The organism is Blastococcus sp. SYSU D00813 (genome assembly GCF_054050735.1).
In genome coordinates, this window is record NZ_JBJGZX010000001.1 from 1 (window position 1) to 56,049 (window position 56,049).

56 protein-coding genes and 2 tRNA genes (1 of these 58 only partly in view) are annotated in these 56,049 nt (G+C 76.5%); 38 read left to right on the forward strand and 20 right to left on the reverse strand.

Annotation, left to right across the window (positions count from 1 at the left end; genetic code table 11):
- Positions 1-495 precede the first annotated feature (495 nt).
- Positions 496-789 (forward strand): WXG100 family type VII secretion target, encoded by a 294-nt coding sequence (locus tag ACI8AX_RS00005; protein ID WP_456547734.1) that lies wholly within the window; start codon positions 496-498, stop codon positions 787-789.
- 23 nt (positions 790-812) lie between these two features.
- Here the strand turns inward: ACI8AX_RS00005 and ACI8AX_RS00010 are convergent, their stop codons facing one another.
- Together ACI8AX_RS00010 and ACI8AX_RS00015 are read right to left on the reverse strand one after the other, a co-directional pair.
- Positions 813-1,661 carry an MFS transporter permease gene (locus tag ACI8AX_RS00010; RefSeq protein ID WP_456547735.1) on the reverse strand — a complete coding sequence of 283 codons (849 nt, stop codon included), beginning with the start codon at positions 1,659-1,661 and terminating at the stop codon, positions 813-815.
- A gap of 143 nt (positions 1,662-1,804) precedes the next feature.
- Positions 1,805-2,308 (reverse strand): hypothetical protein, encoded by a 504-nt coding sequence (locus ACI8AX_RS00015; RefSeq protein ID WP_456547736.1) that lies wholly within the window; start codon positions 2,306-2,308, stop codon positions 1,805-1,807.
- A 133-nt stretch (positions 2,309-2,441) separates the two neighbouring features.
- Here ACI8AX_RS00015 and ACI8AX_RS00020 point away from each other — a divergent pair, with 133 nt between their 5' ends.
- Positions 2,442-2,948 carry a MaoC family dehydratase gene (locus ACI8AX_RS00020; protein WP_456547737.1) on the forward strand — a complete coding sequence of 169 codons (507 nt, stop codon included), beginning with the start codon at positions 2,442-2,444 and terminating at the stop codon, positions 2,946-2,948.
- Between the two features lie 24 nt (positions 2,949-2,972).
- On the opposite strand, the gene ACI8AX_RS00025 is transcribed toward ACI8AX_RS00020, so the two are convergent.
- A complete protein-coding gene (locus tag ACI8AX_RS00025) occupies positions 2,973-3,488 on the reverse strand; it encodes an NUDIX hydrolase (RefSeq protein WP_456547738.1) in 516 nt (171 codons plus the stop codon).
- A gap of 78 nt (positions 3,489-3,566) precedes the next feature.
- Between ACI8AX_RS00025 and ACI8AX_RS00030 the strand changes: the two genes are divergently transcribed.
- From ACI8AX_RS00030 to ACI8AX_RS00050, 5 genes are all read left to right on the forward strand, one after another.
- Positions 3,567-4,190, forward strand: a complete 624-nt coding sequence (locus tag ACI8AX_RS00030) for a DUF6758 family protein (RefSeq protein WP_456547739.1) — start codon at positions 3,567-3,569, stop codon at positions 4,188-4,190.
- A 137-nt stretch (positions 4,191-4,327) separates the two neighbouring features.
- Positions 4,328-4,486 (forward strand): hypothetical protein, encoded by a 159-nt coding sequence (locus tag ACI8AX_RS00035; protein WP_456547740.1) that lies wholly within the window; start codon positions 4,328-4,330, stop codon positions 4,484-4,486.
- A gap of 5 nt (positions 4,487-4,491) precedes the next feature.
- Positions 4,492-5,190, forward strand: a complete 699-nt coding sequence (locus ACI8AX_RS00040; protein WP_456547741.1) for a PH domain-containing protein — start codon at positions 4,492-4,494, stop codon at positions 5,188-5,190.
- A 34-nt stretch (positions 5,191-5,224) separates the two neighbouring features.
- On the forward strand, positions 5,225-6,082 hold the full coding sequence (locus tag ACI8AX_RS00045) for a PHP domain-containing protein (RefSeq protein WP_456547742.1): 858 nt from the start codon (positions 5,225-5,227) through the stop codon (positions 6,080-6,082).
- A gap of 38 nt (positions 6,083-6,120) precedes the next feature.
- Positions 6,121-6,987 (forward strand): RecB family exonuclease, encoded by an 867-nt coding sequence (locus tag ACI8AX_RS00050; RefSeq protein WP_456547743.1) that lies wholly within the window; start codon positions 6,121-6,123, stop codon positions 6,985-6,987.
- 64 nt (positions 6,988-7,051) lie between these two features.
- On the opposite strand, the gene ACI8AX_RS00055 is transcribed toward ACI8AX_RS00050, so the two are convergent.
- The 4 genes from ACI8AX_RS00055 to ACI8AX_RS00070 all read right to left on the reverse strand — a co-directional run bounded on the left by ACI8AX_RS00055 (position 7,052) and on the right by ACI8AX_RS00070 (position 12,006).
- The gene (locus tag ACI8AX_RS00055; protein ID WP_456547744.1) at positions 7,052-7,930 is read right to left on the reverse strand and encodes an oxygenase MpaB family protein; all 879 of its coding nucleotides are present in this window, start codon (positions 7,928-7,930) and stop codon (positions 7,052-7,054) included.
- Positions 7,927-8,892: an alpha/beta fold hydrolase gene (locus tag ACI8AX_RS00060; RefSeq protein WP_456547745.1), complete on the reverse strand. Its 966-nt coding sequence runs from the start codon at positions 8,890-8,892 to the stop codon at positions 7,927-7,929. The genes ACI8AX_RS00055 and ACI8AX_RS00060 overlap by 4 nt, the downstream gene beginning before the upstream one ends.
- A gap of 49 nt (positions 8,893-8,941) precedes the next feature.
- Complete coding sequence (locus ACI8AX_RS00065) at positions 8,942-10,084, reverse strand: outer membrane protein assembly factor BamB family protein (RefSeq protein ID WP_456547992.1); 1,143 nt, start codon at positions 10,082-10,084, stop codon at positions 8,942-8,944.
- An 89-nt stretch (positions 10,085-10,173) separates the two neighbouring features.
- Entirely contained in the window at positions 10,174-12,006 is a 1,833-nt protein-coding gene (locus ACI8AX_RS00070) for a DEAD/DEAH box helicase (RefSeq protein WP_456547746.1), read from the reverse strand.
- A 216-nt stretch (positions 12,007-12,222) separates the two neighbouring features.
- Here ACI8AX_RS00070 and ACI8AX_RS00075 point away from each other — a divergent pair, with 216 nt between their 5' ends.
- Positions 12,223-12,873: a ferritin-like fold-containing protein gene (locus ACI8AX_RS00075; RefSeq protein WP_456547747.1), complete on the forward strand. Its 651-nt coding sequence runs from the start codon at positions 12,223-12,225 to the stop codon at positions 12,871-12,873.
- Positions 12,874-12,921: 48 nt separating this feature from the next.
- On the forward strand, positions 12,922-13,746 hold the full coding sequence (locus ACI8AX_RS00080) for a glycerophosphodiester phosphodiesterase (RefSeq protein ID WP_456547748.1): 825 nt from the start codon (positions 12,922-12,924) through the stop codon (positions 13,744-13,746).
- A 67-nt stretch (positions 13,747-13,813) separates the two neighbouring features.
- Here ACI8AX_RS00080 and ACI8AX_RS00085 read toward each other — a convergent pair whose 3' ends face one another.
- Both ACI8AX_RS00085 and ACI8AX_RS00090 read right to left on the reverse strand, forming a co-directional pair.
- Positions 13,814-14,056 (reverse strand): DUF3107 domain-containing protein, encoded by a 243-nt coding sequence (locus ACI8AX_RS00085; RefSeq protein ID WP_456547749.1) that lies wholly within the window; start codon positions 14,054-14,056, stop codon positions 13,814-13,816.
- Between the two features lie 108 nt (positions 14,057-14,164).
- Positions 14,165-14,803, reverse strand: a complete 639-nt coding sequence (locus ACI8AX_RS00090; RefSeq protein ID WP_456547750.1) for a TetR/AcrR family transcriptional regulator — start codon at positions 14,801-14,803, stop codon at positions 14,165-14,167.
- A gap of 67 nt (positions 14,804-14,870) precedes the next feature.
- Between ACI8AX_RS00090 and ACI8AX_RS00095 the strand changes: the two genes are divergently transcribed.
- The 9 genes from ACI8AX_RS00095 to ACI8AX_RS00135 all read left to right on the forward strand — a co-directional run bounded on the left by ACI8AX_RS00095 (position 14,871) and on the right by ACI8AX_RS00135 (position 27,298).
- Positions 14,871-15,953: an alpha/beta fold hydrolase gene (locus tag ACI8AX_RS00095; protein ID WP_456547751.1), complete on the forward strand. Its 1,083-nt coding sequence runs from the start codon at positions 14,871-14,873 to the stop codon at positions 15,951-15,953.
- Positions 15,954-16,079: 126 nt separating this feature from the next.
- Complete coding sequence (locus ACI8AX_RS00100) at positions 16,080-17,165, forward strand: DUF3152 domain-containing protein (RefSeq protein WP_456547752.1); 1,086 nt, start codon at positions 16,080-16,082, stop codon at positions 17,163-17,165.
- 98 nt (positions 17,166-17,263) lie between these two features.
- Complete coding sequence (gene moeZ, locus ACI8AX_RS00105; RefSeq protein ID WP_456547753.1) at positions 17,264-18,424, forward strand: adenylyltransferase/sulfurtransferase MoeZ; 1,161 nt, start codon at positions 17,264-17,266, stop codon at positions 18,422-18,424.
- Between the two features lie 139 nt (positions 18,425-18,563).
- Positions 18,564-19,145 carry a TIGR03086 family metal-binding protein gene (locus tag ACI8AX_RS00110; RefSeq protein WP_456547754.1) on the forward strand — a complete coding sequence of 194 codons (582 nt, stop codon included), beginning with the start codon at positions 18,564-18,566 and terminating at the stop codon, positions 19,143-19,145.
- Positions 19,142-19,438: an MGMT family protein gene (locus ACI8AX_RS00115; RefSeq protein WP_456547755.1), complete on the forward strand. Its 297-nt coding sequence runs from the start codon at positions 19,142-19,144 to the stop codon at positions 19,436-19,438. The genes ACI8AX_RS00110 and ACI8AX_RS00115 overlap by 4 nt, the downstream gene beginning before the upstream one ends.
- A 91-nt stretch (positions 19,439-19,529) precedes the next feature.
- Positions 19,530-20,279, forward strand: a complete 750-nt coding sequence (locus ACI8AX_RS00120) for a biosynthetic peptidoglycan transglycosylase (RefSeq protein WP_456547756.1) — start codon at positions 19,530-19,532, stop codon at positions 20,277-20,279.
- Between the two features lie 46 nt (positions 20,280-20,325).
- Entirely contained in the window at positions 20,326-23,511 is a 3,186-nt protein-coding gene (locus tag ACI8AX_RS00125; protein WP_456547757.1) for an ATP-dependent helicase, read from the forward strand.
- A complete protein-coding gene (locus tag ACI8AX_RS00130) occupies positions 23,508-26,843 on the forward strand; it encodes an ATP-dependent helicase (protein ID WP_456547758.1) in 3,336 nt (1,111 codons plus the stop codon). The genes ACI8AX_RS00125 and ACI8AX_RS00130 overlap by 4 nt, the downstream gene beginning before the upstream one ends.
- Positions 26,843-27,298, forward strand: coding sequence for an N-acetyltransferase family protein (locus ACI8AX_RS00135; protein WP_456547759.1), 456 nt, complete (start codon positions 26,843-26,845; stop codon positions 27,296-27,298). Before ACI8AX_RS00130 ends, ACI8AX_RS00135 begins: the two co-directional genes overlap by 1 nt.
- A 7-nt stretch (positions 27,299-27,305) precedes the next feature.
- Here the strand turns inward: ACI8AX_RS00135 and ACI8AX_RS00140 are convergent, their stop codons facing one another.
- The gene (locus tag ACI8AX_RS00140; protein ID WP_456547760.1) at positions 27,306-28,142 is read right to left on the reverse strand and encodes an alpha/beta fold hydrolase; all 837 of its coding nucleotides are present in this window, start codon (positions 28,140-28,142) and stop codon (positions 27,306-27,308) included.
- A 41-nt stretch (positions 28,143-28,183) separates the two neighbouring features.
- On the opposite strand from ACI8AX_RS00140, the gene ACI8AX_RS00145 reads away from it, so the two are divergent.
- From ACI8AX_RS00145 to nudC, 6 genes are all read left to right on the forward strand, one after another.
- Complete coding sequence (locus tag ACI8AX_RS00145) at positions 28,184-29,596, forward strand: dipeptidase (protein ID WP_456547761.1); 1,413 nt, start codon at positions 28,184-28,186, stop codon at positions 29,594-29,596.
- Positions 29,593-31,200, forward strand: a complete 1,608-nt coding sequence (locus ACI8AX_RS00150; protein ID WP_456547762.1) for a serine/threonine-protein kinase — start codon at positions 29,593-29,595, stop codon at positions 31,198-31,200. The genes ACI8AX_RS00145 and ACI8AX_RS00150 overlap by 4 nt, the downstream gene beginning before the upstream one ends.
- 17 nt (positions 31,201-31,217) lie before the next feature.
- Positions 31,218-32,105 carry a DUF2510 domain-containing protein gene (locus tag ACI8AX_RS00155; RefSeq protein ID WP_456547763.1) on the forward strand — a complete coding sequence of 296 codons (888 nt, stop codon included), beginning with the start codon at positions 31,218-31,220 and terminating at the stop codon, positions 32,103-32,105.
- 237 nt (positions 32,106-32,342) lie between these two features.
- Positions 32,343-33,653, forward strand: coding sequence for a M16 family metallopeptidase (locus ACI8AX_RS00160; RefSeq protein WP_456547764.1), 1,311 nt, complete (start codon positions 32,343-32,345; stop codon positions 33,651-33,653).
- Entirely contained in the window at positions 33,650-35,026 is a 1,377-nt protein-coding gene (locus ACI8AX_RS00165) for a M16 family metallopeptidase (protein ID WP_456547765.1), read from the forward strand. Before ACI8AX_RS00160 ends, ACI8AX_RS00165 begins: the two co-directional genes overlap by 4 nt.
- Positions 35,023-35,973, forward strand: a complete 951-nt coding sequence (nudC, locus tag ACI8AX_RS00170; protein WP_456547766.1) for an NAD(+) diphosphatase — start codon at positions 35,023-35,025, stop codon at positions 35,971-35,973. The genes ACI8AX_RS00165 and nudC overlap by 4 nt, the downstream gene beginning before the upstream one ends.
- A 21-nt stretch (positions 35,974-35,994) precedes the next feature.
- Here the strand turns inward: nudC and map are convergent, their stop codons facing one another.
- Entirely contained in the window at positions 35,995-36,765 is a 771-nt protein-coding gene (gene map, locus ACI8AX_RS00175; RefSeq protein WP_456547767.1) for a type I methionyl aminopeptidase, read from the reverse strand.
- 63 nt (positions 36,766-36,828) lie between these two features.
- On the opposite strand from map, the gene ACI8AX_RS00180 reads away from it, so the two are divergent.
- On the forward strand, positions 36,829-37,095 hold the full coding sequence (locus ACI8AX_RS00180) for a helix-turn-helix transcriptional regulator (RefSeq protein WP_456547768.1): 267 nt from the start codon (positions 36,829-36,831) through the stop codon (positions 37,093-37,095).
- A 6-nt stretch (positions 37,096-37,101) separates the two neighbouring features.
- On the opposite strand, the gene ACI8AX_RS00185 is transcribed toward ACI8AX_RS00180, so the two are convergent.
- From ACI8AX_RS00185 to ACI8AX_RS00195, 3 genes are all read right to left on the reverse strand, one after another.
- On the reverse strand, positions 37,102-37,695 hold the full coding sequence (locus ACI8AX_RS00185; RefSeq protein WP_456547769.1) for a uridine kinase: 594 nt from the start codon (positions 37,693-37,695) through the stop codon (positions 37,102-37,104).
- 62 nt (positions 37,696-37,757) lie between these two features.
- A complete protein-coding gene (locus ACI8AX_RS00190; protein WP_456547770.1) occupies positions 37,758-38,405 on the reverse strand; it encodes an ANTAR domain-containing protein in 648 nt (215 codons plus the stop codon).
- 127 nt (positions 38,406-38,532) lie between these two features.
- On the reverse strand, positions 38,533-38,796 hold the full coding sequence (locus tag ACI8AX_RS00195; protein WP_456547771.1) for a mycoredoxin: 264 nt from the start codon (positions 38,794-38,796) through the stop codon (positions 38,533-38,535).
- 126 nt (positions 38,797-38,922) lie between these two features.
- Here ACI8AX_RS00195 and ACI8AX_RS00200 point away from each other — a divergent pair, with 126 nt between their 5' ends.
- The 5 genes from ACI8AX_RS00200 to dapA all read left to right on the forward strand — a co-directional run bounded on the left by ACI8AX_RS00200 (position 38,923) and on the right by dapA (position 43,128).
- Positions 38,923-40,917, forward strand: a complete 1,995-nt coding sequence (locus ACI8AX_RS00200; protein ID WP_456547772.1) for an ATP-dependent helicase — start codon at positions 38,923-38,925, stop codon at positions 40,915-40,917.
- A gap of 197 nt (positions 40,918-41,114) precedes the next feature.
- Positions 41,115-41,372 carry a hypothetical protein gene (locus ACI8AX_RS00205; protein WP_456547773.1) on the forward strand — a complete coding sequence of 86 codons (258 nt, stop codon included), beginning with the start codon at positions 41,115-41,117 and terminating at the stop codon, positions 41,370-41,372.
- 135 nt (positions 41,373-41,507) lie between these two features.
- Complete coding sequence (locus ACI8AX_RS00210; RefSeq protein ID WP_456547774.1) at positions 41,508-41,852, forward strand: WhiB family transcriptional regulator; 345 nt, start codon at positions 41,508-41,510, stop codon at positions 41,850-41,852.
- Complete coding sequence (locus tag ACI8AX_RS00215) at positions 41,849-42,142, forward strand: hypothetical protein (protein WP_456547775.1); 294 nt, start codon at positions 41,849-41,851, stop codon at positions 42,140-42,142. Before ACI8AX_RS00210 ends, ACI8AX_RS00215 begins: the two co-directional genes overlap by 4 nt.
- 122 nt (positions 42,143-42,264) lie before the next feature.
- Entirely contained in the window at positions 42,265-43,128 is an 864-nt protein-coding gene (gene dapA / locus ACI8AX_RS00220) for a 4-hydroxy-tetrahydrodipicolinate synthase (RefSeq protein WP_456547776.1), read from the forward strand.
- A gap of 31 nt (positions 43,129-43,159) precedes the next feature.
- On the opposite strand, the gene ACI8AX_RS00225 is transcribed toward dapA, so the two are convergent.
- From ACI8AX_RS00225 to ACI8AX_RS00235, 3 genes are all read right to left on the reverse strand, one after another.
- Positions 43,160-44,482 carry an ABC1 kinase family protein gene (locus tag ACI8AX_RS00225; protein ID WP_456547777.1) on the reverse strand — a complete coding sequence of 441 codons (1,323 nt, stop codon included), beginning with the start codon at positions 44,480-44,482 and terminating at the stop codon, positions 43,160-43,162.
- Between the two features lie 48 nt (positions 44,483-44,530).
- On the reverse strand, positions 44,531-45,700 hold the full coding sequence (locus tag ACI8AX_RS00230; protein ID WP_456547778.1) for a ThiF family adenylyltransferase: 1,170 nt from the start codon (positions 45,698-45,700) through the stop codon (positions 44,531-44,533).
- Positions 45,701-45,881: 181 nt separating this feature from the next.
- Positions 45,882-46,034 carry a DUF5679 domain-containing protein gene (locus ACI8AX_RS00235; RefSeq protein ID WP_012950213.1) on the reverse strand — a complete coding sequence of 51 codons (153 nt, stop codon included), beginning with the start codon at positions 46,032-46,034 and terminating at the stop codon, positions 45,882-45,884.
- A 559-nt stretch (positions 46,035-46,593) separates the two neighbouring features.
- Here ACI8AX_RS00235 and ACI8AX_RS00240 point away from each other — a divergent pair.
- Positions 46,594-47,094, forward strand: coding sequence for a M48 metallopeptidase family protein (locus ACI8AX_RS00240; protein ID WP_456547779.1), 501 nt, complete (start codon positions 46,594-46,596; stop codon positions 47,092-47,094).
- A 60-nt stretch (positions 47,095-47,154) separates the two neighbouring features.
- Here the strand turns inward: ACI8AX_RS00240 and ACI8AX_RS00245 are convergent, their stop codons facing one another.
- A complete protein-coding gene (locus ACI8AX_RS00245) occupies positions 47,155-48,471 on the reverse strand; it encodes a zinc-dependent metalloprotease (protein ID WP_456547780.1) in 1,317 nt (438 codons plus the stop codon).
- A gap of 142 nt (positions 48,472-48,613) precedes the next feature.
- Between ACI8AX_RS00245 and ACI8AX_RS00250 the strand changes: the two genes are divergently transcribed.
- From ACI8AX_RS00250 to ACI8AX_RS00270, 5 genes are all read left to right on the forward strand, one after another.
- Positions 48,614-49,639 carry a YlbL family protein gene (locus tag ACI8AX_RS00250; protein WP_456547781.1) on the forward strand — a complete coding sequence of 342 codons (1,026 nt, stop codon included), beginning with the start codon at positions 48,614-48,616 and terminating at the stop codon, positions 49,637-49,639.
- 236 nt (positions 49,640-49,875) lie between these two features.
- Positions 49,876-52,887 (forward strand): UPF0182 family membrane protein, encoded by a 3,012-nt coding sequence (locus ACI8AX_RS00255; protein WP_456547782.1) that lies wholly within the window; start codon positions 49,876-49,878, stop codon positions 52,885-52,887.
- A gap of 82 nt (positions 52,888-52,969) precedes the next feature.
- Positions 52,970-53,043, forward strand: a tRNA-Met gene (locus ACI8AX_RS00260).
- A 122-nt stretch (positions 53,044-53,165) separates the two neighbouring features.
- Positions 53,166-54,050, forward strand: a complete 885-nt coding sequence (locus tag ACI8AX_RS00265) for an alpha/beta hydrolase fold domain-containing protein (protein WP_456547783.1) — start codon at positions 53,166-53,168, stop codon at positions 54,048-54,050.
- A gap of 21 nt (positions 54,051-54,071) precedes the next feature.
- Complete coding sequence (locus ACI8AX_RS00270) at positions 54,072-54,947, forward strand: ATP-grasp domain-containing protein (RefSeq protein ID WP_456547784.1); 876 nt, start codon at positions 54,072-54,074, stop codon at positions 54,945-54,947.
- 10 nt (positions 54,948-54,957) lie between these two features.
- On the opposite strand, the gene ACI8AX_RS00275 is transcribed toward ACI8AX_RS00270, so the two are convergent.
- A complete protein-coding gene (locus tag ACI8AX_RS00275; protein WP_456547785.1) occupies positions 54,958-55,335 on the reverse strand; it encodes a hypothetical protein in 378 nt (125 codons plus the stop codon).
- Positions 55,336-55,429: 94 nt separating this feature from the next.
- Between ACI8AX_RS00275 and ACI8AX_RS00280 the strand changes: the two genes are divergently transcribed.
- Positions 55,430-55,503, forward strand: a tRNA-Met gene (locus ACI8AX_RS00280).
- A gap of 99 nt (positions 55,504-55,602) precedes the next feature.
- The gene (locus ACI8AX_RS00285; protein WP_456547786.1) at positions 55,603-55,887 is read left to right on the forward strand and encodes a GNAT family N-acetyltransferase; all 285 of its coding nucleotides are present in this window, start codon (positions 55,603-55,605) and stop codon (positions 55,885-55,887) included.
- A gap of 41 nt (positions 55,888-55,928) precedes the next feature.
- Here ACI8AX_RS00285 and ACI8AX_RS00290 read toward each other — a convergent pair whose 3' ends face one another.
- Positions 55,929-56,049, reverse strand: partial view of a VOC family protein gene (locus tag ACI8AX_RS00290; RefSeq protein WP_456547787.1) — the 3' portion only. Its footprint extends 389 nt past the window's final position; 121 of the gene's 510 nt are visible here — the last part of the coding sequence; the start codon falls outside the window, past its right edge; the stop codon is at positions 55,929-55,931.

The following is a 56,049-nucleotide window of genomic DNA, read 5'->3' on the forward strand; positions in this document are numbered from 1 at the left end:
CCCCCCCCCCCCCCCCCCCCCCCCCCCCCCCCCCCCCCCCCCCCCCCCCCCCGCCCCCCCCCCCCCCCCCCCCCCCCCCCCCGCCCCCCCGCCCCCCCCCCCCCCCGATCCCGAGCACGCGACCGTGCGCCAGCGCGGGGGACCGCAGTTCGGTGTCGGGCGGTAGCCGCGTCGACCCGTTCCAGAGCTCGCCGGCCGGCCGGCCGAGGAGCTCCTCCAAGCCCGGGAGGACCTCGCCGAGCCGGGCGTCGTCGGGAGCGGAGACCTCGACGTCGCAGCGGCCGCCGGCGGTCAGCAGGGTCCAGCAGCGGGTGGCCGGCCGGCCGGGAGAGGGGGTGCCCACGCCGCGAGCCTGGGGGCGGTGTGCCCCGGCCGGGCCGCGCAGCGGCCGGCTGTGGACGGGACCGACCGATGTGGACAGCCGGGGCGCCTTCGGGCCGCGTCCGCCTAACGTGCCCCGCCACCGGGAGGGACCCGGGACGACGAGGAGGACACGTGAAGGTCGACATCGCCACCCTGCAGTCGATGGCAGGGCAGTGCCGGGCCGAGGCAGCGGAGACGACGGCTCGCCAGACCGCGCTGTCGAGCAGCGTCAACAGCTCGGTGCTCGACGGCTGGACCGACAGCCAGGCCGCCGTCCGCTTCACCGAGCTGTACGAGCAGTGGCGACTGGCAGCGCAGGGGGTGGCCGACGCCTTGACCGGCATGGGCGGTCTGCTGGCCGGTGTGGCCGACTCCTACCAGCAGCACGAGACCGAGATGGCCGCGCGCATCGGCGCCCTGCTCTGACCGCCTCGGGCGCCCGCCCCGTGTCAGGAGGTCGTGGGGGCGGGGGCGGCGCCGGCCGGACCGGCGGGGTGCGGAGCACGGCGGAGAAGCCGGTCCCGCAGCTCCGGCGCCCGCTCCCACGGCAGGATCGACAGCACCGCGACGCAGTGCGGCAGGAAGACGATCGTCACCCCGGCGTAGACCATCAGGTGGAAGCCGATGAGGAAGGCCACGAGGGCGATCCGGGCCCGGTCGCGCCAGACCAGCAGCATGAGCGGAGCGAGCGCCTCGAGGACGATCATGGCCCACTGCATCGCCTCGAGCAGCCACGGGAAGTCGAGCGTCCAGTCCGACAGCGGCGTGCCCCGCCGGATCACGGCCCGCGCGAGGGTGGCGCCGGTGGGCCAGTCCCAGCCGCCGAAGCGGATCTTCGCCCAGGCGGCGAGGAAGTAGGTGAGCATGACCGTGACCAGCACCGCCGCCATCGCGAAGCCGGCGGCCTCGGACCGGCGGCGGTCGCGCCATCGGGCGACCCCCACGGTCGGCAGCACGGCCAGCAGCACCAGGAAGGCGATGCGGTCGTGGTCCACCTTCCCGTAGCTCATCGCGATGACCATCCACTCGGCGTAGAGGAGGAACACCGCGGTGCCGAGCAGCCGGGGCGCCCGGCCGGTCGCCGCCGCCAGGGCCGTGAGCAGCAGCGCCCACTGCACGACCGTGACCACCGTGTGGGTGGGGGTGGGGAGGCCCAGCAGCTCGCCGATGGTCAGCGGCGCGTACCACTCGGTCGGGACGTCGGCGTGCGCCTTGACCCAGGCGGTGGTCAGCCAGACGTCCACCCAGATGAACAGGTAGGCGATGGTCCGCACGACCGCGATGCGGCCCAGCGGCACCGGGCGGAACCACCAGCCGCCGCTCAGCGGGAACGGGCCGCGTCCGGACCGGGAGGCGGCGGGGGAGGAGGTAGCGGGGGAGGAGGTACCGGGGGAGGAGGCGCCGGGGGAGGGGGCGCCGGCGGAGGGGGCGTCGCGGTGGCTCACGGGGTGCTCTCCGGGTCGGGGTCCGCGAGGTCGTGGTCGACCACGACGGTGTCGGTGTACTCACCGGTGCGCTGGCCGTCGACGAGCTCGAACCGCCGCTGGACGACCCGGACCTCCACCAGGGGCTCGGCGTCGGGGTGGCGCTCGGCGTAGGTCTCGGCGAGCAGCCCCAGCAGTTCCGGCTCGGCCTCCATCCGCGGGAGCTGGCCCTCGAACTCGGCGCGGCGCAGCCCCACCTCGCCGCCGGAGAGGCGCACCTCCTCGCCCGCCGCGGTCAGCCCCACCACGCGGGTGGAGACGACCGGGGCATCCGGGTCGGCGCGGGTCGAGTACATGCGGAAGGGCCCGAAGGGGAAGTCCGAGTCGTCGCCCCAGACGGTCCCGGTCATGACCAGCCCGAAGAGCACGGTGGTGACGGCCAGCCGCACCCGGCGCGACGTGCGGGAGAGCGGGACCACGTCCGTGCCGGTGCTGCCCTCGGCCGTGGAGAGCGGAGACACCCGAGCATCGTAGGATCGGCGCCCGTCCAGACGGGTCACCGACGCGTGCGTGGGCACCGCACCCGCCCGCCGGTGGAGCGGCTGTCCCGCGGGTACCGGTGCCCCCACCAGCAACGACGCCGGGGAGCCCCACATGCAGTTCGGTCGGTACTACGAGGAGTTCGAGGTCGGGGCGGTCTACAAGCACTGGCCCGGCAAGACGGTCACCGAGTACGACGACCACCTGTTCTGCCTGATCACCATGAACCACCACCCGCTGCACCTGGACACGCACTACGCGGGGGAGACGACCGACTTCGGCAAGAACGTCGTCGTCGGCAACTACATCTACTCGCTGCTGCTGGGCATGAGCGTCGCGGACGTCTCCGGCAAGGCGATCGCCAACCTCGAGGTCGAGTCGCTCAAGCACGTGGCGCCGACCTTCCACGGCGACACCATCTACGGCGAGACGACTGTCCTGGACAAGACCGAGTCGAGGTCCAAGGACGACCGCGGCGTGGTGTACGTGGAGACGATCGGCTACAAGCAGGACGGCACCGTCGTGTGCGTCTTCCGCCGCAAGGTCATGGTGCCCAAGCGCAGCTACGGCGAGGCCCGTGGCGGCGAGCAGCCCGGCCGCCCGGAGCCCCGGCCGCGCTGAACCACGCGCCGGCGCGGGGACCGGTCAGCGGGGCAGGACGCCCCAGCTGCCCAGGTGCTCGAGCAGGCCCTCGGTGCAGGACAGCCCCGCGAGCGCGGCGCCGTCGACGAAGCCGGCCGCGTCGGCGTCGTCGCCCGCGACCGGCACCGCGGCCGGGTCGAGCAGCGTGCACGCCAGGTCCGTGACGTCGTAGACGACACCCGGGCCCGTTATGCGTACCCGCCCCACCACGGCGCCGGCGCGCACCCGCAGCCCGGTCTCCTCGCGCACCTCCCGCTCGACCGCCGCCGCCGGCGACTCACCGGGCTCCACCCGGCCGCCGGGCACCGACCACAGCCCGCGGCCGGGCTCGGTGCCCCGGCGGATCAACAGCAGCCGCCCTCCGGCGTCGTGGACCACCGCCCCGACGCAGGGGACGGCGCGCGGCGTCCCGGCGGTGGGGCCGGGCGCGGCGTCCTCCGCGGCCGCGGCGTCCTCCGCGGGTGCGGCGTCCTCCGCGGGTGCGGCGTCCTCGGCGGGCACGGCGTCCCCAGCAGGCACGGCGCGGACGCTACGCCCACGCCGGGGCGCCGGCGCCTGCGCTTGACGAACACCCACGGCCACAGGACGGTAACGACGATGAGCGCCTCCCCGGTCTGCCCTCGCTGCGGCGAGCGACTCGCCGTCCGTCCCGGGGACTCGGCACAGGCGTGGTGCCACGTCCACGGGGCCGTCACCCCGCTGCACCACACGGCGCTCATCGCGCACGACGCCATCGCGGCGGTGACCGCCGACGCCCGGGTCCCCGCGTGGGTCCCCGACCCGATGCCGGCCGGCTGGTCGGTCACCGGCATGGCCTGGGGCGGGGAGCCGGGCGCCCGGGCGATCGTGGTCGACTGCGCCGGCCCGGCGCCGCTGGGCGGCTCGGCCGAGCTCGTGCTCGTCGCCGAGGAGCCGGGCACCGGCGTCGGCTGCGGTTACGCCGGCCTGCCCGGACCCGACCCGGGCGACGTGATCTCCGGTCCCTCCTCGGCCACGGTCGAGGCCGCCGGCCAGCACGCCCCGCTGTGGGCCGTCCCGACCACCGACGACCGCGCGGCCTTCGTCGGCGAGGCCTACGGCGTGTGGCTGTGGCTGGTCATGTGGCCGATGTCGGCGGCCTGGCTGCTCGCCGAGCAGCTGGAGCTGCTCGACCTGCGCGAACGGGTCTACCCGGACCTGCCGCTGGGCCCGCCCAGCGAGCACCTGCTGCCCGGGTCGTAGCGGACCGCAGCGCCTCGGATCCCCGGCGGCGTGTTGCGGCCGGTGCCGGTGGGGTGCGTGTTACCCATGACCCCGGCCCGCCCGGGCCACCCCGGCGGCGCCGTCCGCCGGTGCACCGAGCACCACCCGGAGGTGGCGTGAACCTCAAGAAGGTCATCACCTGGCTGGCCGTCGCCTTCGTCATCTTCTACGTCATCCAGGCGCCGGAGAAGTCCGCGCAGATCGTCAAGAGCGCGGGGGAGACCCTCGGTGACGCCGCCTCCTCGCTGGGCGAGTTCGTCGGGTCGCTGATCTAGGCCGCATGACCGACCCGGGTGGCACGGGCAGGACCCCGGACCACCGCCCCGAGCGGTGGCGCAAGGACGCCGCCAAGTACCTGCTGCCCGGCGAGCTGCCACCGGTCGTGGCCACGCGGCGGCACTGGGCGGTGCTGATCGTCCCCACGGTCAAGGCACTGCCGGTGCTGGTCCTCGGCGGCTGGCTGCTGGTGCTCGACCCGGACAACCGGCTCACCAGCACCGCCGGGCTGCTGGTGGCCGCCGCGGCGCTGGTGGTCCTCGCGCTGCGGGTCGGCGAGTGGTGGATGCGCCACTTCATCGTCACCAACCGTCGGGTGCTGCTGACCAGCGGCATCGTCGTCCGCACCGTCGCGCTGCTGCCGCTGCGCCGGATCACCGACCTGACCTGGAAGGAGACCCTCCTCGGCCAGGTCCTCGGGTACGGCACCTTCCGCTTCGAGTCCGCCGGCCAGCAGCAGGCGCTGTCGGAGATCACCTTCCTGCCGCACGCCGACGTGCTCTACCGGCGGGTCAGCCAGCTGCTGTTCGGCGGCGAGGGGATGGCCGACGGCGACGACGAGGGCGGCGCCGAACCGGCGACCGCCCGGCCGAGGCCGCGGCCGGCCACCCGGACGGCGCCCCAGCCGACGGGATGGCCGGCCGGGGACCCCGCCGGCCGGCAGGACACCCAGCCCATCCCGCGCCCGCCGCAGGGCACCTGACCGGCCCGGCGCCGGGTACGGCAGGCTGACCGCGATGCGGATCGACCTCCACACCCACTCGTCGGTCTCCGACGGCACCCAGACGCCGGCCGAGCTCCTGGCGACCGCCCGCGACGCCGGGCTCGACGTCGTCGCCCTCACCGACCACGACACCACCGAGGGCTGGGCGGCCGCGGCGCAGGCCCGCCCGCGCGGGCTGACCGTCGTCCCGGGGATGGAGCTGTCCTGCCGCTGGCTGCACGCGGAGGGCAACCCGATCAGCCTGCACCTGCTGGCGTACCTGTTCGACCCCGACGCCCCGGCGCTGGCCGCCGAGCGCGCCCGGCTGCGCGAGGAACGGCTGGGCCGCGGCGAGCGGATCGTCACGGCGCTGGCCGAGGCCGGCTACCCGGTCGAGTGGGCGCGGATCGTGGAGACCTCGCAGGGCGGGGTGGTCGGCCGGCCGCACGTGGCCCGGGCGCTGGTCGACGCCGGGGTCGTGGGCTCCGTGGACGAGGCCTTCGCCGACCTCCTCCACCACCGCAGCCCCTACTACGTGGCCAAGGCCGACACCGACGTGCTCGACGGCATCCGCCTCGTGCGCGCGGCCGGCGGGGTCCCGGTGTTCGCCCACGGCCTGGCGACCAAGCGCGGTCGCGTGGTGGACGACGACGCCGTCGCGGCGATGGCCGAGGCCGGCCTGCTCGGCCTGGAGGTCGACCACCCCGACCACAGCGAGAGCGAGCGGGCGCACCTGCGCGGGCTCGCCGCCGACCTCGGGCTGCTGGTCACCGGCTCGAGCGACTACCACGGCACCAACAAGACGACGCCGATCGCCGCCTGCACCACCGACCCGGTGCAGTGGGAGGCCCTGCTGTCCGCCGGGACCGGCAGCGCGCCGTTCACCGACTGAGGCCCGGGACCGTCGGCGCCGGCGGTTAGCGTGGGGGCATGGCGAGCGGACAGCTGGAGATGCCGGGCATGCCGCGCCGGCTCTTCCCCGCCACGCCGAGCAAGCTGGCCACCTTCACCGACTGCCCGCGCCGCTACCGGCACGCCTACCTCGACCGGCCGACGCCGCCCAAGGGCCCGGCGTGGGCGCACAACTCGGTCGGGTCGGCGGTGCACGCGGCGCTGCGGTCGTGGTGGGAGCTGCCGGTCCGGGAGCGGACGGCGGCCGCGGCCCGGCAGCTGCTGTACGGGGTGTGGTCGACCGCCGGGTTCCGCGACGCCGACCAGGCGCAGCGCTGGCGGTCGCGGGCGGCGGGCTGGCTCACCGACTACGTGACCGGGCTGGACCCGGCCGAGGAGCCGGTCGGCACCGAGCGCCAGGTCGCGGCCACGACCGAGCGGCTGGCGCTGTCGGGCCGGGTCGACCGGATCGACCAGCGCGGCGACGAGCTGGTGGTCGTCGACTACAAGACCGGCCGGGTCCCCAGCACCGACGACGAGGCCCGCGGCTCGGCCGCGCTGGCCGCCTACGTGCTCGGCGTCCGCCGCACCCTGCGCCGGCCCTGCAGCCGGGTCGAGCTGCACCACCTGCCCTCGGGCACGGTCGCGGCCTTCGAGCACACCGACCGGTCGCTGGCCAACCACGTGCGCCGGGCCGAGGACACCGCCGAGGACATCGAGCGGGCCACGGAGGCGCTGCGCGCGGGGGAGGACGCCGACGCCGCGTTCCCCGCCGTCCCCGGCCGGCAGTGCGGCTGGTGCGACTTCCGGTCCTCCTGCGCGCCGGGCCGGGCGGTCGGGCCCCAGCCGGAGACCTGGGCGTTCCTCGCCGAGGAGGAGCCCGCCGAGATGAGTCCGCAGGTCTGATCCTCCTGGCCGCGCCGCAGGGGCCCGCCGCGAGCGTGCGAGCGGTGGGGGGCGGCGGGGTGCTTCATGCGCTGAGCGGCGCCGCTGTGCGCTCGAAGCCGGCCCGCACGATCGGGGACCGGCGCACCCGCACCGGCAGCGCCAGCAGGCCCTGGCGGAACGCCCGCAGCGCACCGGTCGCCGCGGCGTCGGTGAGGCCGAGCCCGGGCATCGAGAACATCTGCCGCGCCCAGGCCGGCAGCAGCGCGAAGCCGAGGCCGGCCAGCCCGCCCCACGCCGGCCGGGCCGGGGTGAGCAGCTGCACCCAGGCCGGCATCGGCGGCAGGAAGAGCAGCCGGACGGCGTCCCGTGCGGCGGGCGTGGCGGCCAGCAGCGGCCGCACGTCTGCGAAGTAGCCCTGCAGGCCGGCGACGGTGCGGGGCACGGTGTCCTCCGGGACGCCGACCAGGACGGCGGCGGTGACCTGCTCGGCCACGTACCGGTCGGCGTCGTCGTCGGTCAGCGGCACCCCGGCGCGGCGGGCGGTCGACAGCAGCGAGTCCACCTCGCAGTTGTGCACCCACAGCAGCAGGTCGGGGTCGTCGGCCCGGTAGGCCCGGCCGGTGCCCTCCTCGACGCCGCCCAGCCGGTGATGGAGCCCGCGGACCCGCGCGACCGCCCGCCGGGCCTCGCTGCGGGTGCCGAAGGTGAGCGTCTCCACGTACTGGCCGGTGCGGACCAGCCGCTGCCACGGCTCGTCGCGGAAGGCCGCCGAGTTGCGAGCGACGCCGTCCATGGCGACCGGGTGCAGCGCCTGCAGCATCAGCGCCCGCATGCCGCCGGCGGAGTAGCTGGGGTCGGCGTGGATGCGCCAGGTGACGCTGTCGGGGCCGAAGAAGCCCCGGTGGTCCTCCTCCGGCGTCCAGTCGGCGGGGTCGGGCAGCGGCGTCCCGTAGCCGGTCACGGGCGGCCCGCGGCGGTGGAGCCGGCGTCCTCGCCGGCGGTCTCGTCGGCGGCGGAGACCGAGACCGACGCCCAGAAGTCCAGCAGCGCCGCGAGCGTCTCGGGCGGGTTCTCGACGGCCGGGGAGTGGATGGCGCCGGGGACGACCGCGTGGCGCGCACCCAGCCGCTTCGCCATGTCGGTCTGCGCGGCGGGGGTCCACGCGTCGTCGGCGACGCCGTGGGCGACGAGCACCGGCACGCCGGTGGCGGCGAGCTCGGCGACGCGGTCGGGCTCGGAGGTCATCGCGTCGGCCATGCCGCGCAGCCCGGCGGCGCTGTTGGCCAGGAAGCGGCGGGCGTAGAACTCGCGGGTCGGCGCCGGCACGTCCTGCGCCTTGGGGTCGGTCATCGCCAGCTGCTCGAGCGTCTGGTGCACCAGCGGCACGCCGCCGGCCTCCAGCAGCGGCCCGAGGTGGTCGAGCAGGTCGGCGCGCGGGCCGACCAGCCGCGATGGCCCGGAGCCCAGCAGCGTCAGCGAGCGGAACGCCCCCGGGTCGGCGAGGACGGCGGCGCGGGCGACCAGCCCACCGAAGCTGTGCCCCACCAGGTGCGGGACGCCGGTCTCGTCGGCGAGCACGCGGGCCACGGCGAGCAGGTCGTCGGCGAGCTCGGCGACCGAGTAGCGCGCCGGGTCGTCGGGGCCGGGCGACTCGTACTGGCCGCGCTGGTCGACGGCGACGACGCGGTACCCCGCGGCGCACAGCGGGCGCAGCAGCGGCGCGAAGTCCTCCTTGCTGCCGGTGTACCCGGCGACCAGGAGGACGGTGCCGTTCTCGCCGTCGCCGCCGGTGTCCAGCGCGGCCAGCGGGCCGGCACCGCCGGCGAAGGTGCGGTGCGCGGCGTCGTGCTCGGCGAGCTGGCGCAGGTCGTCGGGGGCGATGGCGAGGGTGGTGCGGTCCTCGGGGCCGCCGGGCATGACCATGCCCCCAGTGAACCCCGCGGCGGCGCGGCGTGCCCGGTCCGGCCCCCGATCAGCTGAAGGCGAGCACCCGGCCGGCCGGCCGGTAGACCACGACCGGCCCGACCGTGGCGGTCCGGCCACCGGCGGGCAGCTCGGCGTCGACCGTGCTGCGGCCGAGCTCGGCGCCGGTGCGGGAGTCGCGGGAGACGAAGGCGCCGTCCTCCGGGACGACGACCGGCGCGGCGACCACCTCGATGGCCTTGTCGGCCCCGACGGCGGGCAGGCCCCGCGACGGCACCGACCACAGCAGCCGCCCCGTCGCCTGGTCGAGCGCCAGCGTGGTGCCCCGGGCCCAGACGAACAGGGTGCCGCCGGTCTCGACGGCCACGGGGGCAGCGTCCTCGGGCCCTGCGGGCGGCAGCGGTACGGAGGGGAGGGGGACGCCGTCCCCGGCCCGGACCAGCTGCAGCTCGTCGCCGACCGCGAGCGCGACCAGCCGCCCGGCGCCGGCGAGGACGACGGGCGTCGCCTCCTCGGCGGCGGCGTCGTCGGGCAGCGGCACGTCCCGGCTCCACAGCCCGTCCCCGGCGCCGCGCTCGAGCCCGCGCAGCCGCGCCGTCCCGTCGCAGGTCTCGAGCACGACGACGGCGGCGCTGCCGACGTCCCCCGCCGCGATCCGGCAACCCTCGGACGCGTCGGCACGCCAGCGCAGCGTGTCGCTGCCCGGGTCGACGACGACCACGCCGGTCGGCGCCGTGGCCAGCACCATGCCCGGGGCGCTGGTCAGCGTGATGTCCGGGCGCAGGCTCAGGTTGCGGGTCCACTGCCGCACCCCGGTCCCGGCGTCCAGGGCGACTGCCTCGTCGCACCGGCCGGCGGTGGCGAACACCGCGACCGCCCGGCCGTCGACGGCGGTCACGTCGCACAGCCGCGCGTTGGACCGGGTGTAGTGCCAGGCCTCCTCGCCGGTGACCGCGTCGAGCGCCCGCACGCCGTGCTCCTCGCCGACCAGGACCCGGCCGTCCTGCACCGGCGCCTCGGGCAGCGGGTCGCCGTCGGCGTCCCAGGCCGCGGAGACGGCGCCGGCCGGCGCCCCCTCGGGGACGTCGGCCGGTGCCGCGGTCGTGCTCTCGGTCGCCGCGGCGTCCGATCCGCGCCACAGCAGCGCGGCCACCACCACCAGGGCGAGGGCGGCCGCGGTCCACACCCACACGCGCAACGGCGGGAGGCCCGGTCGGCGTCGGCCACCCTCCGGGGTCCCGCGCCCGGCGTGCGGGGCGTGGGGGGAAGGGTGGTCCTCCATCAGGCGGCGGACTCGGAGCCGCCGCCCCCGGAGCCGCCCCGCCCGGAGCCGCCGCGGCGCCGGCGCCGGCGGCGAGGCTTCGGCGCGCCGCCGGTGCCCTCACCGGACGCCTCGACGGCGCCGCCGGAGGCGTCGGGGGAGCCGGTGGCCTCCTCGGCGGAGGGCTGCGGGGTGCCGTCGGCTGCCGCGGCGGCGCCACCACCACGGGTGCGGCGGCGCGGGCGGCTCTTGCGGGCGCCGGCCGGGCGCTCGGCGTCGTCGGAGGCCTCGGCGTCCCGCGCCGGGCCGCGGCTGTCGGCACCCTGGCCGCGACCGGCGGGGCGGTTGCGCCGGCCGGTCTCGCCGAGGTCCTCGAGGGTCTCGGCCTCCAGGCCCTCGCGGGTGCGCTGCGACCGGGGGAGCCGGCCCTTGGCGCCCTCGGGCACGTCGAGGTCGGTGTAGACCCACGGCGAGGTGGAGTAGGTCTCCGGCGGGTCGTCGAAGCCGAGGTCCAGCGCCTTGTTGATCAGCTGCCAGCGCGGGATGTCGTCCCAGTCGACGAGGGTGACGGCGACGCCGGTGCTGCCCGCGCGGCCGGTGCGGCCGATCCGGTGCACGTAGGTCTTCTCGTCCTCGGGGCACTGGTAGTTGACGACGTGGCTGACCCCGGTCACGTCGATGCCGCGGGCGGCGACGTCGGTGGCGACCAGGACGTCGACCTTGCCGCTGCGGAAGGCGCGCAGCGCCTGCTCGCGGGCGCCCTGACCGAGGTCGCCGTGCACGGCCGCGGCGGCGAAGCCACGGTCGACCAACTCGTCGGCCACCTTCTGCGCGGTGCGCTTGGTGCGGCAGAAGACCATCACCAGGCCGCGGTCGCGGGCCTGCAGCACACGGGAGAGCAGCTCGGGCTTGTCGAGGTTGTGCGCCCGGTAGACGAACTGGGTCGTCTGCGGGACCGTGCTGCCCTCGTCGTTGCCGTGCGCGCGGATGTGCGTCGGCTGGGTCATGAACGACCGGGACAGGGTCACGATCGGCCCGGGCATGGTGGCCGAGAAGAGCATCGTCTGCCGCTTCTCCGGGACCATCGCGAGGATCCGCTCGATGTCGGGCAGGAAGCCCAGGTCGAGCATCTCGTCGGCCTCGTCCAGGACCAGCACCCGGACCTTGCCCAGGATCAGGTCGCCCCGCTGCGCCAGGTCCAGCAGCCGACCGGGCGTCCCGACGACGATCTCGACGCCCTTCTGCAGCGACTCGATCTGCGGCTCGAACGCCCGGCCGCCGTAGATGGCCTGCACGCGGATGCCGCGGCGGGTGCCGGCGGCGGCGAGGTCGCGGGCGACCTGCACGCACAGCTCACGGGTGGGGACGACGACCAGCGCCTGCGGGACGCCGTCGCCGCCCTCGGCCGGCGGGGTCACCCGCTGCAGCATCGGGACGCCGAAGCCCAGGGTCTTGCCGGTGCCGGTGCGCGCCTGGCCGATCAGGTCGTTGCCGGCCAGCGCCAGCGGGAGGGTGAGCTCCTGGATGGCGAACGTGCGGGTGATCCCGACGTCGGCCAGCGCGGCGACGACGTCGGGGTGCACGTCGAAGTCGCTGAACAGCGGGCTGTCGGGGGCGACCGGCGCGCCGCCGAGCTCCTCGACGGACTGCTCGATCTGCTCCGGCGCGGGAGCGCCGGTCTCGGCGTGCTCGAGCTCGGGGGTGGGAGGGGTGTTCTCGGTGGAGGTCAGTGCTCTCGCCTCGGTCTGCTGGGGGAGCGGGCACCGGCGGCGAGTCGTCGTCGCAGCGGTCCGCTCCGCGGTCGGGTGTCGCGGATCTCTCTCCAGCGCCGACGCGGCCAGCGGACCGGGCATCGCCCTGCAGGGCCGCCCGGGAGACCTCCCCGGCCCGGTGCCGTGGGGCTCCGCGGGGGGTCGTCCATGACGTGTCAGCGCACGTGGATCAGGCGGGCCCGGGGGCCCACCGACCCCCATGCTAGCGCGCGGGGCGGTTAGCCTCCCTCCCGCAGCGGGTCGGGTCCCCCTCCGGGGGCAGGCCGGGCCCGCCCCCCGCCGGACCCGAGGAGTGCCGTGACCACGGTCGAGACCCGCGCCGTCGTCGACCTGCTCGGCGCCCTGGCCTACGCCGAGCTGACCGCCTTCGACCGGCTTGCCGAGGACGCCCGGATGGCGCCGACGCTCGGCGGCCACGCCGCGCTGGCCCGGATGGCCGCGGCCGAGCTCGCCCACCACGGGCGGCTGACCGCGCGGCTGACCGAGCTCGGCGCCGACCCGGCCGAGGCGATGACGCCGTTCGTCGCCGCGCTGGACGCCTTCCACGCCAGCACCCGCCCGCGGACCTGGCTGGAGGGCCTGGTCAAGGCCTACGTCGGCGACGGCCTCGCCGCCGACTTCTACCGCGAGGTCGCCGCGTTCCTGCCCGAGCCCGACCGCGGGCTGATCCTCGAGGTCATGGCCGACACCGGGCACGCGGACTTCGCCGTCCGGGAGGTGCGCGCGGCGATCGCCACCAACCGCACCGTCGCCGGCCGCCTGGCGCTGTGGGGCCGCCGGCTGGTCGGGGAGGCCATCACCCAGTCGCAGGCGGTCATCGCCGAACGCGACGAGCTGGCCCGGCTGATCATGGAGGGGACCGGCGACCTGTCCGGGATCGGCCGGCTCGTCGAGCGGATCACCAGCGCGCACACCGAGCGCATGCGGGCCCTCGGCCTCAACCCCTGACCCGCGGCGGTCGTTTCGCCGGCCCGCGGCCGGGCACCAGAGCACGCCGTGCGCCCACCCCAGCCCCCGAGCACCCGGACGCCGCCCCTGATCTCGGCGCACCGCGGCGGCGCGGGGGCCGACCGGGCCCGGGAGAACACCATCGGAGCGCTGCGCGACGCGACCGGCGTCGACTGCGAGTACGTGGAGTTCGACGTCCGCCGGTGCCGTGACGGCGTCTACGTCGTCTTCCACGACGCCACCATCCGCGACGGCGGCCGGCGGGTGCCCGTCGCGTCGCTCACCTTCGACGAGTTCGCCCGCCTGGCCGACACCTACCTGGTGCTCGACGACGCGCTGGAGGTGCTGCGCGGTCGCAAGAAGCTGCACCTGGACCTGAAGCCGCTGGCCTCGCCCGAGGCGGGGGAGGCGGTGCCGCCGGAGACGGAGGTGGCCCTGGTCCGGCACGTGGTCGACGTGATGGGCGCCGACGACGTCCTCGTCACCGGGCTGCAGGACGAGGCCGTCGCGGCGGTGCGGGCGTGGTCGCGCGTCTCCTGCCCGCACCTGCTCGTGGGGCTGTCGCTCAGCCGCGACGTCGGCCCGGGCGGTCTGGGCAGGCTCCTCACCGGGCGGTGGGCGGAGGTGCTGCCCGGCCGCCGGCTGCGGGCCAGCGACGCCAACCTCGCCGTCTGCCACCGCACCCAGGCCCGGCTGTGGGGTGCCCGCTGGGCGCGGCGGCACGGGCTGCCGCTGCTGGTCTGGACCGTCGACGACCCGGCCGAGCTGCGCGCCTGGCTGGCCGACGACCGGGCCTGGCTGGTGACGACCAACCACCCGGCGCGGGCGGTGGCGCTGCGCTCGGAGCTCGCGGCGCAGGTGGCCGGCCGCTGAGACGCCGGCGGGGCGCCCCCTCCGTCAGGAGAGGACGCCCCGTCGGGAGGCGGTGCTCAGGTGTCGCTCAGGCGCTGGAGCCGGCGATGAACCCCACCCGCGGCTTGTCGGCCGGGGCGATCTCCACGTAGGCGATCCGGTCCACCGGGACGACGACGCGGCGACCGCGCTCGTCGACCAGCGTGAGCAGCCCGTCCTTGGTGGCGCCGCTCATGGCCGCGGCCACGTCGGCAGCGATCTCGTCGGGGGTCTTGGGGCTGTCGATGACCAGCTCCCGGGGGGAGTGTTGGACACCGATCTTGACTTCCACGCGGATGCCTCCTCGAGTAGCACTGCTGCCGTCCACGCTAGTCCAGCGCCGCAGAGCCGACCGGCCCCGAGGCTGCGCCGTCAGCGAACGGCGGGAGCCGCCCGCAGCTCAGGCCTCGGGCTCGACCCGCGGGAAGCCGGACATGCCGCGCCAGGCCAGCGCCGACATGAAGGTGACCGCCTCGTCGCGGTCGACCGACCCCTTGCTGGCCAGCCACCAGCGGGCGCTGGTCTCGGCCAGCCCGGTGAGCCCGGAGGCCAGCAGCATGGCGCGCTCCCGGTCGGCCCCGGTCTCGGACGCGATGACCTCGGCGATCGCCTCGACGCAGGCGTGGGTGCCGCGGTCGACCAGCGTCCGGACGTCCTCGTCGTTGCGCAGGTCCGACTCGAACACCAGCCGGAAGGCCTCGCCCTCGGCGTCGATGAAGTCGAAGTAGGCGCCCACCGCGCCGTCGACGCGCTCCCGGTTGTCGGCCGTGCCGGACATGGCCCGGCGCACCCGGTCGGTCAGCTCGGTCACCTGGAGCTCGAGCAGCGCCAGGTACAGCTCCCGCTTGCCGGGGAAGTGCTGGTAGAGGACCGGCTTGCTGACGCCGGCGCGGTCGGCGATGTCGTCCATCGCGGCCGCGTGGAACCCCTGGGCGACGAAGACCTCCTGCGCCGCCTGGAGCAGCTGCAGGCGCCGCGCGCCCCGCGGGAGGCGGGAGGTGCGACGGGCCGGGGCGGGTGACGGGCGCGACAGTGACATGGCGCGGGGGATGTTACCGACGGGTCACCAGGGCGCGCGCCGCAGCGGGGCGTTCTACCGTTCCCCGGTGCCCCGACCCGCCGTCTCCTCCCCGACGACGTCCGCGCGGCTGTCCGACGCCGCCCTCCCGCCGCTGGACGCCGAGTCGCCGCCGTGGCCGGGGGAGCACGTGCCGGTGCGGGGCGGCGAGGTCTTCGTGCGCTGCACCCCCTGGCGCGGCCCCGGCGGAGGGGCCGACGACGGCGCCCCCCGCGAGCGCGCCGTCTACGTGCACGGGCTGGGCGGCGCCTCCACCAACTGGACGGACCTGGCCGGCCTGCTCGCCGTCCGCTGCGACGGCTGGGCGGTCGACCTCCCCGGCTTCGGCCGCAGCCGGCCGCCGCGCGGCTCCTACTCGATCCGCGGGCACGTGCAGGCGGTGGTCGACGTGCTCGAGCGCGTCGTCGCCGAGCCGGGGGAGGCCGCCGGGCGCCCGGTGCACCTGCTGGGCAACTCCCTCGGCGGCCTGGTCAGCCTGGTGGTCGCCGCCCGCCGGCCCGACCTCGTGGCCACGCTGACCCTGGTCTCGCCGGCGATGCCGGTGTACCGCGTGCCGCGGGCGTTCAGCCCGGCGCTGCTGCTCCTGCTGCTGCCCGGCATGCCCTCGGTCGCCGAGCGCCGGCTGGCCGGGGTGACGCCCGAGCAGCAGGTCCGCGGCATGGTGCAGATGTGCTTCGGCGACCCGTCGCGGATCCCGCCGCGGCGGCTGGAGCAGGCGCTGGCCGAGATGCGCGAGCGCGCGGAGCAGGCCTGGGCGCACCAGGCGCTGGCGCGCAGCATGCGCGGGCTCATGACCTCCTACCTGCGCGTGGGTGCGGCCAACGCGTGGCGGATGGCCCGGGCGCTGCGTGTCCCGACGCTGGTCGTGTGGGGCGACCGGGACCGCCTGGTCGACCCCGCGCTCGCCCCGCGCCTGGCCGGCACGGTGCCCGGCGCCCGGCTGCTCCTGCTCCCCGGCGTCGGGCACGTGGCGATGCTGGAGTCGCCGGAGGAGACCGCCCGCGCCGTCCTCGGGCTCCTCGAGGACGCCGAGGACACCGCCGAGGACACCGCCGAGGGCACCGCCACCGACACTGCCGAGGACGCCGTCACCGGCACCGCCGCGGGGTGACGCGCGGGGCGCGCCCGACACGCCTCGCGCCACTGCGCGCTCGGTCCTCACGCGGGGTGATCGTGAGAGTCTGGTGAGTGGCCGGGACCCGGCCGGCAGACCGGACGACGTGCGGGAGGGCGTGCCGTGGCAGCACCGCCGGCCGGCGGCAGGTCCGGGAGCCGGCGCCCCGGTGCCGACGACCCCGACCGCCGCGCGCCCCGGGTGCCGCCGCCCGCCGGCCGTCGTCCCCCGCCGCCGCCCCCGCCGCTGACGGCCCGCCCGCCCGGCGCCCGCCCGCGCGTGCCCACCGAGGACCGCGGTCCGCACGGCCGGCCCACCCCGCCGCGCGCCGGCGCGCGGCCGCCGTCCCCCGCGGTGCCGCGGCGGACCGGCCGGACGCCGGGACGGCTGCGCCGCTTCGTCCTCCGGTACGGCTGGCGGGCCTACGCGATCCCGCTGCTCACCGTCGCGACGCTGCTCACCCTCGTCGACCTCGCCCGCCAGGGCACCGCGTCCGAGCAGGCCGTGGCCGGCCCGCCGGTGGCCGCGACCTCGTCGGGGCCCTCGTCGGTGCCCTCGTCGGCCACCCCCACCGCGGGAGCCGCCGTCGGCCCCGGGACGCCGAGCCCCACCGGGCCGGCCGAGGGCGAGGCCGCCCCGACCGCCACCCCCACCGCGGCGGCGGGCACCTACGTCGAGCAGGGCGCGGGCACGGTCACCGTCGTGCCCGGCACCTCGCAGGTGTACGGCGCCGGCCCGCTGCGCCGCTTCGTCGTCGAGGTGGAGGACGGGATCGGCGTGGACGGCGCCGGGTTCGCCGCCGCCGTCGAGGCCACGCTGGCCGACCCGCGCGGGTGGGGCAACGGCGGCCGGATGTCGTTCCAGCGCGTCGGTGTGGAGGAGGCCGCCGCCGGCGCGTTCGACTTCAAGGTCACGCTGATCAGCCCCGGCAACATGGAGCGGTACTGCCCGGGCGTGGGCACCGGCGGCTACACCTCCTGCCGGTACGGCGACCGCGCCGTCATCAACCTCGCCCGGTGGGAGACCGCCGTCCCGGACTACCAGGGCGACGTCGCCACCTACCGCCTCTACGTGGTCAACCACGAGGTCGGGCACGCCCTCGGCAACGGGCACCAGCCCTGCCCGGGCCCCGGCCTGCTGGCGCCGGTCATGCAGCAGCAGACGCTGGGCCTCGAGGGCTGCACCAAGAACCCCTGGCCCTACCCGTAGCCGCCTCCCGTCCGCGGGAAGAACTGCCTCTGGGACGCTGTTGTGCGAACGAACGCCGGTCCCGGGAGGGGCCGCTGTCCGCGACCTGAGGAGCACGCGTGTCCCTGCCACCCCTGGTGGAGCCCGCCGACGACCTGTCGATCGACGAGGTCCGCCGCTACAGCCGGCACCTGATCATCCCCGACGTCGGCATGGACGGGCAGAAGCGCCTGAAGAACGCCAAGGTGCTCGCCGTCGGCGCAGGCGGGCTCGGCTCGCCGGTGCTGATGTACCTGGCCGCCGCGGGCGTCGGCACGCTGGGGATCGTCGAGTTCGACGTCGTCGACGAGTCGAACCTGCAGCGGCAGATCATCCACGGCGCCTCCGACGTCGGCCGGTCCAAGGCCGAGAGCGCACGGGACTCCATCAAGGAGATCAACCCCTACGTCGACGTCCGCCTGCACGAGACGCGGCTGGACAGCGACAACGTGATGGAGATCTTCAGCCAGTACGACCTGATCGTCGACGGCACCGACAACTTCGCCACGCGCTACCTGGTCAACGACGCGTGCGTGCTGCTCGGCAAGCCCTACGTGTGGGGCTCGATCTACCGGTTCGACGGCCAGGTGTCGGTGTTCTGGGACGAGCACGGGCCCAACTACCGCGACCTCTACCCGGTGCCGCCGCCGCCCGGCATGGTCCCCAGCTGCGCCGAGGGCGGCGTGCTCGGCGTCCTCTGCGCGACGATCGGCGCCATCCAGGCCACCGAGGCGGTCAAGCTCATCACCGGCATCGGCGAGACGCTGCTCGGCCGGCTGATGGTCTACGACGCCCTGGAGATGACCTTCCGCACGATCAAGGTGCGCAAGGACCCCGAGGGCGAGCCGATCACCGGCCTCATCGACTACGAGACGTTCTGCGGCGTCGTCTCCACCGAGGCCCAGGAGGCCGCGGCCGGCGCGACGATCACCGTCGACGAGCTCAAGGACATGATGGACGCCGGCAAGGACTTCGAGCTCATCGACGTCCGGGAGCCCAACGAGTACGAGATCGTGTCGATCCCCGGCGCGAAGCTCGTGCCCAAGGACGAGCTGCTCTCCGGCCGGGCGCTGGCGCAGCTGCCGCAGGACAAGCCGATCGTGCTGCACTGCAAGACCGGCGTCCGCTCCGCCGAGGTGCTGGCCGCGGTCAAGAACGCCGGGTTCAAGGACGCCGTCCACGTCCAGGGCGGCGTGACCGCCTGGGCGACCCGCATCGACAAGACGCTGCCCACCTACTAGGAGGACCTCCTCGCCCCGACCCCCGCTCCGCTCGGGCCGGGACCCTGCGAGGGGGCCGTTCCACCGCGTGGCCAGGGCCCGGTCTCCGTCCAGGAGGCCGGGCCCTCGTCGTGTCGGCGGGGCGATGTTCACTGGAGGCGTGCCCTCCCCGGACGACGCCTCCCTGATCGAGCTCTTCCAGCGCGCGCAGAACGCGTTCACCGACCGGGTCGACGCCGTCGAGGCCGGGCAGTGGGACGACGGGGCGCTGCCCGGCTGGACGGTCGCCGACCTGGTCGCCCACCTCGTCGACGAGGCCCGCTGGATCCCGGACCTGCTCGCCGGCGACCCGGCCGACCAGGTCGAGCCGCGCTTCTCGCACGCCACCGCCGACCTGCTCGGCGACGACCCGCTGACCGCCTGGGAGACCGCCGCCGACGAGGCGCTGGCGGCCCTGGCCACGAGCGACCTGCACGGCACGGTGCACCTGTCCCGGGGGCCGACGCCGGTGCGCGAGTACGTCGAGGAGCTGACCGCCGACCTCGTCGTCCACGGCTGGGACCTCGCCCGCGCAACGGGCGGCGACGAGCGGATCGACCCCGCCCTGCTGCGCGCCGCCGCCGTGCTGGCCGACCGGCTCCCCGACGACGGGCTGCCCGGGTTCTTCGACCCGCCGCTGGAGGTGCCCGGCGGGGCCTCCGAGCAGGCGCGGGTGCTCGCCCGTCTCGGCCGCCGGGGATGACCGTGCCGGACGCGGCCGACGTCGACGAAGCCGTCCTCGACGCGGTCGAGGCCATCCCGCCCGGCCGGGTGAGCACCTACGGCGCGATCGGACGGCTGGTCGGCGTCGGCCCCCGGCGGGTGGCGCGGACGCTGAGCTCCGGCGGGGGAGCGGTGCCCTGGTACCGCGTCGTGCGCGCCGACGGGACGGCGGCCGAGCCGGTCCGCGCCCGCCAGCTCGAGCTGCTCGCGGGCGAGGGCGTGCCGGTGCGCGGCGGCCGGGTGGACCTGGCCGCGGTGGGCTGGCCGGACTGACCCGCCGTCCACCCGCGGGCTGACCCGGGCCCGGCCACGATCGTCCCGCCGGCCGACGCGCCGCGGTGGCCTGCGGCGATGGACTGCGGGCATGCACACGACCCTCCTCGAGCCACCCGCCCCGGCCCGCCGACCGCGCAGGAGGCGCCTGCTGCGGCGGACCGCGGCCGCGGGGCTGGCCGGCCTCCTGCTCGCGCCGGTGCTGGCGGCCGCCGCCTGGCTGGCCACCCCGGGGGTCGGCGACGCCCGCGACCGGGTCGACGCGCTGCTGGCCGGCCACGGTGCCCCCGCGCTGACCGGAGAGCTGCCCGAGCGGGTCACCCTCGCCGTCCTGGCCACCGAGGACAGCCGGTTCGCCGGCCACGTCGGCGTCGACTGGCGCGGAGCGCTCCGGGCGCCGTGGGGCGTGGTCACCGGCCGGGACCTGGGCGGGTCCACGCTGCCGCAGCAGCTGGCCAGGAACCTGTACGAGGACGGCGCCGACGACCTGCTGGCCCGCGTCCGGTCCGTCGTCCTGGCGGTGGAGCTGGACGCGCACTGGAGCAAGGAGGAGCTCCTGCGGATGTACCTGGACGCCGCCTACCTCGGGCACGGCTTCTGGGGCGTCACCGCGGCGAGCGAGGGCTACTTCGGGCTGGCGCCGGACCAGTTGTCGTGGGCGCAGGCGACGCTGCTGGCCGGCCTGCTGCAGGCGCCCAGCGCCTACGACCCGCTGGAGCACCCCGAGCGGGCGGCGGCCCGGCAGGCGCACGTGCTCGACCGGCTGGTGGACGTCGGCACGCTCACCCGCGCCGAGGCCGACGAGGTCGCCACCGAGCCGTGGGGCCTCGTCGTCGGCTGAGCGCGGGCTCCGCGGGACTGTCGGCACCCCGTGTTCCCATGGGGACGTGGCAGTGCGGGGGGACGTCGAGCCGGTCTACCGGCTCGTGCAGGCCGACGCGCCGCCGGTCGTCCGGCCGCGGCTCGACCGGACCCAGCAGGCGGTCGTCGACCACCCCGGCGGCCCGCTGCTGGTGCTCGCCGGACCCGGCACGGGGAAGACGACCACGATCGTCGAGGCGGTCGCCGCGCGCATCGACCGCGGGGTCGACCCCGAGCAGGTCCTCGTCCTGACCTTCAGCCGCAAGGCCGCCGCCGAGCTCCGCACCCGCATCACCGCCCGGGTCGGCCGCACGATCCGCGAGCCGCTGGCGCGCACGTTCCACTCCTACGCCTACGGGGTGCTGCGCCGGGCGGCGCTGCTGCGCGGGGAGGCGCCGCCGCGGCTGCTGACCGCCGCCGAGCAGGACGCCGTCGTGGCCGAGCTGCTGCGCGGTGACCTCGCCGAGGAGGGCGCGGTCCGCTGGCCGGAGTCGCTGACCCCGGCGCTGACCACGGCGGGGTTCCGCACCGAGCTGCGCGAGCTGCTGCTGCGGGCCACCGAACGCGGCGTCGGCGCCGACGTGCTGGCCGCGTGGGGGCGTGAGCTCGGCCACGACGCGTGGGTGCACGCGGCGGCCTTCCAGGAGCAGTACGAGGCGGTCACCGCCTTCTCCACCGCCGGGCGCGGTGACGCCTCCGGCTACGACCCGGCGGAGCTGGTCCGGGCGGCGATCGCGGAGCTGGCCGCCGACCCCGACCTGCTGCGCGCCGAGCGCGACCGGGCCCGCTGGCTGTTCGTCGACGAGTACCAGGACACCGACCCCGCCCAGGTCGAGCTGCTGGAGCTGCTCGCCGGGGGCGGCGGCGACCTGGTGGCCGTCGGCGACCCCGACCAGGCCATCTACGCCTTCCGGGGGGCCGAGCCGCGGGGCATCGTGGAGTTCCCCGAGCGCTTCCGGCACGCCGACGGCCGGCCCGCCGCCCGCCTGTCGCTGGGCGTCTGCCGCCGCTCCGGCGCCGAGCTGCTGGCGATCAGCCGCCGGGTCGCCGAGGGCCTGCCCGGGCCCTGGGAGCACCGGCGCCTGCAGCCGGCCGAGGGCACCGACCCGGGTGCGGCAGAGGTGCACGTCTTCGCCTCGACCGCGGTCGAGGCCGCCTACGTCGCCGACGCGCTGCGCCGCGCGCACCTGCTCGACGGCGTCCCGTGGTCGGAGATGGCGGTCGTGGTGCGCACGGCGCTCGCGCTGGGCCCGCTGCGGCGCGCGCTGACCGCCGCCGGGGTGCCGGTCGCGGTCTCCGCCGACGACCTGCCGCTGCACGCGCAGCCGGCGGTCGCCCCGTTCCTCGGCGCCCTGACCGTGCTGCTGCCGCGGCCCGGCGTCGCGGCGGGGGAGCTGCCGCTCGACGAGCCCGCCGCCGAGGCGCTGCTGGCCTCGCCGCTGGGCGGCGCCACCGTGCTCGACCTGCGCCGGCTGCGCCGTGCGGTGCGGATCGCGCTGGCCAGGCGCGGCGTGGACGCCGCCGAGCGGGGGGTGCCGCTGGCCACCGTCCTGACCGACGAGTTCCTGCTCGCCGAGCTGCCCGAGCACGTCGCGCGACCGGCGGCGCGCGTGGCCGGTGTGCTCGCCGCCGGGCGGGCGTCGCTGGCCGCGGGCGGCACCGCCGAGGACGTGCTCTGGGCGATGTGGCAGCGCAGCGGGCTGGCCGGCCGGTGGGCGCGGGCCAGCGCCGCCGGAGGGGCCGCCGGCGCCGTGGCCGACCGCGACCTGGACGCGGTCGTGGCGCTGTTCGACGCCGCCGCCGGCTTCGTCGACCGCCTGCCCTCGGCGGACGTGCGGGCCTTCGTCGAGCACCTCGCCGCCCAGGAGCTACCCGGTGACACCGGCGCCGCCCGCGCCGCCACGCCCGAGGCGGTCCGCGTGCTGACCGCGCACGCCAGCAAGGGCCTGGAGTGGGACGTGGTGTGCGTGGCCGGCGTCCAGGAGGGGCTGTGGCCCGACCTGCGCGACCGCGGCTCGCTGTTGGCCACCGAGCTGCTGGTGGAGCGCGCGGCCGGCATCGACGGCGCCGCGGTCGACCGGCGGACGCTGGCGCTGGCCGAGGAGCGGCGGCTGTTCTACGTCGCCTGCACGCGGGCCCGCCGCCGGCTGCTGGTCACCGCGGTCGAGGGGGCGCTCGACGGAGCGGACGCCGGCGCCACCGCCTCACGCTTCCTCGACCTGGTCGCCCCGCCGCCCGAGGACGGCCGGCCGCTGACCGCGCTGCCGCGCTCGCTCACCCTCCCCGCGCTGGTGGCCGAGCTGCGCCGGGCGGTCACCGACCCGCAGACCCCGCCGGCGCGCCGGACCGCCGCGGCCGCGGTGCTGCGCCGGCTGGCCGACGAGGGCGTGCCCGGCGCCTCGCCCGACGACTGGTGGGGGCTGGCACCGCTGTCCGACGACGCGCCGCTGGTCCCCGAGGAGCTGACCGTGCGGGTCCGGCCCTCGGCCATCGAGACCTTCCAGCGCTGCCCGCTGCGGTGGGTGCTGGGCGCGGTGGGCGCGGAGGCCTCGCCCGACGCCACCCGCACGGTCGGGTCGGCGGTGCACGCGGTCGCCCAGCGGGTGGCCGACGGGCTGCCGGCCGCCGAGGCGCGGGACGCGCTGGCCGCCGAGCTCGACCAGCTCGACCTCGGGCCCGGCTGGTCCGACCAGCGCCAGCGGGTGGCCGCGCACGACATGCTCGACCGGTTCCTGCGCTGGCACGCGGCCAACCGCCGCGAGCTGCTGGCCGCCGAGGCCGACTTCGACGTCGTCCTGGGCCGGGCGCGGATCCGCGGCCAGGTGGACCGGCTGGAGCGCGACGCCGAGGGCCGGCTGGTCGTCGTCGACCTCAAGACCGGCAAGAGCGCGGCCCGCGACATCGAGACCCACGGCCAGCTCGCCGCCTACCAGGTGGCCATCGCCGCGGGGGCCTTCGGCGAGCACGGCAGCGACCCGGGCGGCGCGGCGCTGCTGCAGGTCGGCTCGGGCGCCAAGGCCAAGGAGCAGCACCAGGAGCCGCTGCCGGCCGGCGTCCCGGTGGAGTCGACCTGGGCCGGAGAGCTGCTGGCGCAGGTGGGGGAGGGCATGGGCGCGGCGACGTTCGAGGTGCGCACCGGCAGCCACTGCTCGCGCTGCCCGGCCCGGCGCAACTGCCCGCTGCAGGAGCGTGGCCGGCAGGTGACGTCGTGAGGTCCCGCTCGTCGGCGCCCGAGGACCAGCTGTCCTTCGACGACCTGTTCGGCGGTGCCCCGGAGCCGGCCCCCGCCCCGCGCCGGGTGCTCAGCCCGGCCGAGGTCGCCGCCCGGTGCGGGCTGTCCTACGCGCCGTCGGAGGAGCAGGCGCGGGTCGTGGCCGCGCCGGCCGACCGTCCGCTCGTCGTCGTGGCCGGCGCCGGGTCCGGCAAGACCGAGACCATGGCCGCCCGGGTGTCGTGGCTGGTCGCCAACCGGGTCGTGGAGCCCGAGACCATCCTCGGCCTGACCTTCACCCGCAAGGCCGCCAGCGAGCTCAACGAGCGCATCCGGCTGCGGCTGGGCGCCCTGGCGCGCCACCCGGAGACCGAGCCGGAGCTGCGCGAGCGCCTCGCGATCGCGATGCCGACGGTGTCGACCTACCACGGCTACGCCGCCGCCCTGGTCGCCGAGCACGGCCTGCGGATCGGCGTGGAGCCCGGCGCCGGCGTGCTCGGGCCGGCCATGTGCTGGGGGCAGGCCGCCACCGTCGTCACCGGCTACACCGGCGACATGGACGACGTCCCGCTCGGGCTCGTCTCCACCGTGGAGGACGTGCTGGCGCTGGCCGCCGAGCTCGGCGAGCACGACGTGACCCCCGCGGCGCTGCGCGCGTGGACGGCGAAGCTGGAGCACCAGGTCGCCGGCTACCCCGACGCACCGCGCAAGAAGGGCCCGTACGCGCCGGTGCTGGAGATGCTGACCCGGCAGCGGGCACGGGTCGCGCTGCTGCCGCTGGTCGAGGCGTTCGAGGCCCGCAAGCGCGCGGCCGGCGCGATCGACTACGCCGACCAGGTGAGCCACGCCGCCCGCATCGCCGTCGCCGCCCCCGAGGTCGGCCGGCGCGAGCGCGCCCGCTGGCAGGTCGTGCTGCTCGACGAGTACCAGGACACCAGCGTCGGCCAGCTGCGGATGCTCGAGGCGCTGTTCGGTCGCACCACCGGCCACCCGGTCCTGGCCGTCGGCGACCCGCGGCAGTCCATCTACGGCTGGCGCGGGGCCTCGGCCGGCACCATCGAGCGCTTCGCCCGCACCTTCCCCGGCGCCCGCGGGAAGCCGGCGCAGCGGCTGACGCTGGCGACCAGCTGGCGCAACGACGAGTCGGTGCTCGCGATCGCCAACGCCGTCTCCGGCCTGCTGCCCCCGCCGCCGCAGGAGCTGCCCGACCTCGCTCCCGCGCCCACGGCCGGCCGCGGCGCGGTGACCGTCGGGCTGTACGAGACCGTCGCCGAGGAGAACGCGGCGCTCGCCGACCGGCTGGCCGCGTGCTGGCACGGCACCGACCCGCAGTTCCCGGTGCGGGAGGGCGGGAAGCGGCCGACGGTCGCGGTGCTCGTCCGCACCCGCAAGCAGCTCCCGGCCATCGCGGCGGCCCTGCGCGAGCGGGACCTCCCCGTGGAGGTCGTCGGCCTGGGCGGGCTGCTCGAGGTGCCCGAGGTGTCCGACGTCGTCGCCACGCTGACCGTGCTCGTCGACCCCACCGCCGGCGACGCGCTCGGCCGGCTGCTCACCGGCGCCCGCTGGCGGATCGGGCCGCGGGACCTGGCCGCGCTCGAGGCCCGCGCCCGCGCGCTGGTGCACGCCCGCAAGCCGGTGACGCCCGCCGAGGGCACCGACCCCCAGCAGCGGCCGGAGCCGCCGAGCGAGCGCGGCAGCATCGTCGAGGCCCTCGACGACCTCGGCGACCCGTCCGCCTACTCGGCCGCGGCCTGGCGCCGGCTGCGCCGGCTCGGCGCCGAGCTCGACCGGCTGCGCGGCCGGCTCGGCGACCCGCTGCCCGACCTGGTCGACGAGGTCGCCCGCACCCTCGGCCTGGAGACCGAGCTGGCCAGCGCCCCCGGCGTGAGCCCGGCCGGCGCGCGGGCCCACCTCGACGCGCTGCACACCGTCGCCGCCGAGTTCACCGAGCTGGCCGAGCTGCCGTCGCTGCCGGCGTTCCTCGGCTACCTGCGCGACGCCGAGGAGCGCGAGCGGGGCCTCGAGCCCGGCGAGGTGGCCGTCAACCCCGAGGCCGTGCAGCTGCTCACCGGGCACTCGGCGAAGGGTCTCGAGTGGGACGTCGTCGCTGTCCCCGGGATGACCGCCGACCAGTTCCCGGCGAAGACCGACAGCAGCGACTCCTGGATCAAGGACCCGGGCGCCATCCCGGTCGACCTGCGGGTGACCGACCGCGAGGAGCTCCCGCGGCTGCGACTGCCGGTGCCCGGCTCGGGCGACCAGGCCGTGGTCCGGGCCGCCCTCGAGGACTACGTGGCCGAGTGGAAGGAGTTCGGCCTCGCCGAGGAGATCCGCATCGGCTACGTCGCGGTCACCCGCGCCCGGCACCTGCTGCTGTGCTCGGGCAGCTGGTGGCGCGACGGCGTGAAGCCCTGCGGCCCCTCGGTGCTGCTCGACACCGCGCGCCGAGCCTGTGCCGCCGGCGCCGGCGTCGTCGTCCACTGGGCCGAGCCGCCGGCCGAGGGCGCCACCAACCCGGCGCTGGAGGAGTGGCCGGTCGGTGTGTGGCCGGCCGACCCGCTGTCCGAGCCCCGCCGCCGGGCGCTGACCGCCGCGGCGCAGCTGGTCGACGCCTCCGAGCCGCACCCGCTGCAGGCCGAGCGCCTGGGCGCCGACGACCCGCTGGTCGACTCCTGGGTGCGCGACGCCGACCTGCTGCTGCGCGAGCGGGCCCGCACCGACCGCCCGCAGGTCGACGTCCCCCTGCCCTCCCACCTGTCCGTGTCCGCCCTGGTCACGCTGCGCCGCGACCCCGCCGAGCTGGCCCGGCGGCTGCGCCGGCCGATGCCGGCCGCGCCCGCGCCGCAGGCCCGCCGGGGCACCGCGTTCCACGCCTGGCTGGAGGAGCGCTTCGGTGCCTCCCGGCTGCTCGACCTCGACGAGCTGCCCGGCTCCGGCGACGAGCTCGCGGTGCCCGACAGCTCGCTGGCCGACCTGCAGGAGGCCTTCCTCGCCAGCGAGTGGGCCGACCGGCAGCCGGTCGAGGTCGAGGTCCCGTTCGAGACGCCGCTGGGCCCGCTGACCCTGCGCGGGCGGATCGACGCCGTCTTCGCCGACGAGGCCGGGAACTACGAGGTCATCGACTGGAAGACCGGCCCGCCGCCGCGCGGCGCGGAGCTCGCGGCGGTGGGCGTGCAGCTGGCCGCCTACCGGCTGGGCTGGGCGCGGCTGACCGGCGTCCCGGTCGAGCGGGTCAGCGCCGGCTTCCACCACGTCGGGGCGAACCTGACCGTGCGCCCGGTCGACCTGCTCGACGAGGCGGGGCTCCTCGCGCTGGTCAGCGGCACGGCCTGATGCGGATCCGCGACGCCGTCGAGACCGACCTCCCGGCGGTCGTGGCGATGTACGCCGATGACACCCTGGGCGCGACGCGGGAGGGGCCGGCCGATCCGCTGCCCGAGGAGTACCGGCGGGCGTTCGCCGCGATCCGGGACGACCCGCGGCACCGGCTCGTGGTCGCCGAGGACGACGACGGGGCGATCCTGGCCACCCTCCAGCTGTCGTTCCTGCCGCACCTGGTCCGCCGGGGCGGCGAGCGGGCGCAGGTCGAGGCGGTCCGGGTCGCGGCGGGGCAGCGGGGGAGCGGCGTCGGGCGGCGGCTGCTCACCTGGGCGGTCGAGGAGGCCCGCGCCCGCGGCTGCGTCCTGGTCCAGCTGACCACCGACGCGGCGCGCCCCGACGCCCACCGCTTCTACGAGGGCCTCGGATTCACGGCGAGCCACGTGGGGATGAAGCTGCCGCTGGCCTGAACCGCGCTCAACTGGAGGCGATGCGGTCCAGGATCGCGCGGGCCAGCTCCTCCGGCGCCTCCTCGGGGATCCAGTGGCTGACCCCGGGCAGCTCCACGAAGCGGTAGTCGCCGGTCACGTACTCGCCGCACCCCTCCGCGGCGATCCGGCCGATCGCGACGTCCCCGTCGCTCCACACGTAGGTCGTCGGGACGGCCACGTCGTCCACCGGCGTCGAGGAGCTCATCGCCCGGTACCAGTTGAGCGCCGCGGTCAGCGCGCCCGGCGCCGAGAGCACCGCGACGTACTCGTCGACCGACTCCTCGGGCACCACGCCGCCGAACATCCGGCGCAGCCGGCGCGCGTCGTCGGCCAGCAGCACCTCCTCGGCCTTGCCCTCCTGCCAGAACAGCCGGATGTAGGCCGACCGCTCCTGCTGCTCGGGGTCGCTGCGCCACGCGGCGGTGAACGCGGTCGGGTGCGGCACCGACACCGCGGTCAGCGAGCGCACCCGGTCGCCGTGCCACGCGGCCAGGGCCCAGGCGGCGTTGGCACCCCAGTCGTGCCCCACGACGTCGGCGACCGGCGCGTCGAGCGCGGTCATCAGGTCGGCGGTCACCTGCGCCAGGTTGGTCATCGCGTAGGCCTCGACCTCCGCAGGTCGCGCACCGGGGGAGTAGCCGAGCTGGTCGACGGCGTAGGTGCGCAGCCCGGCCGAGGTCAGCAGCGGCGTCACCGCGGCCCACGACAGCGACGTCTCCGGGAAGCCGTGCAGCAGCAGCACCGGCCGGCCGTCCTCGGGGCCGTCGGCCCGCACGTCGAAGGTCAGGTCGCCGACGTCCACGCGCTCCAGGGCTGCCGTCACACCCCAGACGCTAGCCGGACCGCCCGGTTACCGTCGCAGCCGTGACCAGCCCCGAGCGCGCGTTCGTGCACGCCCACCTCGACGACCTGCACGCCGACCTCGACGCGTGGCTGCGCATCCCCTCCATCTCGGCCGACCCGGCGCACGCGCCCGACGTCGCGCGCAGCGCCGAGTGGCTGGCCGGGGCGCTGCGCCGCACCGGCTTCCCGACCGTCGAGATCTGGCCGACCCCCGGCGCGCCCGCGGTCTACGCGGAGTGGCCGTCGGCCGACGCCGGCGCCCCGGTCGCGCTCGTCTACGGCCACCACGACGTGCAGCCGGTCGACCCGGTGGAGCTGTGGGAGCACCCGCCGTTCGAGCCCACGGTCGTCGAGGGGCCGGACGGGCCGGAGCTGCACGCCCGCGGCGCCATCGACGACAAGGGCAACGTCGCGTTCCACCTGCTCGGCCTGCGGGCGCACCTGGCCGCCACCGGCCGCGACACCCCCGCGGTCACGGTCAAGCTGCTGGTCGAGGGCGAGGAGGAGTCGGGGTCACCGCACTTCGCCGCCCTGCTGCGCGAGCGGGCCGAGCGGCTGGCCTGCGACGTCGTCGTCGTCAGCGACACCGGCATGGTCGCCCCCGACGTGCCCAGCGCCGTCGTCGGGATGCGCGGCCTGGCCGACGCCGAGATCACCCTCCGCGGCCCCGCGGTCGACCTGCACTCCGGGTCGTTCGGCGGCGGCGTGCCCAACCCGCTGCACGCCATGGCCGCGCTGCTCGCGGCGCTGCACGACGACCAGGGCCGGGTCACGCTGCCGGGCTTCTACGACGCCGTCCGCCCGCTGTCCGACCGCGAGCGCGAGCTCCTGGCCCGCGTGCCGTTCGACGAGCAGGCCTGGCTGGCCGGACCGGCCGCCTCCCGCACCACCGCCGGCGAAGCGGGCTTCAGCACCCTCGAGCGGATCGGCGCCCGCCCGACGGCCGAGGTCAACGGCATGTGGGGCGGCTACACCGGCCCCGGCCACAAGACGATCATCCCGGCCGAGGCGCACGCCAAGCTCACCTTCCGCCTGGTCGCCGACCAGCGCCCGGAGGACGTCGCCGCGCAGGTCCGCGCCTGGGTGGACCGGCACCTGCCCGCGGGCATCGAGGCCGAGGTGCACACCCCGCCCGGCGGGGTCTCGCCGTGCGCCAGCGACCTCGACTCCCCGGCGATGTCGGCCCTGCTCGCGGCCATCGGGCGGGCGTTCGACCGCGATCCCGCCGACGTGCTCTTCACCCGCGAGGGCGGCAGCGGGCCGGAGGCCGACCTGGTCGACGTCCTCGGCGCGCCGCTGCTGTTCCTCGGCGCCGGCCTGCCGACCGACCGCATCCACTCGCCCAACGAGCGGGTGCTCCTGTCGATGCTGCACCGCGGCGCCGAGGCCGCGGCCCACCTGTGGCGGGAGCTCGCGGCGGTGCCGCGCCGGTGAGCTCGTCTCTGGAGGGCTGGTCGTTCGGGCCCTACCGCGTCCTCGGGGTGCTCGGCCGCGGGGGCATGGGGCAGGTGCTGCGCGCGCACGACGCCGAGCACCAGCGCGACGTCGCGCTGAAGCTGCTGCCCGCGCAGTGGGCCGCCGACGAGCACTACCGCGAGCGGTTCCGCCGCGAGGCGCAGATCGCCGCCCGGCTCAACGAGCCGCACGTCGTCCCGATCCACCGGTACGGGGAGATCGAGGGGCAGCTCTTCCTGGACATGCGGCTGGTCGAGGGCGAGGACCTCGGCTCGCTGCTCGCCCGCTCCGGCCCGCTCGCGCCGGCCCGCGCGGTGGACGTCGTGGGGCAGGTGGCCCGGGCGCTGGACGCCGCCCACGCCGGCGGCCTGGTGCACCGCGACGTCAAGCCCTCCAACGTGCTGCTCGTCGGCCGCGCCGACGGGGGTGACCTCGCCGGCTCGGCGCCGGGGGAGGACTTCGCCTACCTCGCCGACTTCGGCATCGCCCGCGTCGCCGCCGAGGCCACCGGCCCCGGCCTCACCGGCACCGGGCTGGCCGTGGGCAGCACCGACTACATGGCGCCCGAGCGCTTCACCCGCGAGCCGCTGGACGGCCGCGCCGACGTGTACTCGCTGGCCTGCGTGCTGTTCGAGCTGCTCACCGGCCGCCGCCCGTTCGCCCCCGGCGACCCGATGGGGCTGATGTACGCCCACCTGCACGAGGAGCCGCCGGCGCCGTCCGGCCTGCGCCCGGGGGTGCCGGCGGCGCTCGACGCCGTCGTCCTGCGCGGACTGGCCAAGGACCGCGAGCAGCGCTGGCCGAGCGCCGGCGCCATGGCCGCCGCGGCCCGCGAGGCCCTCGCCGGCAGCGGGGTGCAGGTGCCCGCGCCGGACGGCGACCGCACCGCCGTCACCCCGCTCTCCTGGGACGGCGCCGACCGGCCGGCCACCCGCCGGCAGTCCGTCGCCGGTGCCCCGCCCACCGTGGTCGGCGCACCCGCCACGCCCTCCGCGGCGGCCCCGCGGCGCCGGAGCCCGCTGCCGTGGGTGCTCGTCGCGCTGCTCACCGCGGCCGCGGTCGCCCTCGCCGTGCTCGTCGTCGTCCTCGACCGGCGGGCCGACGCCGCCGGCGACGACGTCACCGAGACCGCCGACCGGCTGCTCGCGCTCGCCCTGCCCGGCGACCTCACGCCGGCCGACTGCACCACCGGGGACCCCGGGGACGGCGAACTGCGCGTCCTCACCTGTCCCGACGGGGACGACGACACCGAGGTCCCGGACGGCACGCACGCGCTCCACGCCGACGACGGCGCGGAGCAGGCGCTGCAGGCCGAGGTCGACGCCCGGGGGCTCGCGCGCCTCGACGACGTCTTCGACTGCGGCTCCGGCGACACGCCCCAGGGCTGGCTGCGCCTCACCGACTTCGACGACGTGGAGCTGGGGTCGCTGGCCTGCTACGTCGACGACGAGGGGGACGCCGTCCTCGCCTGGACGTGGGACGACCTCGGCAGCTACTCCGTCGTGGAACTGCGGGGCGGTGGGGAGGACGGGCTGGGCGACCTCCGGAACTGGTGGGGTGACGACGCCGACCGCGGCATCTGATCTCCTACCCTGACCCCGTGACCGGACCTGGCGAGCCCTCCGCGCCGGCGGGCTGGTACCCCGACCCCGACGGTTCCCCCGGCATGGTCCGCTGGTGGAACGGCCTGACCTGGTCCGACGTCACCACGCCGGCCGGTCCCGGGGTCGCCGTGCAGTCCGCGCCGACCGCCGCGACGACGGTCGCACCCGCCCGCCCGGTCACCTACGCGCCGGCCGGCGCGCCGCCGCCGCGCCGCGGCCGGGTGGCCTGGTGGGTCGGACTCGGGGTGCTGGGCGTGGTGCTCGTCGTCGTCCTCGCGACGCTCGTGGGCCGCGGCGGGGGAGGCAGCCCGGGCGAGCCCGGCGCCTCAGGCGACCCGGCGGTGCCCTCCGGCCAGGCGTTCCCGCCGGGCACCGTGCGGATCATCGACGAGGCCGCCGGCATCGCCTACCCGTACCTGGGCGACGGCTGGTTCGAGTACGACCTGTTCCCGATGTCGGAGACCACCGAGACGGCGGGCCAGTACTTCATCACCCAGGAGCAGGTGCCCTCCGGCGGCAACTTCATCGCCCAGTGCACCTCCGGGCCGCTCGCCCCCGAGTTCGGCTACGCCGGCCCCGGCAGCCTCGAGGCCACGCTGCAGCAGGTCGTCGACAGCGCGCGGGTGAGCTACTACCCGGCGCCCAACGAGCAGGAGATCCGCCGCGACGAGGCGCTCACCGTCGACGGCGCCCCGGCCCACCTCATCGAGTTCCAGCTCAGCTGGGACGTCGAGGGCTACGAGGCGACCGGCGAGCGCGCGGCGCTGCTGCTGGTCGACGTCGGCCGCGCCCAGCCGGCCCTGCTCTACCTGTCCATCCCCAACACCCACGCCGAGCTCTACGGCGTCATCGACCAGGTCATCGCCTCGGTCGACGTGCTCTGACACCGTCGGCCTCCGGCCGACGACCGCGGCCAGGTGCCGTCCCCCTGCGGCGCTGAGCCCTGTCGTCGCACCCGGCGGGGACCCTCCGGGCCCGCCACCGGGCACGACCACTGCGCAGGGGCGGCTCTCGTCAGGTGCGCGGACGTCCCCGGCTTCCTCGCAGCCGTCTCCGTCGGGCTGGTGCCCGCACCTGGCCGCGGTGCGGTCCGGAGGACCACAGAGGCATAGGGTCGGAGCGTGACAGCAGCTGGGGCCGACCTCATCCTCCGGCACCCGGTGCAGCGCTTCCGCCTCGACAACGGCCTGCGGGTCGTCCTGGCGCCCGACCGCAGCGTGCCGGTCGTGGCCGTGACCGTCTTCTACGACGTCGGCATGCGCAACGAGCCCGAGGGCCGCACCGGATTCGCCCACCTCTTCGAGCACCTCATGTTCCAGGGCTCGGCGCACGTCCCGAAGATGGAGCACGCCCGGCTGGTGCAGGCCGCTGGCGGCACCTTCAACGGGTCGACCCACCAGGACTACACGAACTACTACGAGGCGCTGCCGTCGGAGGCGCTCGAGCGGGCGCTGTTCCTCGAGGCCGACCGCATGGCCGCGCCGGCGATCACCGCCGAGAACCTCCGCAACCAGATCGACGTGGTCAAGGAGGAGATCCGGGTCAACGTGCTCAACCGGCCCTACGGCGCCTTCCCCTGGCTGCAGCTGCCGACGGTCGCGTTCGAGAGCTTCGCCAACACCCACGACGGCTACGGCTCGTTCGTCGACCTGGAGTCCTCGACGGTCGACGACGCCGCCGACTTCTTCCACAAGTACTACGCGCCGGGCAACGCCGTCCTCTGCATCGGCGGCGACCTCGACGTCGCCGAGACCGAGCGGCTCGTGCAGCGCTGGTTCGGCGCGGTCGAGGCCCGCGACGTCCCGCCGACCCCGCCCACCGGGGAGCCCTCGCCCACCACGGTCCGCTCCGCGGTCGTCGAGGACCGGCTGGCCCCCGCGCCCGCCGTCGCGCTCGGCTGGCGGGTGCCCGACCCGGTCGGCGACCTCGACACCTACCTCGGGACCGTCCTGCTGGCCGAGCTGCTCAGCGAGGGCGACGCCTCCCGCCTCGAGCGCCGGCTGGTGCACGACGACTCCCTCGCCGTCGCGCAGAGCAGCTACGTCGGGCTGTTCGGCGACCCGTTCGACGTCCGCGACGCCACGCTGCTCACCACGCAGGTGCACCACCCGGCGTCCGTGCCGGTGGACGCCGTCGTCGCCGCGGTGCACGAGGAGATCGGGGAGGTGGCCGCGCAGGGCGTGGAGGCCGAGGAGCTCACCCGCGTGCAGGCCCGCGCCGAGGCGCAGCTGCTGCGCCAGGCCGACAGCGTGCTCGGCCGCACCCTCGGGTTCGCCGCCGCCGAGCTCGTGCACGGCAGCGCCGAGCTGGCCGGCGAGCTCGCCGCCCGGCTCGCCGCGGTGACCCCGGAGCAGGTGCAGACCGCGGCCCGCGGCCTGGACCCGGACACGGTGGCGGTCCTGGAGCTGAAGGCCACGGGAGGACGTCGATGACCTCGGTGCTCGACCTCGACCTCGTCCCCCCGCTGGGCGAGCCCCGCCCGCAGCCGGAGCTCGCGGTCACCGACCGCACGCTGCCCACCGGGCTGCGCGTCGTCGTCGTCCCGCGTCCCGGCGTGCCGCTCATCGAGCTGCGGCTGCGGGTGCCCTTCGCGGCCGGGTCGGCCCGCGCCGCCGCCCAGCACGCGGCCCGCGCCTCCGTGCTCGCCGGCGCCGTGCTGCTGGGCACCGAGCGGCACGACCAGACCGAGATCGCGCAGCTGGTGCAGGCGCAGGGCGGCGAGCTGGCGGTCTCCACCGACCCCGACCGGGTGCTGTTCTCGACCACCCTGCTCGCCGAGGGCCTGACGCCGGTCCTCGACGTCCTCGCCGAGCTGCTGACCGCCGCGACCTACCCGAACGCGCAGGTCGAGGCGGAGCGCGCGCGGGTGGCCGAGCGGATCGCGATCGCCCGCTCGCAGCCCGGCGTCATCGCCCGCACCGCGCTGGCCGAGCGGCGCTACGGCGCCCACCCCTACGCCCTGCAGCTGCCCGCCCCCGAGCAGGTGGCCCTGGTGCGCGCGACCGCGCTGCGCAAGCTGCACCGGGAGCGGCTGGTCCCCGCGGGGAGCACGCTGGTGCTCGTCGGCGACCTCGACCCGGAGGCGGCCGTCGACGCCGTCGGCGCGGCCCTGGGCGGCTGGGCCGGCGAGGGGTCGGCGGTGACCGCCCCCGTGGTCACCGAGCAGGAGCACCGGGCGCTGCAGGTGGTCGACCGGCCGGGCGCGGTGCAGTCGAACCTGCGGCTCGGCGGGCCCGCCCCCCGGCGCACCGACCCCGACCTGGCCGCCGTCCGGCTGGCCAACATGGTCTTCGGCGGCTACTTCTCCTCCCGGCTGGTGGAGAACATCCGCGAGCGGCGGGGCTACACCTACAGCCCGCGCAGCTCGGTCGACCACCTGGCCGCGGCGTCGTCCTTCCTGGTCGAGGCCGACGTCGCCACCGAGGTCACCGGGCCGGCGCTGCTGGAGACGGTGTACGAGCTGGGCCGCATGGCGCTGCTGCCGGTGACGGAGGGCGAGCTCGACGGCGCCCGCCGCTACGTCCTGGGCAGCATGGCGCTGTCGACGGCGACGCACGCCGGCCTGGCGAGCACCGTCTCGGCGCTCATCGGCGCCGGCCTCCCGCCGGAGTGGCTGGCCGAGCACCAGCGCGCACTGGCCGCGGTCACCGTCGAGGAGGTGCAGGAGGCGGCCCGCCGCTACCTCGCGCCCGACGGGCTCACCGCGGTCGTCGTGGGCGACGCCGGGCAGATCGCGGAGCCGCTGCGGGTCCTCGGCCCGGTCGAGGTCGCGGCGGGCGCCGAGCAGTCCCCGGACGGCGCATGAGCGTCCCCGACGGGGGGAGCACCCCGGCCGACAACCCGCCGGACGCCTGGGGCGCGGACACCCGCCCCACCACGGGGCTGACCCCGGTCCTCTCCCGCTCCGCGCACGACCGCGCCCACCTGGCCCGGTCGCTGCCCGACCCGGCGGGGGGCCGGCCGGTGCGCGTCCTCACCGTCGACCCGCGCGGCGCCGTCCCGGTGCGCCGGGCCGGCGACCGGCCGCGGCTGGTGTGGGCCGAGCAGCCGGCCCTGCCGACGGGGGCGGTGTACCTCGGGGAGGCCGACGGCGTGCCCTACGCCGCCGTGCGCGGCGAGCGGGCGCTCACCGTCGACGGCGCGCAGGTCGACGGCTGGCACGACCTGCGCGAGCTCGGCGCCGACCTCGACGACCTCGACGCCGGGCTGCTCGCCCAGGCCATCGGGATCCTCGAGTGGCACGCCCGCGCGCGGTTCAGCCCCCTGTCCGGCTCGCCCACCACCATCGAGAAGGCCGGCTGGGTGCAGCGGGACCCGGTCACCGGCACCGAGCTGTTCCCGCGGACCGACCCGGCCGTGATCATGCTCGTCCACGACGGCGGCGACCGCTGCGTGCTCGGCCGGCAGGCGGTCTGGCCTCCGGGGCGGTTCTCGATCCTCGCCGGGTTCGTCGAGCCGGGGGAGTCCGCGGAGGGCGCGGTCGCGCGGGAGGTGTTCGAGGAGGTCGGCGTGCACGTGACCGACGTCCGCTACGTCGCCAGCCAGCCGTGGCCGTTCCCGCAGTCGCTGATGCTGGGCTTCACCGCCCGCGTCGAGGGCGACCCCACGCTGCGGCTCGACCCGACCGAGATCGAGGAGGCCCGCTGGTTCACCCGCGACGAGCTGCGTTCGGGCGAGGGGCCCAAGGCGCTGCCGCCGCCGGTGTCGATCGCGCGGAACATCATCGACCGCTGGGTGGCCGGCGAGATCTAGGCCGGCCGGCGCCGGGTGGGGTCAGCGCCGGGCGAGCGTCAGGACCTCGGCGCCGTCGTCGGTGACGGCGACCGTGTGCTCGCTGTGGGCGGTGCGGCAGCCCGTCGCGCTGCGCAGCGTCCAGCCGTCGGCGTCGGTGACCAGTTCGTCGGTGTCGGCCATGACCCACGGCTCCAGCGCCAGCAGGAGGCCCGGCCGCAGCGTGTACCCCCGGCCGGCGCGCCCGGCGTTGGGCACGTGCGGGTCCTGGTGCATCGTCGAGCCCACGCCGTGGCCGCCGAACTCGGTGTTGACCGGGTACCCCGCCCCGCCGAGGACGGCGCCGATGGCGGCGGAGACGTCCCCGATGCGGGCCCCGGGGCGGACGGCGGCGATCCCGGCGGCCAGCGCCCGCTCGGTCGTGCCGATCAGCCGCGCGTCCTCCGCCGACGCCGTGCCGACGACGAAGCTGATCGCGGAGTCGGCCACCACGCCGTGCAGGGAGACGGCGAGGTCCAGCGAGAGCAGGTCGCCGTCGGCCAGGTCGCGGTCGTGCGGCAGCCCGTGCAGCACGGCGTCGTTGACCGACGTGCAGATGTGGTGGCCGAACGGGCCCCGCCCGAAGGACGGCGCGTAGTCGACGTAGCAGGACTGCGCGCCCGCCTCGGTGATCATCTCCCGGGCCCAGCGGTCGACGTCGAGCAGGTTCGTGCCGACCTCGCAGCGACTGCGCAGCGTCTGCAGGATGCCGGCGACCAGGGCACCGGCCGCCCGGGCGCGCGGCAGCTCCGTCGGGGCCAGGATCTCGATCACGCGGCACCTCTCGCGGCTGGGAGAACTGTCCCGGTAAGACTATCCCGGTACTAGAATCACGCCGTGGTCAGGTCGCCGCTCACGCCGGAAGAGGTCGAGCGCGGGCAGCGGCTCGGCGCCCTCCTGCGCCGGGCCCGCGGGGAGCGCTCGATGCTGCACACCGCGCTCGACGCCGGGGTCTCGCCCGAGACGCTGCGCAAGATCGAGTCCGGCCGGGTGGCCACGCCGGCCTTCCCGACAGTGGCCGCGATCGCCGGCGTCGTCGGCCTGTCCCTCGACCAGCTCTGGGCCGAGGTCAACCGGGCCGCGGGGGACCGGCTGGCCTCCTAGGGCCGGTCAGGGCGCCGCGGCGAACCGCCCCTGCAGCACCAGGGCGGGGTGGTCGGGGGAGTCCGCCAGCACGACCGCGTCCGCCAGCGCCACGGGGTCGACCTCGTCGTCGTACCGGTCGAACGCCGGCAGCTGCCAGGCGTCGGCGTCCGGCGTCCGGCGGCGCCGGGCGGCGGGCCCCACGCGCAGGTGGACGACGACGTCGAACGCCAGCCCCAGCCCCTGCAGCAGCGACCCCGCGACCAGCACGACACCGCCGGGCGGCAGGGGGCGGCGGGGCACCCGGGCGGCGCGGTCGCGGGCGAGGTCCCACAGCACCGGCAGGTACTCGCCGCTGCCGCCGGGACCCAGCGGGTCGAGCACCTCGCGGGACAGCGCGCCGGCGTCCAGCCAGTCGGTGTACCGCGCGTCGGGGTCGGTGCGGCCGTGCTCCAGCCGCAGGGACGCCGGCCGGTAGAAGCCCGGGGCGGGCACCACGGCGGCCGGCCGGCCCAGGGCGGGCAGCCGGTCGGCGACGGCGCCGGCCAGCGCGGCCGGGTCGGCGGCGTCCGGGCCGTCGACGGCGACGCGCAGCGCGGTCGCTCCCGGCTCGGGGGGCACCGCGGCGAGCAGCCCGGCGAGGCGGTCGACCAGCCCGTCGGGGGTGACCGGTTCCGGGCGGGTCAGGAGCGGCCGTCCCCCGGGACGACGGCGCCCGAGCGGGTACGGGTCCGCCGTCCGCCGGCGGCGCGCGGGGCCGGGGGAGCGACGGCCGCGGTGGCCGCCTCCGTGGGCGCGTCGGCCGCGCCGGCGGTGAGCGGGACGGCGGGGCGCTCGTCGAGCTCGGCGAGCACCTCGCGGGCCAGCTCGTGCACCGGGCGCCCGTTGCGGCGGGCCTCGCCGCGCAGCAGCTCGAACGCGGAGCGCGGGGTGGTGCGGTGGCGCTCGGCGAGGACGCCGATGGCCCGCTCGGTCGCCACGCGGGCGGCCAGCGCGTGCTCCAGCTGGGCGACGGTGCGCTCCAGGGCGGCCAGCCGGGCGTCCCGCGGGTCCACCTCGGGCCCGGGTTCGCCGGTGGCCGGGCCGCGGGCGGCGCGGCGGGCGCTGCGGTCGGGCTCGGGGACCACGCCCGCGGCCTCGGCCAGCAGGTCGGCCAGCGAGAGGCCCTCCAGCAGGTCGCCGACGTCCGCGGAGCCCTCCGGCGCCACGACCGACCACCCGCGCTCGGTGCGCACCACCATCACCGGCGAGACCGCAGTCGCCCCGTCGACGGCCCCGTCGGTGTCCGGGCAGCCGGGGGCACGGCGGGCGTGCTCGAGACGGTTGCTCACGTGACGACCTCCGAGGCCGGGCGGGGAACGCGGGTGCACGCGGCCGCTGCGCTGGGGCCGTGCGGACACCGATGATGCACCGTCCCCCCGCGTCCGCGGGGGACCGGCGCCCCGGAGGGGGTGGCGCTCAGGCGCCGGGCAGCTGCGCCAGCTGGGCCTTCACCTGGTCGATGCTGGGGTTGGTCAGGGCCACGCCGTCGGCGAAGACGAGCGTCGGCACGGTCCGGTTGCCCCCGTTGGCGGCCATGACGACGTCGGCGGCGCCCTCGGTCACCTCGATGTCGACCTCGGCGAACTCGATGCCCTCGCGCTGCATGAGCTTCTTGAGCCGGTTGCAGTAGCCGCACCAGGTGGTGGTGTACATGGTCACGGCGGCGGTCGCGGCGCTCATCGAGGGGGTCCTCCCGGTGCTGACGTGGTTCGGGTACGGGACGGTCCCGCCGTCCCGACCGGGCAACACCGCCCGGCTGTGGATGCTTCCCCGGACCCGTCGCACCCGGCTGGGAGGATCAGGGACGTGAGCGAGGGAGAGCGGGGCGGCGAGGCGGTGCTCGCCGGTCTGGACGACGAGCAGCGGGCGGCGGCCTCGGCGGTGAGCGGACCGGTCTGCATCCTGGCCGGCGCCGGCACGGGCAAGACCCGCACGATCACCCACCGCATCGCCTACGGCGTCCACGTCGGCGCGTTCGCCCCCGAGACCGTGCTGGCCGTGACGTTCACCGCCCGGGCCGCAGGCGAGCTGCGCACCCGGCTGGCGTCCCTGGGCGTCGGCGGGGTGCAGGCCCGCACCTTCCACGCCGCGGCGATGCGGCAGCTGCGCTACTTCGCCCCCCAGGTGCTCGGCGGGCCGATGCCGCCGCTCATCGAGAACAAGCTGCGGGTGGTCGGCAACGCCGCGGCCCGTCACCGGCTGACCACCGACCGCACCAGCCTGCGCGACCTGGCCAGCGAGATCGAGTGGGCCAAGACCACGCTGGCCACGCCCGAGGACTACCCGGCCAAAGCGGCGGCCGCCGGTCGCGAGCCACCGTTCGAGGCCGCCGCCGTGGCGCAGGTGTACGCCTCGTACGAGGCGGCCAAGCAGCGCGACGGCGCCCTGGACTTCGAGGACCTGCTGCTGGTCACCGCCTACGCGCTGGAGGAGCACCAGCAGGTCGCCCGCCAGGTCCGCGCGCAGTACCGGCACTTCGTCGTCGACGAGTACCAGGACGTCAACCCGCTGCAGCAGCGCCTGCTCGACGCCTGGCTCGGCGGCCGCGCCGACGTCTGCGTCGTCGGCGACCCGAACCAGACCATCTACTCCTTCACCGGCGCCGACCCCGACTACCTGCTCGGCTTCGCCGACCGCTATCCCGACGCCGAGGTGGTCAAGCTCGAGCGGGACTACCGCTCCACCCCGCAGGTCGTCGCGCTGGCCAACAAGCTGATCGGGCAGGCGCCGCGGCGGAAGGGGCTGCCGGGGCTGCGGCTGCTCGGCCAGCGCGCCGAGGGCCCGGCGCCGCGCTTCGCCGAGCACCCGGACGAGCCGGCCGAGGCCGCGGCGGTCGCCGCGGCCTGCCGCGCGCTGGTCGACGCCGGCACCCCCGCGGCCGAGATCGCCGTCCTGTTCCGGATCAACGCCCAGTCCGAGGTCTACGAGAACGCGCTGACCGATGCGGGGGTGCCCTACGTCCTCAAGGGCGGCGAGCGGTTCTTCGAGCGGCCCGAGGTCCGCGAGGCGGTGCTGCTGCTGCGCGGCGCCGCGGCCGGCGGCACCGAGCCCGGCGCCCTGGTCCCGACCGTGCGCGACGTGCTGGCCTCCACCGGCTGGGTCGAGCACCGGCCCCCGGCCGGCGGCGCGGCGCGGGACCGGTGGCAGTCGCTGTCGGCGCTGGTCGACCTCGCCGTCGACCTCGTGGCGGAGAACCCGTCGCTGGACCTGGCGGGCTTCGTGAGCCACCTCGCGCAGCGCGCCGACGCCCAGCACGCGCCCACGGTCCAGGGCGTCACCCTGGCCTCGATGCACGCCGCGAAGGGCCTGGAGTGGGACGCCGTGTTCGTCGTCGGCCTGGTCGACGGCGTCGTCCCGATCGCGCAGTCGCTGGCCCGGCCCGACGCCGTCGAGGAGGAGCGGCGGCTGCTCTACGTCGCCGTCACCCGCGCCCGGGAGCAGCTGACGCTGTCCTGGTCGCTGGCCCGCAACCCCGGCGCCCGGCGCAGCCGTCCGCGCAGCCGCTTCCTCGACGGCCTGGCGCCCGACGCGGCCGCGGCCGTCCCGGCTCGCAAGCCGAAGAAGACGAAGGTCGTCCTGGACGGCGAGGCGGGCGAGCTGTTCGAGAAGCTGCGCGCCTGGCGCAGCTCCGCGGCCCAGGCGGCCTCGGTGCCGGCCTACGTCGTCTTCCCCGACGCGACCCTGCAGGCCATCGCCGAGACCCGCCCGGCGACGCTGCGGGAGCTGGCCGGCCTGCCCGGCATCGGCGCCCGCAAGCTGGAGCTGTACGGCGAGGACGTGCTGGCGACCGTCAGCGAGTGACCGGGGACACATCGTCCCGACGCGACGGTGCGTCCGACGCCCGTCCCGCGTCCGGAGGACGCGCCCGTTAATTGCGTTGACCGCCCTCCGCGGCGGCCCCTACTGTCCTGATCGCGCCCGGGGAGCACCTCGGGCCGCACCGACTCCGGTGCCGCCGACCACGGCTGCACCGCGTCCCCGGGAGAGGGGTGGCACAGATGATCGACATGACCTGGACCGCCCCTGCCCTCGTCGCCGGGGCCCTCGCCGCGCGTCCGTCGACGGTCCGCGCCTGCGCACCGACCGTCGCCACGCCGCCCGCTGGCGTCCCCGCCCCGGTGTACGGCACCCGTGTGCCCTCCGCCCGCCTGCGCGCCCTCACCGGCGGCATGCCGTTCGGCGCCGGCACCGATGAGCAGCACATCCAGAACAAGTCCACCCTCGGGATCCACTCCCCGGGCAGGCCGCTGAGCTAGCGCTCACCGGACCTCCTCGAGGCCGCGGAACCCGAACCCCGGGATCCGCGGCCTCTGTCTTTCTGCGGCACCCGGCCCCGACCCCAGGTCGGCGAACCCGCCGGCCGCAGACGACGAGTACGAGGAGGAGCGGCAGTGCAGTCGACCCTGACCCGCCCGACGTCCCACCGCCGACCCGGGCTCCCCCGGACCGGCGGCAGCACCCCCCGTCAGCCCTCGGCGCCCCTGTCCCCGGCGCCGGTCCGACGGCCGCTGCCGTGCCGCGAGGACGACCGCGACCTGTGGTTCGCCGAGCGGCCCGAGCAGCTCGAGATGGCCAAGGCGCTGTGCGCCGACTGCCCGGTGCGCGACGCGTGCCTGGCCGGCGCCCTCTCGCGCGGCGAGCCGTGGGGCGTCTGGGGCGGCGAGATCTTCGAGCGCGGGGCGGTCATCGCCCGCAAGCGGCCGCGGGGGCGTCCCCGCAAGGTCGTCGCCGCGTGAGCGGCACCGACACCGGCGCCCACACCGGCACCGGCACCCACACCGACACGCACACCGACACCACCCGACCACCTCGACGGCGGACGCTGTCGCGGGCGGTCGCCCTCAGAGACGAGGCGATCCAGATGTACGGCTACGAGTACGACCTGGCCTGTGACCGGCTCGCGGAGCTGCGGTCCCAGGCCGACACGGCCGGGCGGCTGCGCCGGCTGCGTGCGGCCCGCCGGTGGGCGCGGCGCGCCGAGCACGCGCGGCTGCGCGCCGCGCGGGCCAGCGCCGCCGTCCGCTGACGGCGGCACCGACCGCGGGGGAGGCCCCGCACCGACCGAGGCCGGTCCCGGACGCTTCCCGGTGCGTCCCGGGACCGGCCTCTCCGCGCTTCGCTGCGCGACCGGCGGATAGCCTCGGCCGCGTGTCTCCCTTCGGTCCCGTCCTCACCGCGCTGGTCACCCCGTTCGACGACGACGGCCGCGTCGACGAGGAGGCCTTCGTCGCGCTCCTCCGGCACGTCTGCGCGAACGGGTCGGACGGGGTCGTGGTCTGCGGCAGCACCGGCGAGGCCCCCACGCTCTCCGACACCGAGCACCTGCAGCTGGTCGAGCTGGCCGTGGGGGAGCGGCCGGCCGGCGCGCAGGTGGTCGCGGGCACCGGCTCCAACGACACCCGCCACGCCTGCGAGATGACGGCCCGGGCCACCGAGCTGGGCGTCGACGGCGTCCTCTCCGTGACGCCGTACTACAACAAGCCCAACCGCCGCGGGCTGCTGGCGCACTACCGCGAGATCGCGCGCAGCACCGACCGGCCGGTGCTGCTCTACAACATCCCCTCGCGCTCGGTCGTCGACGTGCCCAACGACCTGCTCGCCGAGATCGGGCACAGCGCCGAGAACATCGTCGGCGTCAAGCAGGCCAACGACGCCAACCTCGCGCCGATCGAGGGGCTGGACCTGTACGCGGGCAACGACGACACCTTCGCCCGCGCCCTCGACCTGGGGGCGGTCGGCGGCATCCTCGTCGCCAGCCACGTCGTCGGCCCGCAGATGCGGCGGATGGTGACCGAGCCCGAGCGGCGCGCGGAGATCGACGCCACGCTGCGCGACCTGTACGCCGCGCTGGCCGTGACCACCAACCCGATCGGCATCAAGCGGGCCCTGCAGCTGCTCGGCCACTGCCAGGCCGGCCTGCGGCTGCCGCTCGTGGAGGCCGACGAGGCCGAGACCGGCGTCGTCCGCGCCGCGCTGGAGCGGCACGGCCTCCTGGAGCCGGCCGCCGCCTGACCTCGCCGTCCCCGACGGGGGCGGGGGCCGGTCAGCCCGTGAAGCCGGGCAGCCACTCCTCGAGCACGGCGCGGAAGTCCCCGGCGGAGTCCAGCTGGCACAGCACGCCGATCGACCCGATCGTCACGCGGTGGATCAGCAGGTAGGCCGGCGGGAGGTTGAGCTGGCGACCCAGCCGGCTCGCCTCGTTGCGGGGGTCGGCCACCCGGGCGGCCTGCTCCTGCATCCAGGCCCGGGTGAAGTGGAAGTGGTCGGTCTCGATCGGGGCCAGCAGCGGAGCGAGGTAGTCGAGCACGCCCTGGGCGTCGACCTCGATCCCGGCGCGGATGAAGCCCTCCGCCCGCAGGTCGACGAGCACGTCGTCCGCCCGGCCCTCGAGCGCCCAGCGCAGCAGCCGGCCGATCGGCTCGGGGTGACCGTCGGGCAGGCGGGCGGTCGCGCCGAAGTCGATGACGCCGAGCCGGCCGTCCCGGGTCAGCCGGAAGTTGCCCGGGTGCGGGTCGGCGTGCAGCAGCCCCGCCCGCTGCGGGCCGGAGAAGTGCAGCTCGGCCATGAGCAGGCCGGCGCTGTCGCGCTGCTCGCGGGAGCCGTCGGTGATGATCTTCGAGAGCGGGATCCCGTCGAGCCACTCGGACACGATGACCTTGGGCGCGCTGGCCACGACCCGGGGGACGACGATCCGCGGGTCACCGGCGTAGGCCGCGGCGAACTGCCGCTGGGCATCGGCCTCCAGCCCGTAGTCGAGCTCCTCGATGACGCGCGCCTTCAGCTCCGCGATGAGCGGCTTGACGTCCATGCCGGGGAACAGAGCCGCGAACAGGCGCGCGAAGCGGGCCAGCTGGTTGAGGTCGGCCATGAGCGCCGTCGCGGCGCCCGGGTACTGGATCTTGACCGCGACGTCGCGGCCGTCGCGCCAGGTCGCGCGGTGCACCTGCCCGATGCTGGCCGCGGCGGCCGGCGCGTCGTCGAAGTGCCGGAACCGCTCGCGCCACTTCCCGCCGAGCTGCTGGGCGAGCACCGCGTGGACGGTGCGCACCGGCATCGGCGGCGCCTCCTCCTGCAGCTTGACCAGCGCCTCGCGGTACGGGGCGGCGACCTCCTCGGGGACCGCGGCCTCGAACACCGACAGCGTCTGGCCGAGCTTCATCGCCCCGCCCTTGAGCTGGCCCAGCACGGCGAACAGCTGCTCGGCGGTGCGCTGCTGCAGCTCCGCGGTGACCGCCTCCGAGGACTGACCCGACAGCCGCTTGCCGATCCCCAGCGTGGCGCGGCCGGCGGCGCCGAGGGGGAGGGACGCCAGCCGCGCGGTGCGGGCCATCGAGCCCCTGGGGATCCCCCGCTCGCTGTCGGGCACGTGTCCTCCTCGCTGTCCCCCGCAAGCGGGGTGGCCCCAGCTCGTCGGTCACGGCGCTCGCAGGTCGTCGTTCCGGAGGGGGCCCTCCGCCCGCCACTCCGGGGACCATTGTCCCCGCACGGGTGCCGGAACGCCGAGCGCGGGTCCGCGCGCGTCCCCCGACGGGGTCCCCGGAGGCGCCTCGAGGCACCCGCAGGCGGCGTGCGCGGGCCAGGGCCGGCGGGCAGGGACCAGGTCCGGCGCCCGCAGCTCGACGGTCGCCCCCAGCGCCGCGGGGGCGCCGCTGCCGTCGAGGTAGGCCAGCACCTGCTGGGCGGCGGTCAGCGCCGTCAGCAGGCAGGAGACGGTCGAGCCGCTGGCCGGCGCCTCCCCGGCGGTCAGCTGCGCGGCCAGGGCCGGCCACGCGGGGTCGGCGTCGCGGCGGTGCAGGTCCGCGCACCGCAGGCAGCTGCTGCGCCCGGGGACGACGAGCGGGCCGACGACGCCGGTCTCGCCGCGGACGGTGGCCACCAGGTGCACCGTGCCCGCCCGCTGCAGCCCCGCCACGAGCGGGTCGGCCGCCGCCCAGGGGGAGGTCAGGACCACGAGGTCGGGCGCGGTCCCCTCGGGCAGCGGGCGGACGTCGGCCAGCGGACTGGCCCGGCGGACGGCGTCGGCGGCGGCCAGCGACCGCGGCCGGCCCTCGTCCGAGGCGGACAGGCCGCCCACGACGGCGTCAGCGGCGGTGACGACCCCGCGGTCACGGACGGCGACCCGGCCCACGCCGCTGGCGGCGAGGACGGCGGCCAGGGGCACCCCGACCCGCGTGGCGCCCTCGACCACCACGGACGCCCCGCGGCGAGCCGCCCACCGCGCCCGGCCCGCCGAGGGTGCGCGGACCGCGGGCAGCTCGGCCGCGGTGCGCGCCGTGGCGGCCGGTCCGACCTCGGCCGCGAGCAGGTCGGCGGGATCGAGGTCGACGAGCAGGCCGGTCGCCCGCAGCCCGTCGAGGAGCCCGGTCACGGCGGCCGGGTCGAAGCCGGCCGCGGTGGCGTCGGCCAGCACGAGCCGCTGCGGACGGCGGCCGTCGAGCCCGCGCAGGAGGGCGGTGAGCTCCGCCGCGCCCGGCTGCACGAGCAGCCCGTCGCCGGTGTCCACGCCGCCGACCTGGACGGCGTCGGCGGCCCGGCGCAGCAGCGGGGTGGCCGGGGGGAGGAGCGGGTGGGCGGTGTCGGACACGCGCGGCAGCCTCGCACCGCCGGCCGGCCCGCGCCGCCGTCGTCCACAGCCCCCGGGGGCGGCCGGGAAGGGCGCCGGGGACGCCGACGGCGGCGCCCGCCGTGCGGGACGCCGCCGTCGTCGGCCCCCTCGCAGGGCCCCGCCGCGAGCTCGCGAGTGGCGGGGGGCGAGGGGGTCTCGCTCAGGCCTTGCCGAGGATCCGGTTCATCTTGGTGCCGCAGACCGGGCAGGTGCCCTGGGCCATCCGGCGGCCGGACTCGCTGACCTTGACCTCGCCGTCGAAGTCGCGCTTCTCCTTGCACTTCACGCAGTAGCCGTTGTAGCTCTCCGCCACGGTGCTCCTCCTCCTGCTGGTCGGCGTCCAGCGCCCGGTCGGGGCGCCGCTGGGCGAGAACGCTACCCGCCGGGCCGCCGCCGTCCGGCCCGTGCGGGGGGATCCGGGCCCGGGGTCCGGGGGCAGCTCCCCACAGCCTGTGGACAGCCCTGTGGACGCCCTGGGGAGGGGGCGGCGTGTCGCTGTGGGCCGGCGGGGGAGGGCGCCGGCCGCCACGCGGCACCGTGGGGCCGGTGCGGGCGCCCCACCTGCGGGAACGCCCGGACGGGGGGTGTGGAGAGCGCGGAGTGCAGCACGTCCCTAGGTCGGGCGCACCCGGTGTCCACCGACCGTGGGGACCTGCACCCGAGCGGGTGTCGCGGAGCGGCGACGCCCGGCGGCCATGACTACCGTGCAGACCGTGCCCGGAAGGACTCCAGACACCCCCAGCAGCCCCGGACCGGCGGACCGCCCGCCGGCGCAGCGGGCTGCCCGCGGCGTCCCCGCGACCGGCTCGGAGCCGTCCCGCCCGGGCCCGGGGCCGGTGGAGGTCCGCCGCAGCGCGCGGCGCCGGCGCACGGTGACCGCCTACCGCGAGTCCGGCCGCACGGTGGTGCTCATCCCCGCCGCGTTCACCCCGGCCGAGGAGCGGCGCTGGGTGGCGCAGATGGTGGCCAAGCTGCAGACCCGCGAGGAGCGGCGGCGCCGCTCGGTGGGCGGCGACGAGGAGCTCCTGGCGCACGCGCGGGCGCTCTCGGCGGCGCACCTCGACGGCGTGCCGCAGCCGGCCAGCGTGCGGTGGGTCGACAACCAGCAGCGGCGCTGGGGCTCCTGCACCCCCGCCGACGGCAGCATCCGGCTGTCCAGCCGGCTGCGCGGCATGCCCCAGTACGTCGTCGACTACGTGCTGGTGCACGAGCTGGCGCACCTCATCGAGCCCAGCCACGACGCGCGGTTCTGGGCGCTGGTGGCCCGCTACCCGCGCGCCGAGCGCGCGCGGGGGTTCCTCGAGGGCGTGGAGCTGGCCCGGCACGAGCCGGGCGAGCCCCTGCCCCCGGAGGACGACGACCTGGTCGACTAGGAGGAGGACCCCCTGCTCCCCACCGCTCGCGACCTCGCGGCGGGGCCCTGCAGGGAGCCGTCAGGCCTCGTCCTGGTCCTTCGGCGGCTCGTCCGTGAGCGAGCGCAGCTCGTCGTCCAGCCCCTGGCGGGCGACGAAGTCGAGCGGCTCGTCGAGGTCCTCGGAGGTCGGCAGCAGGTCGGGGTGGGACCACAGCCGGTCCCGGTCCTCCGAGCCGTGCTGCTGGCCCATCGCCCCCCAGACGGTGGCCGCGTCGCGCAGCCGGCGCGGGCGCAGCTGCAGGCCCACGAGCGTGGCGAACGTCTGCTCGGCCGGCCCGCCGGAGGCACGGCGGCGGCGCATCGTCTCGGCCAGCGCGCCGTGACCGGGCAGCCGGTCACCCGCCGCGGCCGCGACGACGACGTCCACCCAGCCCTCGACCAGCGCGAGCAGGGTCTCCAGCCGGCGCAGCGCCATCTGCTGCTCGGGGGTCTCCTCGGGCTCCAGCATCGGCAGCAGCCGCTGCAGGCTCTCGGGGTCGTTCGGGTCGATGCCGCCGGAGCCCATCGCCTCGGTGACGCCGCGCTCGATCGCCTCCCGGTCGACGGTGATGCCCCGGGCGTAGGCGTGGACGGCGTCGTGCAGTTGCTGACGCAGCCACGGCACGTGCGCGAACAGGCGCAGGGAGGCGGCCTCGCGCAGGGCGAGGAACAGCCGGACCTCGTCGGCCGGCCGGTCCAGGCCGGTGGCGAACTCGGCGACGTTCTGCGGCACCAGTACCGCGGCGCCGTCGGGCGCCAGGGGCAGGCCGACCTCGGTGCCGGTGAGGACCTCGCCGGCCAGCCGGCCGAACGCCTGGCCCACCTGGGCGCCGAACATCAGGCCGCCCATCTGGCCCATCATCCCGGCCAGCGGTCCGGCCATGGCCATCGCCTCCTGGGGGAGCGCGCCGGTCATCGCGGCCACCACCCGCTCGGCCAGCGGGTCGATCAGCCGGCTCCACTGCGGCAGCGTCTGCTCCACCCACTCGACGCGCGACCAGGCGAGGGTGCGCTCGACGCCGGAGGGGAGGTCGGTCACCTGGTCCAGCCACAGGTCGGCCAGGCGCAGGGCCTCGGCGACCGCGGTCCGCTCGCCGTCGGAGACCGGCTGGGTGCCGGCGGCCAGCGCGCTGATGGCGCCCTGGCGGGCGAGGTCCCAGTTGACCGGTCCGCCGGACCAGTTCATGAGCTTCTGCAGCTCGGCGAACAGCGGCATCTTGGCGAGGAACTCCTGCGGGGTGCCGGCCCCCGCGCCGCCGCCGAAGAGCGCGCCGAACCCGAAGGGGTCGTTGCCGGGCTGGTCCCGGCGCTCGGGGTCGCGGTCGGGGAGTCCGAAGCCGAACGGCACGTCGCTCATGGCCCCACGGTAGTCGCGGTGATCTCGTCCCGACCCGGCTGCGGCTGCCTTCCGCGCACAGCGGACGGGCTCGGAGCAGGGGCCCGTCGCGAGCGTGCGAGCGGCGGGGGGCTCCGAGGTCCTTTCTATAAGCTCGCCGGTCGTGACCCGTCGGATCGCCGTCCTCGGGACCGGCGTGGTGCTGCTGCTGGTCCTCGGTGTGCTGGGTGCCGCGCTGCCGGTGCCCTACGTCGCCCAGTACCCCGGCCCGACGGTGAACACCCTCGGCGAGGTCGACGGCGAGCCCGTCATCGCGATCGAGGGGCGCGAGCGCAACGACGTCAGCGGCAACCTGAACCTGACCACGGTGGGCGTCGGCCGCCCCGGGCTCAGCCTCGTCGAGGCGGTGCAGGGCTGGTTCGACGACGAGGTCAGCATCGTCCCGGAGGAGTCGGTGTACCCGCCCGACCGGACCGCCGAGGAGACGCGGCAGGCCAACCTGCAGGCATTCCTGAGCTCGGAGGAGCGGGCCGAGTCCGCGGCCCTGGCGCACCTGGGCTACCCGACGCGGCCCGTGGTCCGCGGGCTGTCCGGCGACGACTCGCCGTCCGCGGGCGCCCTGGAGGAGAACGACGCCATCGAGACTGTCGACGGGCAGCCGGTCGCCGACCTCGACGCGCTGACCGAGGTGCTGACCGGCATCCCCGCCGGCAGCACGGTGACCGTGGGCTACACGCGGCTGGGGGAGCCGGGCACCGCGCAGGTGACGACGGCCGCGGCGACCGAGCGGGAGGGGTCGCTGCTGGGCATCGAGGTGGCCGACCGACCGTCGGCGCCGTTCGACGTCGACATCCAGGTCGCCGACGTCGGCGGGCCCTCGGCCGGCCTCATGCTGACCCTGGGCATCCTCGACCTGGTCGGCGACACCGACCTCACCGAGGGGGCGGTCGTCGCCGGCACCGGGACGATCACCGAGGACGGCGTCGTCGGGCCCATCGGCGGCATCCAGCTCAAGATGGTGGCCGCCGACGAGATCGGCGCCGAGCTGTTCCTCGTCCCGGCCGACAACTGCGCGGAGGCCCTGGACGCCCCGCGTCCGGGGCTGGTCCTGGCGCGGGTGGCCACCCTCGACGACGCCCTCGAGGCGCTGGCCGACCACCGCGCCGGCCGCACCCCGGAGGGGTGCTGACCGCCGTCCCGCCCTCCGCCGTCCCGCCGGGCCGCGCGTTGGGGGAAGCTTGGCCGCGCCTGGGAACCCGGGACGACGCCGTGCGTTGTCCTGGGTTGACCGGGACGACGCCGGATCGGCCGACCCGGTCCCGACGCCGCCCGAGACCGCCCGCGGTCGAACGACTGAGCACCACCGGCTCCCGGGAGCCCGGGCTCCCGGGTCCCGCGCCACACCGCAACTGAAGGAGACCGCTCGTGGCCATGCGGCCCCCCGTGTCCGTGCCGACGCTGTCGCGGCGCGCCAAGATCGTCATCGGGGCCATCGCCGTCCTGCTGGTGCTGTTCACGGCCATCGGGACGCTCACCAACGTCTACGTCGACTACCTGTGGTTCGACGAGACCGGCTTCACCGAGGTGTTCTGGACCGAGCTCCAGACCCGCGCGCTGCTCTTCGCCGTGGCGGGCGTGGCCACCGGCGGGCTCACGGCGCTGGCGATCTACCTCGCCTACCGCTTCCGGCCGACGTTCCGGCCGATGTCGCTCGAGCAGCAGAACCTCGAGCGGTACCGGCAGTCGCTGGAGCCGCGCCGCACGCTGGTGCTGTCGGCGGTGGCCGTCGTCGTCGGCCTCTTCGCCGGGTTCACCGCCCAGGGGAACTGGGAGACCTGGCTCGAGTTCCGCCACGCCTCCGACTTCGGTCAGACCGACCCCGAGTTCGGCCTGGACCTGTCGTTCTTCGTCTTCGACTACCCCTTCTACCGGCTGCTGCTCGGCTTCGGCTTCGCGATCGTGCTGCTGGCCCTGGTGGGGTCGCTGCTCACGCACTACCTGTTCGGCGGGCTGCGGCTGCAGACGCCGGGCCAGAAGCTCACGTCGGCGGCGATGGTGCAGCTGTCGGTGCTGCTGGGCCTGTTCGTGCTGCTCAAGGCGTTCGCGTACTGGATGGACCGCTACGGCCTGGTCTACTCCGAGCGCGGTGAGCTGTTCACCGGCGCCAGCTACAGCGACGTCAACGCGCTGCTGCCGGCCAAGACGATCCTGGTGTTCGCGGCGGCCTTCTGCGCCGTGGCCTTCTTCGCCAACGTCGTCGTCCGCAACATCCGGCTCCCCGCAGCGGCCCTGGTGCTGCTGCTGCTGTCCAGCCTCGTCATCGGCGTGGCCTACCCGGCGATCGTGCAGCAGTTCGTCGTCCGGCCCAGCGCCAACGAGCGCGAGGCCGACTACGTCGCCCGCGCCATCGAGGCGACGCGCGAGGCCTACGGCCTCGGCGACGTCAGCTACGTCGACTACGCGGAGGACAGCGTCGGCGACCAGCCGGACACCCAGGCCGCGCTCTCCGAGCTGCGGGCCGACAGCAACACGATCCCGAACGCCCGCCTGCTCGACCCGAACGTGCTGGCCGCGACCTTCACCGCGCGCCAGCAGATCCGCAACGTCTACGGCTTCCCCGAGAAGCTCGACATCGACCGCTACACGCTGCCCGACCCCGAGACGGGGGAGCCGGTCACCCGTGACTACGTCGTGGCGGTGCGCGAGCTGGACAGCGAGAGCCTGTCGGAGAACCAGTCGAGCTGGATCAACCGGCACACCGTCTACACCCACGGCAACGGCTTCGTCGCCGCCCCGGCCAACCAGGTCGTCACCGGCCAGGAGGGCGGGGAGCCGAACTTCACCACCCGCGACCTGCCCACCGAGGGCAACATCGAGGTCGAGCAGTCGCGGATCTACTACGGCGAGCTGATCCAGGACAACGGCGAGGACGTCTACTCGGTCGTCGGTGCGCCCGAGGGGCAGGCGCCGCGCGAGTTCGACCGGCCCGAGGACAACACCGACGAGGGCGAGGTCAACAACACCTACGACGGCGAGGGCGGGGTGTCGATCGGCAGCTTCTTCCGGCAGCTGACGTTCGCCATCTACTACCGCGAGCGGAACTTCCTGCTCTCCAGCGCGGTCAACGACGCCTCGCGGGTGCTCTACGTCCGCGACCCGCGGGACCGGGTCGAGAAGGCCGCGCCGTTCCTGGAGGTCGACGGCGACCCCTACCCGGCGGTCGTCGACGGGCGGATCACCTGGATCCTCGACGGCTACACCACGTCGGACTCCTACCCCTACGCCGAGTTCATGGAGCTGCGCGAGGCGGCACAGGACGCGCTGACCGGCACCGGGACGACGGCGCTGCCGGAGGAGCAGTTCAACTACATCCGCAACTCGGTCAAGGCCACCGTCGACGCCTACGACGGCACCGTGACGCTGTACGCGTGGGACGAGAGCGACCCCGTCCTGCAGACCTACATGAAGGCGTTCCCCGGCGTCGTCCTGCCGCGCGACGACATGCCCGAGGCGCTGGAGAGCCACGTCCGCTACCCGGAGGACCTCTTCAAGCTCCAGCGGGACATCCTCACGCGCTACCACGTCGACGACCCGATCGACTTCTACGCGCAGAACGACCGCTGGCAGGTGCCGGCCGACCCGACGGTCGACACCGACGACGCCCAGCCGCCGTACTACATCCTGGCCCAGCGGCCGGGGGACGACGGGGCGGTCTTCCAGCTCACCAGCGCGCTGAACGCGTTCCGGCGGGAGAACCTGTCGGCGTTCATCTCGGCGTCGAGCGATCCCGACAGCTACGGCCAGATCCAGGTCCTGCGGCTGCCCGGCAACACACCGTTCCGCGGGCCGCAGCAGGTCCAGGCCGCGTTCAACACGAACGAGGACGTCGCCCGGGACCTGACGCTGTTCAACAGCCAGGACTCGCAGGCGGTGTTCGGCAACCTGCTGACCCTGCCCATCGGGGAGGACGGCCTGCTCTACGTTCAGCCGCTGTACGTGGAGGGGACCGGCCAGAACTCCTTCCCGCTGCTGCGGAAGGTCCTCGTCGCCTACGGCACGCGGGTCGGCTACGCCAACACGCTGTCCGAGGCGCTGGACCAGGTGTTCGGGGCCGGGGCCGGGGAGTCGGCCACCGACAGCGACGACACCGACACCGAGCCGGATCCGGAGGAGCCGGCCACGCCGACGACGCCCAGCGAGGAACCGACGCCGAGCGAGGAGCCGACCACGCCGACCACGCCGGCGCCGCCGGCCGGCGGGACCGGCTCCACCCCGGAGCTCGACCAGGCGGTCGCCGACCTCGACGCGGCGCTGGACGCGCTGGCCGAGGCGCAGCGCAGCGGGGACTTCGCCGCGCAGGGCCAGGCGCTCGAGGACCTGCAGGCGGCGGTCGAGGCCTACCAGGCGGCCCAGGCCGCGGCGAGCCCGGGCGGCTGACCCCCGCGGGGGCGGGTGTGCCCAGCGGCACCCCCGCCCCCCGGGGCGCGGCCCCCGGGACCGTGTAGAGTGGTGTCACCGACGCGGGGTGGAGCAGCTCGGTAGCTCGCTGGGCTCATAACCCAGAGGTCGCAGGTTCGAATCCTGCCCCCGCTACTCACAGCAGGGCCCCGGCACTCACCGAGTGCCGGGGCCCTGTCACGTCAGGGGTGTCCGGGCCGTCGAATCCGTGCCGTCGCGTCCGGGCCGTCACCCGGACCGGATCGAGGAGGACCGCGGTGGCCAGCCTGCAGATGGGGGCGGTCGCGGCCGTCCTCCGGCTCACCCGCAAGCGCGCCATGGCCACTCCCGAGCGGGCCCGCCGGCGGCTGGCCGCCCCGAAGGGGTCCGCCACGCCCCCGGCCGCCCTCGCCCGGCGGCACGAGGTCGGCCAACGGGAGGTCGGCGGCTTCGTGTGCACCACGGTCGAACCGCGCGGCCGGCGGGCCGACCGGGCGGCGGTCTACCTGCACGGCGGCGCCTACGTCAGCGCCGTCGCGCCGCAGCACTGGGCGCTGGTGTCCCGGCTGGCCGACGCCGGGGTGCGGGTCGAGGTGCCGCACTACGGCCTGGCGCCGCAGCACACGTACCGGGACGCCTACCCCTTCGTCACCGCGGTCTACCGGGAGCTGCTGGCCGGCGCCGACGCCTCGACCGTCACCCTGGCCGGCGACTCGGCCGGCGGCGGCCTCGCCCTCGGCCTCGCCCAGACCCTGGCCGGCGCGGGTCTGCCGCAGCCCCGGCGGGTGGTGCTGCTCTCGCCGTGGCTGGACCTCACCCTGGGCCACCCCGACCTCCCCGCGGTGGAGCAGCGCGACCCGTGGCTGTGCAGCGCGGGCCTGCGCGTCGCGGCCGACGCCTGGGCCGGCGGCGACGACCCGACCGATCCGCGGCTGAGCCCCGGCAACGGCCCGCTGGCCGGGCTCGCGCCGGTGCACGTGTACGTCGGCACGCGGGAGATCTGCCTGCCCGACGCGCTCGCCCTGCGGGACCGGGCACGGGCCGAGGGCGCCGACGTCGAGCTGACCGTCTGCTCGGGCGCCGTCCACGTGTACCCGCTCGTCCCGGCGCCGGAGGGCCGGGCCGCCGCCCGGGCGGTCGTCCGGGAGATCGCCGGAGGGTGACCACCGGGGCATGATCGCTGCATGCCGCGGGTCCTCGTCGCCGGCTGCGCCGATGCCGCCGGACGGGACGAGGACGAGCCGCTGCTCCTGGCCGCCCTCGCCGATGCCGGCCTGACCGCCGCTCCCGCCGACTGGGCCGACGCCGGGGTGGACTGGGCCGCCGCCGACCTCGTCGTCGTCCGCTCGACCTGGGACTACGCCCCGCGCCGGGACGAGTTCCTGGCGTGGGCCCGGCGGGTGGCCGCGGGGACGACGGTGCTCAACCCCGTCGAGGTGCTCGCGTGGAACACCGACAAGCGCTACCTGGCCGAGCTCGCCGCCGCGGGCCTGGCCGTCGTCCCGACGGCGTGGGCGACCACGGCCGCGGAGCTGCCGGAGGCGCTGGCCGTCGGCGCCGGTGACGTGGTGGTGAAGCCGGTGGTCTCGGCGGGCGCCCGCGACACCGCCCGGTTCGCCCCCGGCGAGCGCGAGCAGGCCGCCGCCTTCGCCCGGCGGCTGCTCGACGCCGGCTGGCCGGTGATGGTGCAGCCCTACCTCGACCGGCTGGACGCGGAGGGGGAGACGGGCCTGGTCTACCTCGACGGCGCGTACAGCCACGCCTTCGGCAAGGGGGCGCTGCTGGCCGGCGGCCCGCTCGGTCCCGGGCTGTTCGCCGAGGAGACGATCACCGCGCGGACGGCGACGGACGAGCAGCGCTCCCTCGGGGACGCCGTGCTGGCCGCGGTCCAGGCGCGGACGCCGGAGACGCCGCTCTACGCCCGCGTCGACCTCGCCCCGGGCCCGGACGGGCGGCCGCTGCTGCTCGAGCTGGAGCTCACCGAGCCCAGCCTGTTCCTGACCGTGGGCGACGGCGCGGCACAGCGGCTCGCGGCCGCGATCGCGGCCCGGCTGGGCTGAGCCCGGGCGGTCAGACCCGGGCGGGCCGGACCTGCCCGGCGGTGCGTCCCGGCTCCGGCCGCGGCCGGGGGAGTGCCGGCAGCGGGCTCCGGACGCCGCGGTCGCCGTGGCGGGGGAGCCGCTGCGTGCGCGGCTCGTCGTCGTCGGCGGTCCGGGCAGGCGCGGCCGGCCGGTCGGGACGGCCGGGCGGCAGGGGCAGCCGGACGGTGTCCATGCCCACCCACGCCGTCCGCTTGTAGCCCTCGACGAGGGCGGTCACCCGCAGCCAGCAGGTCCCGTCGGCGTCGTGCCGCCACCCGAGCAGCGCGCCGATCCACCAGCGGTCCCGGTGGAGCACCTCCACCGGCTTGGGGCGGCGGAGGAAGGTCACCGTCGACTCCGCACCCACGTCAGCGACTCTAGGTCGCCGGACGGTCACGCTCCGGGAGGCGCGCGAGCCCCCGGCGGGGCCCGGTGACGGGTGTGTACAGTGGTGTCACCGACGCGGGGTGGAGCAGCTCGGTAGCTCGCTGGGCTCATAACCCAGAGGTCACAGGTTCGAATCCTGTCCCCGCTACTGCCACGAGGGCCCGGTCACCACGGTGACCGGGCCCTCGTCGCGTCCGCGGCCGGCAACCGGGGAACAGGCGACCCGCGGGTCGGGTTGGGCGGGGGCATGGAACCCACCGTGCAGGACGTCCCCGAGTCCTCCCGCTACGAGATCCGCGACGGCGACCGGGTCCTCGGCCACGCCGCCTACCGGCGGGAGGGCGAGCACGTCGTGTTCACCCACACCGAGATCGACCCCGACGCCGAGGGGTCCGGCCTGGGCGGGCGGCTGGTCCGCGGCGCGCTCGACGACGTGCGGTCGCACGGCGGGCGGGTCGTGCCCCGGTGCAGCTTCGTCCGCGGCTGGATCGACCGGCACCCCGAGTACGCCGACCTGGTCGACGCCGCGTGACGCGAGGAGGGCCGGCCGGGACACCGGCCGGCCCTCCTCGTTCACAGCACGTGCTGGCCGTACATCTCGCCCAGCGGGTCGGCGATGAGCTCGATGCGCGCGCCGTCGGGGTCGCGGAAGTAGACCGAGACCCCGCTGTGCACCTCGTGCGGCACCCCGGCG

Bases quoted from the DNA above. Each gene is read 5' to 3' on its own strand.
- ACI8AX_RS00020 (WP_456547737.1), top strand. From the start codon at position 2,442: ATGCAGTTCGGTCGGTACTACGAGGAGTTCGAGGTCGGGGCGGTCTAC.
- ACI8AX_RS00030 (WP_456547739.1), top strand. From the start codon at position 3,567: ATGAGCGCCTCCCCGGTCTGCCCTCGCTGCGGCGAGCGACTCGCCGTC.
- ACI8AX_RS00040 (WP_456547741.1), top strand. From the start codon at position 4,492: ATGACCGACCCGGGTGGCACGGGCAGGACCCCGGACCACCGCCCCGAG.
- ACI8AX_RS00045 (WP_456547742.1), top strand. From the start codon at position 5,225: ATGCGGATCGACCTCCACACCCACTCGTCGGTCTCCGACGGCACCCAG.
- ACI8AX_RS00050 (WP_456547743.1), top strand. From the start codon at position 6,121: ATGGCGAGCGGACAGCTGGAGATGCCGGGCATGCCGCGCCGGCTCTTC.
- ACI8AX_RS00060 (WP_456547745.1), bottom strand. From the start codon at position 8,892: ATGGTCATGCCCGGCGGCCCCGAGGACCGCACCACCCTCGCCATCGCC.
- ACI8AX_RS00070 (WP_456547746.1), bottom strand. From the start codon at position 12,006: ATGCCCGGTCCGCTGGCCGCGTCGGCGCTGGAGAGAGATCCGCGACAC.
- ACI8AX_RS00090 (WP_456547750.1), bottom strand. From the start codon at position 14,803: ATGTCACTGTCGCGCCCGTCACCCGCCCCGGCCCGTCGCACCTCCCGC.
- ACI8AX_RS00115 (WP_456547755.1), top strand. From the start codon at position 19,142: ATGACCGTGCCGGACGCGGCCGACGTCGACGAAGCCGTCCTCGACGCG.
- ACI8AX_RS00120 (WP_456547756.1), top strand. From the start codon at position 19,530: ATGCACACGACCCTCCTCGAGCCACCCGCCCCGGCCCGCCGACCGCGC.
- ACI8AX_RS00135 (WP_456547759.1), top strand. From the start codon at position 26,843: ATGCGGATCCGCGACGCCGTCGAGACCGACCTCCCGGCGGTCGTGGCG.
- ACI8AX_RS00165 (WP_456547765.1), top strand. From the start codon at position 33,650: ATGACCTCGGTGCTCGACCTCGACCTCGTCCCCCCGCTGGGCGAGCCC.
- nudC (WP_456547766.1), top strand. From the start codon at position 35,023: ATGAGCGTCCCCGACGGGGGGAGCACCCCGGCCGACAACCCGCCGGAC.
- ACI8AX_RS00195 (WP_456547771.1), bottom strand. From the start codon at position 38,796: ATGAGCGCCGCGACCGCCGCCGTGACCATGTACACCACCACCTGGTGC.
- ACI8AX_RS00205 (WP_456547773.1), top strand. From the start codon at position 41,115: ATGATCGACATGACCTGGACCGCCCCTGCCCTCGTCGCCGGGGCCCTC.
- ACI8AX_RS00245 (WP_456547780.1), bottom strand. From the start codon at position 48,471: ATGAGCGACGTGCCGTTCGGCTTCGGACTCCCCGACCGCGACCCCGAG.
- ACI8AX_RS00270 (WP_456547784.1), top strand. From the start codon at position 54,072: ATGCCGCGGGTCCTCGTCGCCGGCTGCGCCGATGCCGCCGGACGGGAC.
- ACI8AX_RS00285 (WP_456547786.1), top strand. From the start codon at position 55,603: ATGGAACCCACCGTGCAGGACGTCCCCGAGTCCTCCCGCTACGAGATC.